The sequence below is a fragment of the Shinella sp. JR1-6 genome, assembly GCF_004284735.1.
Taxonomy (GTDB): domain Bacteria; phylum Pseudomonadota; class Alphaproteobacteria; order Rhizobiales; family Rhizobiaceae; genus Shinella.
Genome location: NZ_SHMI01000002.1, coordinates 56776 through 111678, shown reverse-complemented (window position 1 = coordinate 111678; position 54903 = coordinate 56776). Strand labels below are relative to the sequence as shown.

The following is a 54903-nucleotide window of genomic DNA, read 5'->3' as shown; positions in this document are numbered from 1 at the left end:
TTCGGCGCGATCGAACAGACCGTCGAGCGATACGAGAAAGGCTGAGCCAGTGCACGACGAGATCATCCTCTTCGATTACTGGCGCTCATCCGCCAGCTACCGTGTGCGTATCGCGCTCGAAAGCCTCAGCCTGTCCTACCGGCGCGAATCCGTTGATCTCCTGGCCGGTCAGCAGCGTTCCCCGGAACACCGCGCCCGCAACCCGCAGGGCCTCGTGCCGGCCTTGTCGATCGACGGGCACGTCCTGACGCAATCGCTTGCTATCATCGAGTATCTTGCCGAAACGTGCCCCGAGGCGCGTTTCCTGCCCGCCGATCCGCTGGGTCGGCAGCGGGTGCGCACGCTTTCCTATGCGATCGCCATGGAAATCCACGCCGTCTGCAACACCGGCGTCATCGGCCATGTCATGACGCTGACGGGGGGAGGGGAGGAGACGCGCGTCGCCTGGATGAAGAAGTACATCGGCGAAGGCCTTCTGGCCGTCGAAAAGCTCCTCGATGCCCCGGCGACCGGCACCTTCTGCCATGGCGACACGCCCACCATGGCGGATTTCTGCCTCGTGCCGCAGGTCTACAATGCCGAGCGCTGGGGCGTCGACCTGTCGGCCCTCGAACGGGTAAGACGCATTGCCGAAACCTGCCGCGCCCTTACTGCTTTCCAGGCTGCGCACCCTGACGCGGTCAAGCCGGCCTGATCTTTCAGGCAAGGTTCCGGTATGGTATATATACCCTCGACAGAGGAAGGATATACCATGCCGCTCTATGTGAAGGACCAGGAGGTCGATCGGCTTGCCGAACGACTGTCCGCGCTGCGCAAGGTCAGCAAGACCGAGGCGGTGCGACAGGCTCTCGTGCATGAACTGGAGCGCGTGGAGAGCGAACCGACATTGGTCGAGAAGGCCGTGGCCATGACAAGGGAACTCAACAGGAAGTACGCCCCCACTGGCCTCAAGGCCGACAAAGCCTTCATCGACAGTCTCTACGAGGATTGATGTTCCTCGACGCTTCAGCAATCGTCGCCATGATGACAAACGAAAGCGATGCCGCATCGCTGTCGGCGCGCTTGGCGGCCGCGCGTTCACCGACGACCTCGGCTATGGCGCTTTGGGAAGCGTCCGTTGCTTATAGCCGGATTTTCCGACTTGAACCGAACGCCGCCCTGCGCGAGGTCGAGGCCTATATCCGGCTGTTTGATGTCCAGATCATTGCCATCGAGCCGGCAATCGCGGCAGCGGCCGTCGATGCATACCACCGCTTCGGCAAGGGCCGCCATCCCGCAGGTCTCAACTTCGGAGACTGCTTCGCCTATGCCTGCGCAAGGCAGCTCGATATGCCACTGCTCCACAAAGGCGACGACTTTCCGCAGACGGATATCGAGACCGCCTGAGGATCGCCCTGCCGAAGCGGGGCGATCCCGGTATCATCAGGCGACGTCGCCCATGCAGACATATTTCAGTTCGAGATAGTCGTCGGCACCATGGGCGGAGCCTTCGCGGCCGAGACCGGACTGCTTGATGCCGCCGAAGGGCGCAGCCTCGGAGGAAATGAGGCCGGTATTGACGCCGACCATGCCGTATTCCAGCGCTTCGGCCACCTTCCAGACCTTCTTGAGATCGCCGGCGAAGAAGTAGGCGGCAAGGCCGAACTCGGTGTCGTTCGCCTGCGCGATCACGTCCTCGACGGTGTCGAAGCGGAAGAGCGGGGCGACGGGACCGAAAGTTTCTTCCCGTGCGACCGTCATGCCGCGTGCGACGTTCTTCAGAACGGTCGGCTGAAAGAAGGTGCCCTTGCCGTCGACGCGCTTGCCGCCGGCCACCACGGACGCTCCCTTGGAGACGGCATCGGCAATATGCGCCTCGACCTTGTCGATCGCCGCTTCCTCGATGAGCGGGCCGATCGTCGTGCCCTTGTCGAAGCCATCGCCGACCGAGAGCTCGGCAACCCTCTTCGCCAGCTTTTCGGCAAAGACGTCATAGACATTCGACTGCACATAGAGACGGTTGGCGCAGACGCAGGTCTGGCCGGCATTGCGATATTTCGACGCCATGGCGCCTTCCACGGCCGCATCGATATTCGCGTCGTCGAAGACGATGAAGGGCGCGTTGCCGCCGAGCTCCAGGCTCACCTTCTTGATCTGGTCGGAGCACTGGCGCATCAGGATGCGACCGACCTCCGTCGAACCCGTGAACGAGATCTTGCGGACTTTCGGGTTGAAGCAGAGCTCCTTGCCGATCGCCGGACCGTCCGTGCCGAGAATGACGTTGAAGGCACCCGCGGGAATGCCGGCCTTTTCGGCGAGCACCGCAAGGGCAATGGCCGATAGCGGCGTCTGCTCGGCCGGCTTGGAAACGACCGTGCAGCCGACAGCAAGTGCGGGCGCCACCTTGCGGGCGATCATCGCGGCAGGGAAATTCCACGGCGTGATCGTGCCGACGACGCCGACGGGCTGCTTGATGACCAGCATGCGCTTGTCGGCTGACGGGGCGGGGATCGTCTCGCCGTTGATGCGCTTGGCCTCTTCCGCATACCACTCGACATAGGAGGCGGCGTAGAGGATTTCGCCCTTGGCTTCCGCCAGCGGCTTGCCCATTTCGGCAGTCAGGATCGCGGCCAGTTCGTCGGCATTCGCGATGATGAGGTCGTTCCACTTGCGCAGGAGGATGCTGCGGTCCCTCGCCGGGCGGGCGGCCCAGACCTGCTGTGCCGCATAGGCCGCGTCGATCGCCGCAGCCGTTTCGCCGGCGCCCATTTCAGGCAGTGTAGCGAGCTTTTCGCTGGTGGCCGGGTTGAAGACGTCGAAGGTTGCCGCACCGTTGCCGCCGATCCAGTTGCCGTTGACATAACCCGCATCGCGCAGGAGATCGGTCGACGTCAGGTGCCGGGTGAGAGCATCGTAGAAAGCCATGGTGTCCTTCCTTTCGGACGTGGAAGGCCGTTCACCCGGAGCTAGAGCTCCGGGTGTCGCCTTGGGAGGATGTGTTTCAGTGTTGCGCGGCGCCGATCAGGCGGCGCGGGCTTCGATCATCGCGCTTTCGAGAATGTCGAGCGCCTCGGCGAACACCTCGTCCTGGATGGTGATCGGCGCCAGGAAGCGGATGACGTTGCCGTGCACGCCGCAGGTCAGCAGGATCAGGCCCTTGTCGAGAGCCTTCAGACGCACCTTGTTGGCGAAGTCGGCGCTCGGCAGCTTGGTCGAAACATCGTTGAACTCGACGGCGTTCATGAAGCCCGGACCGCGGATGTCGACAATCTCGGGAATCTTGTCCTGCAGCGAGGCAAGGCGCTGTTTCAGGCGCGCGCCGAGATTTTCGGCGCGGTTGCAGAGGTCCTCGTCCTTGATGACGTCAAGAACGGCATGGGCCGCCGCAACGCCGATCGGGCTGCCGGCATAGGTGCCGCCAAGACCGCCCGGGCCGGGCGCGTCCATGATTTCCGCACGGCCGGTGACGGCCGCGATCGGGAAACCACCACCAAGGCCCTTGGCCATGGTCATCAGGTCGGCCGCGATGCCGTAGTGCTCCATGGCGAACATCTTGCCGGTGCGGGCGAAACCGGTCTGGACCTCATCGGCGATAAGCAGGATGCCGTGCTGGTCGCAGATCTCGCGCAGCGCCTTCATGAAGTAAACCGGGACCGGATAGAAACCGCCTTCGCCCTGAACCGGCTCGACAATGATCGCCGCGACCCGGTTCGGATCGACATCGGCTGCAAACAGCTTCTTCAGGACGGAAAGCGACTGCTCGACGGTCGTGCCATGCATCTCGACCGGGAAGGGTGCATGGTAGACATCGGCCGGCATGGCGCCGAAGCCTACTTTGTAGGGAACCACCTTACCGGTCAGCGCCATGCCCATGAAGGTGCGGCCGTGGAAGCTCCCCGTGAAAGCGATGACGGCCTGGCGACCGGTGGCGGCGCGGGCGATCTTCACGGCGTTCTCGACGGCTTCGGCGCCGGTCGTCACGAAGATCGTCTTCTTGGCGAAATTGCCGGGGGTGATGGCGTTCAGACGCTCGGCGAGCTCGACATAGTTCTCATAGGGCACGACCTGGTGGCAGGTGTGGGTAAAGCGGTCGAGCTGGTTCTTGACGGCCTCGATGACGCGCGGATGGCGGTGGCCCGTGTTGACGACGGCGATACCCGCGGCGAAATCGATATAGCGGTTGCCTTCCTTGTCCCAGATCTCCGCATTCTCCGCACGGTCGGCGTAGATCTGCGTGGTCATGCCGACGCCGCGCGAGATGGCGGCGTTCTTGCGGTCTGTGAGGGGCGTTGCGGTCATGGCGCTATCCTGAATCTGGAGGCTTCTGATAATGGAACGTTCGCGCGGCTCCGAACGCAAAGCCGCTTCGCGCTTTTTGCCGGAACCGCATTAACTTGCATTTTTTCTGCAAGTCTCAAGTGGAATTCCTACATTTTTTCTGCAAGAATGCAACGGGCATTTTACGGCGGCAATGCGACGGTTTTTCGAACCGGTCCGCGCCGCCGGAGTGCTATAAAAGAACACTATACAGAATCAGGGATTGGCGCGATGGGTTCGCAAGAACCGGTGCACTACAAGGTGGCGGAGGCCGCGCGGCTCGCTGGCGTTTCAGCCTCCACGCTTAGGCTTTGGGAAACGCAGGGGCTGGTCGTGCCCGACCGCTCCGAAACGGGTCACCGCCAATACAGCGCTGAGGACGTCGCACGGCTGAAGCGCATCGCCTGGTACAGGACCGAGCGCGGCCTCAACCCGGCGGCCATCCGCGAGGCGCTCGAAGCGGAAGAGCCAGCCAATGACAGTCCCGCCTCCGACGGCGACGCTCACCAGGGCGTCGGGCGCAAGCTGCGGAGCCTGCGCCACGCCGCCGGCAAGACGCTCGACCAGGTCGCCGGCGACATCGGCGTCGCGACCTCCGTGCTCTCCACCTTCGAGCGCACCTCGCAGGGCGTGACGTTCCGCGTGCTGCACGACCTTGCCGACTACTATGGCACAACCGTCTCGAAACTCTCCGGCGAGGAGGAGCAGGAAAACCGCTCGGTCGTCCGGGCAGGGGAGTGGAAGTTCTGGCCCGAGACCTCCCCCGGCGTCACCATCCAGGTTCTGGCCGACGGGCGCAACATGATGGATTGCCACCGTTTCGTGCTCGCCCCCGGCGCTTCCTCGGACGGCGCCTACAAGCATGAGGGCGAGGAATTCGTGCATGTCCTCTCCGGCCGCATCGAAATGGTGCTCGACGGCCACGAATTCCACGACCTCGGCCCCGGCGACAGCCTCTATTTCGAAAGCTGCCGGCGCCATGCCTGGCGCAACCGTCACGACGGCGAGACCGTGCTGATCTGGATCAACACGCCGCCGACCTTCTGAGCCGGCGCCCGGACGGACGGTGCCCGCTGCGGCACCCGACATAGTTTACAATTTCAGTAGAAAATATTTTCCGCTGCACCGCGATATACGGGAGCGAAAATTTCCGTTTCCGCCTGCTCAATAAACCGCCATTCGTTGTCCATAAAAGCGGCATTTGCGATTTTGAGGGCAGAAACAACGATGTTTCGCAGTCGATCCTCCCAATCGCGAAAGCAGGCCAGCATGTCGAAAATCAACAAGAAACTCCGCGCAAGCACTCTCTTCACCCGCCGCGCCGCACTTGCGGCCCTCGCGGTGGCAGCCGCCGCCCTCTCCACCTTCTCGCTTCCCGCACCCGGCTTTGCCGAAGACAAGAAGGATCTCAAGGTCGGCATCATCTCGGGCGAGGACGAAGACGTCTGGCGCGTCGTCATCGCGGAAGCCGCCAAGAAGGGCCTCACCATCGAGGCGGTCGTCTTCAACGACTACACCCAGCCGAACGAAGCGCTTGCCCGCGGCGAAATCGACGCGAACGCCTTCCAGCATCTTCCCTATCTGGAAAACCAGGTCCAGCAGCACGGCTACAAAATCGTCCCGGTCGGCTACACGGCCGTTTGGCCGATCGGCCTCTACTCCAAGAAGCACGCCAAGGTGGCCGAACTTCCTGATGGCGCCGTCGTCGGCGTGCCGAACGACCCGTCCAACGAGGGCCGGGCGCTGCGCGTGCTCCAGAACGAAGGCCTGATCAAGCTGAAGGACGGCACCGGCATCCTCGCCACGATCGCCGACATCGCCGAGAACCCGAAGAACCTCGAGATCAAGGAACTCGATGCAGGTATCGTCGGCCGCTCGGTCGATGACCTCGATGCCGCGATCGTCAACACCGACTGGGCACTGAAGAGTGGGCTCACCCCGGAAAACCGCATCGCGCAGGAGCCCGTCGACGAAAACCCGTACCGCAACTTCATCGCCGTGCGCGCGGAATCGAAAGATGAGGCCTGGGTCAAGCCGCTGGTCGAAGCCTACCAGAACGATGCCGTGAAGGCTGAATTCGACCGCGTCTACAAGGGCACGGGCATCAGCGCCTACTAAGGCCGCCATCCAACCAGCAAGACAGCCCGCGATGCGCCTTCGGCCGCCGCGGGCTGTCTTGTCGTTTCCGGAAGGGAACCGAAATGAACACCCATGTGACAAGACAGGCGGCCGAAGCCGTCGCGCGGCAGGATGATGTCGTGCGTCTCGCCGACGTCCGGCGCCGCTTCGGCGCAACCGCCGCGCTCGACGGCGTTTCGCTTACGGTGCGCCGCGGCGAAATCCTCGGCATCATCGGCCGCAGCGGCGCCGGCAAGTCGACGCTCATCCGCTGCCTCAACGGCCTCGAACGGCCGGACAGCGGCAGCATTGCCATCGAAGGTCGCGAGATCACCGGCCTTGGCGAGGCGGATCTGCAACCGCTGCGCCGCCGCATCGGCATGATCTTCCAGCACTTCAACCTGCTCTCAGCCAAGACCGTCGAGGAAAACATCGCCCTGCCGTTGAAGATCGAGGGCTGGCCGAAGGCCAAACGTCTGGCACGCGCGGCCGAGCTTATCGAACTCGTCGGCCTCTCGGGCAAGGCGAAGGCCTATCCGTCAGAGCTTTCCGGCGGCCAGAAGCAGCGCGTCGGCATTGCAAGGGCACTCGCCGCAAGCCCGGCGCTGCTGCTTTCCGACGAGGCGACCTCCGCGCTCGATCCGGAAACGACCCGGGCGATCCTCACGCTGCTGAAGGATATCAACCGCAAGCTCGGCCTCACCATCCTGCTCATCACCCACGAAATGGAAGTGGTGCGCTCCATCGCGAACCGCGTAACGGTGCTCGACGCCGGCCGCATCGTGGAGGAAGGGCCAGTCTGGCAGGTCTTCGCGACGCCTCGGGCACAGACGACGAAGAGCCTTCTCAGCGGCATCCGCCCGCAGCTGCCGGCCCATATCGCCGAGACGCTGGTCGCGGATGTGGTTGGCGAGGCCATCCTCGGTGTCGATATCGCCGGCCCTGCGGCCACGGGCCCGTTCCTTCAGCAGCTTTCCGCCGCGTTTCCGGACGGCTACCGGCTGATCCACGGCGGCATCGACCATATCCAGGAACAGGCGGTCGGCCGCTTCTTCATCGCCGTGCCGGCCGAGGCCACTGCACGTTTCACAACTCTTGCAGAGCGCTCCGGCGCACAGGTGGAGGTCCTCGGCCATGTCGCCGGTCATGCTTGAACTGCTCGTCCGTTCGCTTTGGGAAACCGTCGTCATGACGGCGGCCTCCGGCGTCATCTCGCTCGTCTTCGGTCTGCCGCTCGGCCTTGCGCTGGTCGCAACCGCGCGCGGCGGCATTGCGGAAAACCTCTGGATCAACCGCGTGCTCGGCGCTGTCATCAACGGTTTCCGCTCCGTGCCCTTCATCATCCTGCTGGTCGCGCTCATTCCGGTCACGCGCCTCATCGTCGGCACGTCGATCGGCACCTGGGCGGCCATCGTGCCGCTCGCCATCGCCGCGACACCCTATTATGCGCGCATCGCCGAGGTGTCGCTGCGCGAAGTCGATCGCGGCCTGATCGAGGCGGTGCGGGCAATGGGCGGCAACCGCTGGACCATCGTGCGGGAAGTGCTGATCCCCGAGGCGTTGCCCGGCATCGTTGCCGGCTTCACCGTCACGCTCGTCACGCTGATCGGCGCCTCTGCCATGGCCGGCGCCATCGGCGCAGGCGGCCTCGGCGACCTCGCCATCCGCTACGGGTACCAGCGCTTCGAGACATCGGTGATGGTGGCGGTTGTCGCCGTGCTGATCGTGCTCGTCTGCGGCATCCAGTGGCTGGGCGATCGCCTGACCGCCCGCCTCGACCACCGCGGGTGAGATCCAGCACACCGAAAAACGGCCGCCTCTTCTGACCAAGAGGCGGCCGTTTCCTTTCAGGTTTGGCCCGAACCTCAGCGGTGTGCCGCCCAGGGCACCAGGCGCCGCTCGATCTGCCGGGCGATGTATTCCAGGAGGATGGCGATCAGCGCGATGACGATGATGCCGGCAATGACGATGTCGGTGACGAGGAACTGAGCCGCCGACTGGATCATGAAACCGATACCGCTCGTCGCAGCCACCAGCTCGGCCGCCACCAGCGTCGTCCAGCCGGCGCCGAGCGCGATACGCACGCCGGTGAGGATCGACGGCACGGCACTCGGCAGCACCACCTCGCGCAGCACCTGCGCCCGGCTCGCCCCGAGCGAGCGAGCCGCATTAACGTGATCCTTCGAAACCCCGCGCACGCCGGCGGAGGTCGACAGGATGATCGACGGCAGCATGGAAAGTGCGATGACCGTGATCTTCGAGGCCTCGCCGATGCCGACCCAGATGATGATCAGCGGCAGATAGGCAAGCGGCGGCAGCGGCCGCAGGAATTCGACGATAGGGTCGAGAACGCCGCGGCCAAGGCGGCTCGTGCCGATCGCGATGCCGGCAGGAATGCCGATGAGGATGGAGGCGATCAACGCGCCGAAGATGCGGGTGAGGCTGGCGCCGACATGTTCTGCCAGCGTCGAGTCGACGAACCCCGTGACGACGAGATTGTAGAGCGCGAGCACGACCTGCCGCGGGGAGGGCAGGAAGACCGGCGAGACGAGCGCGTAGACGGAGGCCAGCCCCCAGGCCGCGATGATCACGCCGATCGTGACGGCCGAGATGATGGCCACCGGTAGCGACCGCCCCCTCGGCAGGCGTTTCACCGGCTGCGTTTCCGTCACCTGCGGCAGGGCATCGATGTCAGTCGAAAGTGTCATGCGGCAATCTCCTCTTGCGCGGAGGCGTGAATGAGGCCGGTCAGGCCGGCATGCATGCGCTTAAAGATCGGCGAGGCCTTCACCGCAGCGACCGATGCACCGTTCAGCACCTCCGCATTGAAGCCCGCCTCGATCTCCGCCGTCAGGCGACCCGGATTGGGTGACAGGACGACGATGCGCGTGCCGAGCAGCAGCGCCTCCTCGATGCTGTGCGTGATGAGCAGGGCGCCCGCTCCGCTTTCCGCCTTGATGCGCAGCAGGAATTCCTGCATGCGCGTGCGTGTCAGGGCGTCGAGCGCGCCGAGCGGTTCGTCGAGCAGCAGGAACCGCGGCTCGGCGGCGAGTGCTCGGGCAATACCGACCCGTTGGCGCATGCCGCCGGAGAGCTCCCAGATCCGCCGGTTACCGGCATCGGCAAGGCCGACACGGGCGAGAAGCTGTTCCGCCCGCGCACGGCGCTCGGCAAGCGGCACGCCTTTCAGCTTGAAGGGAAGGGCGATGTTGTCTCGCGCGTCCAGCCAGGGATAGAGCGCATCGTCCTGGAAAACGACCGCCCGGTCGGCGCCCGGCCCGTCGATGGGTACGCCATCCACGGTGACGGTGCCGGCGGTGGGATCGAGGAAACCGGCGGCGAGATTGAGCAGGCTCGTCTTGCCGGAGCCTGATCGCCCGATGATGGCGACCAGTTCATCCGATGCGACCTGCAGATTAATGCCGTCGAGGACCAGTTTTTCCTCTGCGCCGGTGCGCCCCGCCCTCGGCGGATAGCGCAGCGAAACGTTGCGGAATGTCAGGGTACTCATGAAACCTCCGGAAGCGTGGGCGATCGATCGGAAGAAGGCCCGGCAGCGCGATAACGCTGCCAGGCCCTTCCGCCGCGGGATTGTCTCACCGGGTCAGTAGGCGAGCTTCGTCGCATCCGTCACCCAGCGGGTGGAGACATAAGGCGCGTAATCAGAGAGCGCCGCGGGGATCTTGCCCTGTTCCAGCAGGAAGGCCGACGTGTCGGCCACCGCCTTCACCGTGCCGCCGCCGAGCAACGCCTCGCCGGCCTGCTCTTCCAGCGTCGGGAAGATGTAGCCCTTCAGGAGTGCCGGCACTTCGTCCTGCTTGGCACCTGTCAGGCGTGCAATCTTCTCGGCTTCCGGCGAGGTGGCGTTCCAGGATTCTGGATTGGCGCGATAGGCCGCCGTCGCATCGCCCGTCACCTTCACGAAGGCCGTCACGACATCCGGATGCTCCTCGGCAAATTTCTTGCTGACGATCCAGGCATCGAAGGTCGGACCGCCCCACTCGGCGACATCCGCCGAGGTGGCGAGAACTTTGCCGCTCTTCTTCAGCTGGGCGAGCACTGGATCCCAGACATAGGCGCCGTCGATATCGCCGCGTTCCCAGGCGGCCGCAATTTCCGGCGGACGCAGATTGAGGATCTCCACCGACTTCGGATCGACCTTCCAGTGCTTCAGCGCCGTCAGCAGGCTGTAATGCGCGGTGGAGACGAAGGGCGTCGCGATCTTCTTGCCTGCAAGAGCCTCCGGTTTCTCTATGGACTTCACGGCAAGCGCCTCGGCCTCGCTGATGAGGCCGACGACGAAGATCGTCTCGATCGGCAATTCACGGCTGGACGCGGCGGCCAGTGGCGACGAGCCGACATAGCCGATATCCAGCGAACCCGAAGCGATGGCGGCGATCACGTCGGCACCGCCATCGAATTTCTGCCAGTTGATCTTGGCGCCGGTCACCTTCTCATAGGTACCGTCGGCCTGCGGCACGCGAGAAGGTTCTACGATCGGCTGGTAACCGATATTGAGTGTCACCTCTTCGGCAAAGGCAGTGCCGAACGAAGCGGTGAGGGCAAGGGCGGCCGTCGCGGCAAGCAGGGTCCTGCGGGTCGTGGTCATGGGTCTCTCCTCAAAAAGCCGTCGCCCGGGTTCAGTCGCGGGCCGGTCATTCAAGGCTATATATTCAATAAATTTAGTAGAGAAATATTTGCCTCAATTTAGCGGCATCCTCGCGATTGGTTTTGCGTTTTCCGACGGTGCTGTTGAAACGAGTCGCGTGCACCGGAAAACCGCCATGCAAGGCCTCGTGCAAGGAGGAGTTCGCGGAAAGGATCGGCGAGAGTGGAAAATGATGCCAAATGGGCACGCCAGGGCGGAAAATCCGCATAAGCACTTGGCAAAAATGCCAATTTCCTTGCAGGATCACTGAAAAATAAATTATATTGTTTTTATATGTTTTTCGCACTCCGGTGCCAAGAATGAGCCAGAATCACCCGTCATGGGTGAGCCGATCGATCTTCCCGAGGACGACGGACGGAAACCGAGCCGGACGCGATGCGCGTGTCCGCGCTGCCGGGCATATCCGGTGATGCACATATGCTGATGGAAAGCAGGCCGACATGCTGACGAAAAAGGGAAAATACGGACTGAAGGCCCTGGTGGATCTGGCGCGGCTGGCACCCGGCGAAACCGCTTTCGTCAGCGAGATCGCGCTCCGCAACAACATTCCGAAGAAATTCCTCGACACGATCCTGCTGGAACTGCGCAATGCCGGCATGCTGCGCTCCAAGAAGGGGCCGGGCGGCGGCTATTCGCTCTCCCACGCTGCATCGGAGATCCGCATCGGCCATGCCATCCGCGTGCTCGACGGCCCGCTGGCGCCGATCCGCTGCGCCAGCCGTACGGCCTATGAGGCCTGTGAGGATTGCGCCAACCCTGAAGCCTGTCAGGTCCGCCGCGCCATGACCGATGTGCGCGACGCCATTGCCTCCATCCTCGACACGATGACGCTCGAACAGTTCGTTGCCGTGCCCGGTGCCAGCGCAATGATCGACGAGGAAGCGCTGGAAAAGCGCGTCGGATAACCCGGAGCGCCGCACAGCGCTCCGCGTAGAACCCTAACCTTCCTGTTCCGGCGGATGTGGATGCCCCTGGCGCCGTAGCCGGCCGCTTTCCTGCAGGACAGTGGCAAGGAACGGGGAGACGGTCACTGGTGATGGGCTGCGGTCTATCGCCTTGCGCGCGTGGTTTGCGGCCTCATGCGCCACCGCAAGGGCAGCCGTGGAGGCGAGGAAGGCGTTCGTCCGGTGCTGGTCCGCAAGGCCGATCTGGGCCGCATCGATAGTGCGGCCGGCTTCCGCCATCATAGCCTGCGCGGCGGCGAGGCGGGCGGACAGCAGACCCGTCTCGAGAAGATCGCCGTGATCGGCGCGCAGTAGGCGCTCGAATGCGCGCTGGCCCGCACCCAGCTGCCGGGCGGCCTCCAGAAGCAGTTCCAGCGATTGGGGCACCGCCGTTTCGGCCGGCGGATGCAGCACCGCGTCGGCATCGACGGCGACATCCTTGAAGAGAACATGTTCCGCCGACGGCACGGACCTGCCCACCGGTTCGCAGCTGTTGGCGACATAGTGCAACCCCTCGATGCGGGTCGCCAGCAGGACGCCCATCGTCCGTCCGCTCTCGCTGCGCCCCGGCACGATCAGCCAGTCTGCATGGCGAGTACAGGGGGTACAGAGCGCTTCGCCGCTCAGGCGCCAGGCATGGCCGCTCGCGGCCAATGGCAGGGCGTCGGCATCCTGTCCGTTGCGCCTCGCTGCCGCCCGGCAGAGCCGGGCACCGGCGAGGGTGGCGGAAAACACCACGGAACGATGGCCGTCCGTACCATAGCTGCGCAGATGCTCCAGCGCCACGAAATGAGCGGCCAGGATATCGGCAAGTGTTGCCGACTGTGCGGCCGCCACGGCACAGACATCCGCCAACACGGTGTTGGAAACGTCGATCCCGCCGTGCTCGGTGGGCACCGAAATGCCGAACAGGCCGGAACGGGAGAGAAGATCGAGGCGGGCCTGGGCGGTCTGGGCCGCTTCCCCGTCGGCGAAGATGCCGGCAATCGTGCCAGCAACGGTCAACGCCTCGTCTTCGCTGCCGATGATGGCGGCGGTTCGCGACGGACGGTCGAACGCTGATGAGATCATACCCATGTCGTCTGCTCCTCGCGGATTGGCGTTTCAGGGCGCACAGGCTTAATTGGTCAAAAAGATCACATTCTATAGAGATTGTATAGATTGAATTTTACACGGCGACCCCGCCGACGGAGCGCACGGTATCACGCGGAACAGCAATCATCGCCAGAAAATTTCAGCCCCTGCCACGGCAACCGGTCAAGCGTTGACGGCGCCGGTATCATCGCGCTCAGCTATGAATGGCCGCCCCGAAAAGACCGAGGGCCGCTTCCTTGATCGCTTCGTTGTGCGTCGGGTGGGCATGGCAGGTATAGGCAATATCCTCCGCCGTCGCCCCGAACTCCATCGCTTGGGCGACCTCCGCGATCATCGTACCGGCGACAGTGCCGACCATATGCGCACCAAGCACGACACCGCTCGCCTCGTCCGCCAGAAGCTTGACGAAACCCTCCGTGCTGCCGTTCGCCTTTGCCCGGCTGTTGGCCAGCATCGGGAAGGTCGAGGCGCGGTAGGCGACCCCCTCCGCCCTCAGGCTCTCTTCGGTCCGGCCAACGGCGGCAACCTCCGGATCGGTGTAGACGACTGCCGGGACGATGGCGGAATTGCTCGTACCGGGCCGACCGGCAAGCCGCTCGGCCATGGCGATGCCCTCGTCTTCGGCGCGGTGCGCGAGCATCGGCCCGTGCGTCACGTCGCCGATCGCATGAATGCCGTCCACCACCGTCCGACCGCGCGCGTCGACCGGAATGAAACCGCCCATATCCGGGGTGATGCCGGCCGTTTCCAGCCCAAGATCGCCCGTATTCGGCCGCCGCCCTGTGGCGACCAGCACGACGTCGGCGGCGAGTTCCGAGACTTCGCCCTCCGCTCCCCTCAGTTTGAGGATGGCACCGTCCTTGCGGATTTCAGCACCGGAAACGCCGGTAGAAGCGAGGATCTCCATGCCCTGCCGCACCAGGAGTTTCGTCATCGTCCCGCGAATATCGGCGTCCATGCCAGGCAGGATGCTGTCCGCCAGCTCGACGACCGTTACGGCAGCACCAAGGCGCCGCCAGACCGAGCCCAGTTCAAGGCCGATCGCTCCGCCGCCGATGACGGCGAGCCGGCCGGGTATGCGGGGGAGGGACAGCGCACCAGTCGAATCGACCACAATCCCGGCGTCGTTGTCCACCTGCAGACCGTCCAGCCCCGTCGGCAGCGAGCCCGTAGCAATGACGATCGCCTTTGCGGTGACGCTCTTGCCGCCGATATCGACACGGCCTGATCCAGCGAGCCGCGCCCGCCCCGACAGGCGGTCAACGCCGCTCTTGCGGAACAGGAAATCGATGCCGCCCGCCAGCGAGGCCACGGTCGCCTCCTTGCGCGCCATCAACCGGGCGAGATCGACGGAGACCGGCCCCGTGTCGATGCCGAAACCGGCCATGTGGCCGTCACGGGCGAGCTCCAGCAGATGCGTCGCATGCAGCAATGTCTTGGAGGGAATGCAGCCGACATTGAGACAGGTACCGCCGAGCGTCGGCCGCGCCTCGACACAGGCTGTCTTCAGCCCGAGCTGCGCAGCGCGGATCGCACAGGCATAGCCCCCGGGACCGCCGCCGATCACCAGCACGTCATAGTCGCCGGAAGCGCTCATTGCGACCAGCCTTCCAGCGTCTCGACGAAGCGGGCGAGCCATGTGTTGGTCTGGTGACCGTCGAGCGCGCGATGGTCGATGGTCAGCGAGACATAGGCCATAGGCCGGATCTGGATCGTATCGACACCCTCGACCTCCCGCACCACCACGCGCTTTTCCAGCTTGCCGACGCCGAGGATCGCCGATTGCGGCTGATTGATGATGATGGGCGTGGCAAGAAGCGAACCGGAGACGCCGTGGTTCGAGATGGTGAAGGTGCCACCGCGCATGTCGGCGGGCGCCAGCGTCTTCGTCCGGGCACGGGTCGTAAGATCCTGCAGGCGCGCGGCGATACCGGAGAGCGAGAGGTCCTGCGCTGCACGGATGACGGGCACTACCAGTCCTTCATTGCCGAGCGCCGTGCCGATGCCGACATTGACGTCGTCGAACACCTCCAGCCGGTCGTCGAACCAGCGGCTGTTGACCTCGGGCACCGCCTTCATCGCCGCCACGCAGGCCGAAACGATGTAGGCCGTGTAGGAGAGCGACACACCCGACGCGGCAAAGGCCTGCCTGCTCTTCTCGCGGTGCCGCATGACGGCGCTGAAATCCGCCTCGAACACCGCCGTGACATGCGGCGCCGTGGAGACGGACGTCTGCATGTGTTCCGCGATCGCAAGCCGCATTAGCGAGTGCCGGATCGCCCGCGAGCGCCCTCCGAGAGGCGGCATCTCCGGTACGGTCTCCTGGACAGGCGCCGGTGATGGCTGTACAGCGCGCGCCGCCTCGTGCGCGGCATCCATATCGGCCCGCGTCACCCGTCCGCCCTTGCCGGAGCCGTCTACCGTCGCGGGGTCGATGTCGTATTCCTCCGCTGCACGCCGTACGGCCGGAGAATAGTGTTCCGCAGCTGCCGGCACCCGCCTGAGCTCCTGCTTGGTGGCCATGGCAACGGGCTCGGCGGTAGCAGCCTCTTCCTGCCGGATGCGGCCAAGCACGGCGCCGGGCTCGGCTTTTTCGCCGCCCTGCATCAGGATCTCACTCAGTATGCCGGCGACGGGGGCGGGAATTTCCTGTGCCACCTTGTCGGTTTCAAGTTCCACGAGGGGATCGTCGGGCGCTACTCTATCTCCCACCGCCTTCAGCCAGTTGCGCACGACCGCCTTGGTGCCTTCCTGCTCCACGGGCGCGAGAACGTCGATCATCAGCTCCGCCATCCGTCAGAACTCCATCAATGCATCGATCTTGGCGCGGATCCGCCCCGCCGAAGGCACCGCCCAGTCGAGCAAGACCGGATTGTGCGGGCTCGGTATGTCCGGCATCGTCAGGCGCGAGACGGGGGCATCGAGATCCATGAAGGCCTCGTCGGCGACGACGGCGGCGATCTCCGCGCCGAAGCCGGCGGTGCCGAGATCCTCGTGCACGATGAGGCAGCGGCGCGTGCGCCGGACCGAAGACAGCACCGCCTCCCTGTCCCAGGGCATCAGCGTGCGCAGGTCGATGACATCGGCTGAAACGCCCTCCACCGCTTCCTCGCAGCGATGCACCATGGCGCCCCAGGTGACGAGCGTGATCGCCTCTCCGCGACGCGTGAAACTCGCCTTGCCGAAGGGCAGGGCGAAATCGTCACCGGGATAGGGGCGCCGCGCCCAGGCATGGTCGAGCATGGCGCGGTGCTCGAAGAAGATGACCGGATCGTTGCCGCGAAGGCCGGTGCGCAGCAGCCCGACCGCGTCGGCGGCATTGGAGGGGACCGCCACCTTCCAGCCGGGCTGGTGCACGAAGGCCACCTCGTTGGTCTGGCTGTGCCAGGGGTCGCCGCATTTGAAGTAGCCGCCCGGCATGCGCAGCACCATGGGCGCGGCAAAACGGTTGTTGGTGCGCCAGCGGATCGTGCCGCAATCGTTGATCTGTTCGGTGGCAGGTTCGGCATACTTGCGGAACTGGATTTCCGGCACCGGCATCAGCCCCGCCAGCGCCATGCCGACCGCCCGGCCGACAATGCCTTCCTCCGAAAGCGACGTGTCGAACACCCGTTCGCGGCCGAATTTTTCCTGGAGACCGAGCGTGACGGCATGCACGCCGCCCTTCGGGCCGATGTCCTCGCCAAACAGCACCACACGTTCGTTGTTCGAAAGCTCGTGCTCGAGCGTGCGGCGGATGGCTGTGACCATGTTGATGCGCTGGCCTTCCGACACGGCGACCGCGGCGGTTTGCGGCGGCACATGGCCGTGGCGGATCTGCCCGCCCATCACCTGCACCTCGCCCTCGAAGAAAACATGGCGCGTCACCGTCTCCGGAACGGCGACCGGACGCGCTTCTGCGGCGATGCGCGCGGTTTCCGCCGCCGCCCTTGCGCCCGTATCCGCCGCCTCCCACTCCGCCGCGCTGAGCACGGCCGGCACGATGTAGTCCTTCAGGCGCGGTAGCGGATCCTGCGCCCATTCGCTGCGAACCACCGCTTCGCTCTTGTAGGCCTGCGTGTCCTGAAAACTGTGGCCCTGCAGGCGCGGCACCGTGAGGCGCAGCAGCGCGGGGCCGCGCGCCTCACGCACATGTTCCACCGCCGCGCAGGTCAGCCGGGCGACGGCGGCCGGATCGGTGCCGTCGCCCTCGAAGATCGTCAGGTTCTGCCAACCGGAAAGGTTCGCCGCAATGTTGCCGCCGGGCGTCTGGATCGTCGACGGAACGGAAATGCCGTAGCCGTTGTCCTCGATGTAAAACAGCATCGGCAGGGTTTGCGTGGTGGCGATGGTCAGCGCCGACCAGAAGCCGTTCGAGGCGACCGAACCGTCACCGCCGAGCACGACGGCGATGCTCCGTGCGTAATCTGCCTTGCCGAGCGTTTCGGCGTAGTATTTCACCGCCTGCGCCCAGCCGGCCGTCGGCGTGTATTGCGCCCCGACACCGCCGCACATCGGCAGGGCGGAGGCACCATCAAGGTTGGGATAATTGAAGACGACACCGATATCGCGCCCATCCGAGTAACCACCGGCCCGGCCCATGGCGGAACCGAGCGCATCCGCGGGGTCGATGCCCAGCGAAAGCAGCAGCGGGCGGGACCGGTAGTAACCGCAGGTCGCGTCATGTCGGTCGGTGAGGAGACAGCCGAGCATGATCTGCGCCATATCGTGGCCACGGGCGGAAAACTGGTAGAGCACCTTCTTTTCCGGAACGAGGCGGGTTTCCTCCATGTCGTCGAGCGCCCGCGACAGATGCACCAGATAGGCGATGCGCTTCCAATCGACGGTATCGTCGGGCGCGTTGCGAACAGTGGACCCGACGACGGATTTGAGTGCGACCTGCGCCATAGTTTCCTCCCGCAGATATCAAGTCCTGGAGAGTGTAGGCCCCGCCCGGCGAAAAAGCGTTTCAAACAGGCTGGGTTTTGCGGTAGGAATGAAACAGAACCATCACATTCTTGGGATTTTCGATGAATTCCATTCAACTTGATGCCGTCGACAAGAAAATCCTCAAGGTCCTGCAGCGGCGGGGGGATATCAGCCATGCGGCGCTTGCCGAAGAGGTCGGCGCTTCCAGCGCCTCCTGCTGGCGGCGCATCAAGGCGCTGGAGGAGGCCGGCGTGCTCGGCCCGACCGTGCGGCTGCTCGATCCCGACAGCATCGGCCGCGGTCTCAACGTCTTCTGCCAGGTGCGCATGAAGTCGCACGATCCGGGCGCCCGGCGCGATTTCGAGCGCTTCGTGCAGACCCACGAGGAGGTGCTGGAATGTTACTCCATGTCCGGCGAGTGGGACTACCTGATCCGCGTCGTGGTAAAGGACGTCCGGGACTACGAACAACTGCTGATGCAGGCGATCCTGACCCATGAAGCCGTCGCCAACTCTTCCTCACATTTCGCGCTGAAGAGCGTGAAATACACCACGGAACTGCCCCTGTGATCCGCCGCGCGCCGCTTCTCCTGATCGCCACCCTTTTCGCACGCAGCGCCTTCGCCTCGCCGCTTGATCTTCTCGTGCCGGACATATTGAAGGCGGACCAGGCGCCGCCCGAGCTTTCCGTCACCATCATCGGATACCAATATGGCTGGCGCTATGCCTATCCGAACACGGAAACGGACGGGGCCGGCGAATGCCGCGTCGAAGGCGCGCTCGTGCTGCCGCTCGGCAAACGCGTGCATCTCTCCATCACCGCCGACGATATCATCCATGAATGGCGCGTGCCGGCGCTCGATCTCAAGGCGGATGCCATTCCCGGACTGCTCAATCTCGTGGCCTTCAGTCCCGCGGCGACGGGCACCTTCAAGGGCGGCGCCACCAGCCTCTCCGGCGACGGCTACGGGAAGATGGCTTTCGATCTCACGGTCATCGAACCGGACGCTTACGCCGCCTGGGCGAAAGGCATCTCGCAATCCTGCACGGCGCCCTGAAGCGCGCGTCAGGTACGGCGCTTGAGCTGCTGCTCGCGGAAGAAGATGAAGAGGCCGGAGGCGACGATGAAGCCGGCACCGATCAGCATGGCTGAGCGCGGCGCATCGCCGAAGAACATCCAGCCGAAAACCACGGCCCAGAGCAGCAGCGAATATTGCAGCGGCACGACGGTCGCCGCATCCGCCAGCTTCAGCGAGCGATTGACCAGCATATGCGCGCCCATCGCCACAACGCCGAGCAGGCTCAGAAGGCCGAAGTCGATGCTGCTGACCGGTGCCCAGCCGGCCGGATCGGCAATGCACCAGACACCGGCGAAGATGGCCGCACCTGCCACCTGCCAGAACACCAGCGTCGTATCGGGTGTCGTGCGCAGCGTTCGGCTGAGCACCATGGCGAAGCTGAAGGCGAGGCTGCCGGCAAGCGCGATCAGCGCCGGCAGGGTGAACGTTTCCCTCGACGGTTCCAGCGCGATCACCACGCCGATGAAGCCAACGATGATCGCTGTCCAGCGCCGCCAGCCGACCTTCTCGCCGAGCAGCAGCGGCGACATGGCGGCAACGTAGATCGGCGCGGCCAGCCAATAGGTCATGGCATCGGCAAGCGGCATGTAGGCGACGGCGAAGTAGAAAGCAGAGGCCTCGAAGGCAAACAGCGCTGCGCGCACGAGATGCAGCTTCGGCCGCCCGACATCCACGAGCCTGCGCCAGCCGACCTTCCAGAAGAACGGTGCGAGAACCACCATCGCGGCGATACTGCGGATCAGCATGAGCTGACCGACGGAATAGGTCGCGACGAGCCATTTGCCGAGCACGTCGTTCAGCGAGAACATCACCATGCCGAGCAGCATCAGGAGCACGCCGAGGCGAGCGGTGCCCGTGGCGGGGGAGGAGGCGGTGATGTCTGTCATGGCGGAAACTCGGAAGCTTGGATGAAAGGGCTGTGACACATTCCGCCCGGCCGATCCAGTCAGCAATTTTGATAGCTGCATAAAGCGGCGCACCGGGCCCCGCCCGGTTGATTGCGCACGGCGGCAATGGAAGAGTGCAATCCGGGATTTTTGACGAGGTTCATTTCATGACGGACGAAAAGACGGGCAAGCGGCGGCTGCGCTCCGAGGACTGGTTCGACAACCGCGAGCACGTCGACATGGCGGCGCTTTATCTCGAGCGCTTCATGAACTACGGCATCACCCCGGAAGAACTGCGCTCAGGCAAGCCGGTCATCGGCATCGCCCAGAGCGGCAGCGATCTGACCCCCTGCAACCGCCACCATGTCGATCTCGCCAAGCGCGTTCGCGACGGTATCCGCGATGCCGGGGGCATTCCGATCGAGTTCCCGACCCATCCGATCTTCGAGAACTGTAAGCGGCCGACGGCCGCGCTCGACCGCAACCTTGCCTATCTCGGCCTTGTCGAGATCCTCTACGGCTACCCGCTCGACGGCGTCGTCCTGACGACAGGCTGCGACAAGACCACACCGTCGGCGCTGATGGCTGCCTCGACGGTCGATATTCCCGCGATCGTGCTTTCCGGCGGGCCGATGCTCGACGGCTGGCACGAAGGTGGCCTCGCAGGTTCCGGCACGGTGATCTGGCGCTCGCGCCGCAAGCTCGCCGCCGGAGAAATCGATGAAGAAGAATTTCTCCAGGCCGCGATGGGCTCGGCGCCCTCCATCGGCCATTGCAACACGATGGGTACCGCCTCGACGATGAACGCACTCGCCGAGGCGCTTGGCATGTCGCTGACCGGCTGCGCGGCCATCCCGGCGGCCTATCGCGAACGCGGGCAGATGGCCTATCGCACCGGCCGGCGTGCGGTGGAACTGGTGCTGGAAGACATCCGTCCCTCATCGATCCTGACGCAAAAGGCCTTCCTCAACGCGATCCGCGTCAACTCGGCCATCGGCGGCTCGACCAATGCCCAGCCGCATCTGATGGCCATGGCGAAACATGCCGGCGTGGAGATGACGCCCGAGGACTGGCAGGAGCACGGCTACGACATCCCGCTGCTCGCCGACGTGCAGCCCGCCGGCCGCTTCCTCGGCGAGCGCTTCCATCGGGCCGGCGGCGTGCCGGCGATCATGCACGAGCTGCTTGCCGCCGGAAAGCTCGCCGGCGACTGTCCGACCGTGACGGGGCGCAGCATGGCGGAAAACCTGGAAGGGCGCGCCGCCAGTGACCGCGAGGTCATCCGCCCCTATGACGAGCCGCTGAAGGAACGCGCCGGGTTCCTCGTCCTGAAGGGCAACCTTTTCGATTTCGCCATCATGAAGACCTCGGTCATCTCGCAGGAGTTTCGCGCGCGCTACCTCAGCGAGCCGGGTCGCGAGGGCGTCTTCGAGGGAAGGGCGGTCGTCTTCGACGGCTCGGAAGACTATCACAGGCGCATCAACGACCCGGCGCTCGGCATCGACGAGCGCACCATCCTCGTCATCCGCGGCGCGGGGCCGCTCGGCTGGCCGGGTTCGGCCGAGGTCGTCAACATGCAGCCGCCGGACCATCTGCTCAAGCGCGGCATCACCAGCCTGCCGACGATCGGCGATGGGCGCCAGTCCGGCACGGCCGACAGCCCGTCGATCCTCAACGCCTCGCCGGAAAGCGCCGCCGGCGGCGGTCTCGCCTTCCTGCGCACCGGCGATGTCATCCGCATCGACCTGACCGAGGGGCGGTGCGACATGCTGGTAGAGGCGATGGAAATCGAGCGCCGCAAGGTGGACGGCATTCCGCCGGTGCGGCCGATGCGACGCCCTGGCAGCGGATCTACCGCAAGACCGTTACCCAGCTTTCGGACGGCGCGGTGATCGACGGGGCGGCCGATTTCCGCGCGATCGCGGAAACACCGCCGCGGCACAATCACTAGCCTGCCGGAATATTCGGTGCAGCTTGGCCGTTTCTCCGGAGGCAGCCTTGCCGGGCTTTCGCCTAGCAACGTGCATGCCGCTGGAGAGGTCGCATGAAGAACGGCAAGATAATGGGCTGGATCATGATCGTCGCCGGTGCCTGGTGGCTCATCTCCGGCATCGCGATGAACGACATGGGCGGCATTGCAGGCCTCGGCTACAATCCGGATGCGCCGATGAGCTTCGCGCTCGCCCCGGGCCGCTTCCTGCTCGGCATCGTCATCAACGGCCTGATCGTCTACGCGGGCATCAGAACCGTCCTGCAGGCCAAACAGACCGACGGCTGAACTTTATCCGCGACGGGCGACGAGAATGCCGATCAACACGATCGCCCCGCCGACTGCCTGCATCGCACCGACTGGTTCGGCCAGAATGGCCCAGGCGAGGATGGCAGCGACGACCGGTTGCAGAAGCAGCGTCAGCGAGGAGAAAGCCGTCGGCAGATAGGCGAGCGCATAGGTGACGAGGCCCTGCCCGGCGACATGGCTGATCAAGGCAAGGCCGATGAGCATCGTCCAGCCGAACAACGTCGCGGGCACCATGCCCCCCTCGAAGAAGAGGGCCACCGGCAAGATACAGACCGCCGCCGAGAAGGTCGTCCAGACCATGATGCGCAGTGTCGAAAACCGCGAACGGATGTGGCCGAGCGACAGCATGTAACCGGCGTAGAAGAACGCGGCAACGACGGCCGTCGCGTCGCCGGCAAGCTGCCCGCCGCCAAGCGCCGACGGTCCGCCCTTCAGCACGAGCACGCCGATGAGCGTCAGCCCGAGGCCCGCCAGGAAGACCGGCGTGACCCGCGTGCGGAAGAGTAGCCAGGAGCCGAGCGTCACGAAGACCGGCGCAAGATTGCCGAGCAGCGTTGCATTGGCGACGGAGGTCATGTGCAGCGACAAGTGCCAGGCGGCAAGATCGGCGGCAAGGAATGCACCCGGCAGCAGCAGGAAGAGATAGTCTCTGAGCCCTGTCGGCCGCTCGTCACCCTGCTTTGCCACCTGCGAGATGAGCACGAACGGCAGAAAGGCCAGCGCGACACGCCAGAAGGCCGTGACCATCGGCCCGACCTCGGAAAGGCGCACGAAGATCGGCGACCCGCCTATCGCCACGCCGCCGACGAGCAGGGCGATCAAAGCAAGGCGGCTATGCTTGGAGGAGGCAATCGGAGACAAGGCGGCAGTCCGGATATCGTGAATGCCGCGAGCTATCAGACCGCAACCGATTGGGCCAGACGGGACAGGCGAAATTGGAGGAAAACTTTGCGTCGACCCCGGCCGCATGTGAAGGGCGCCCTTGCACGCGCCGCTTTCCCGACTGCCGACGAACGTCCGCACGATTTTTCCGCCATGATCGGGGCGGACCCGGCCACCGGGCTTGGAGCCGCCGATGGAACCTCGGGTCAAGCACGAGGACGGCAACAGCGCCAGTCAAGGCCGTCTATAAAGGAAAGCGGCGCCCCACAGGGGCGCCGCCGCTGTCTCAGGCCGCGTCCGGCCGGTGCACGGTCTTCACCTCGAGGAAATCCTCCAGGCCGAAAAGGCCGCCCTCGCGGCCGTTGCCCGACTGCTTGTAGCCGCCGAATGGGCTGCCGTAGCGGTGCGGGCCGCCATTGATGTGCACCATGCCGGCGCGAAGGCGGGCGGCGACGCGCTCGGCCCGATCGGGATTGCCGGTCTGAAGATAGGCGGCAAGGCCATAGGCGGTGTCGTTGGCAATCGCGATCGCTTCCTCCTCCGTGTCGAAGGGTATGATCGAGAGAACGGGGCCGAAGACCTCTTCACGGGCGATGCGCATCTCGTTGTTGACGTCGGCGAAGATCGTCGGCTTGACGAAATAGCCGGTCTCGAAACCCTCGGGCTTACCCGGGCCACCGACCAGCACGCGCGCGCCCTCGGCAACACCCGCCTCGATCAGCGCCTGCACGCGACCGAACTGGACGTGCGAGACAAGCGGACCGATATGTTCACCTTCCTGTTCCGGATTGCCGACGGTCGCCTGCTTGCCGGTGCGTTCGGCTATCTCGACCACCTTGTCATAGACCGAACGCTCGACCAGCATGCGGGTCGGGGCATCGCAGGACTGGCCGGAATTGTTGAAGCACTCGCGCACGCTGCCGGCAACGCGATCTTCAAGGTCCGCATCGGCAAAGACGAGGTTCGGCGACTTGCCGCCGAGTTCCAGCGTCACGCGCTTGACGGTCTCGGCCGCATCCTTGCTGACCGCAATGCCAGCGCGGGTGGAGCCGGTGAAGGACATCATGTCGACGTCCTTGTGCTTGGAGAGCGCCGCGCCGCATTCGAGGCCATCACCGTTGACGAGGTTGAACGTGCCGGCCGGGAAGCCCGCCTCATGCACCATCTCCGCATAGAGCAGCGCGTTGAGCGGCGTGAATTCGGATGGCTTCAGCACGCAGGTCGAGCCCGTCGCCAGCGCCGGAACCACTTTCAGCGCAATCTGGTTGATCGGCCAGTTCCAGGGCGTGATGAGGCCGCAGACGCCGATCGGCTCGCGGCGCACCACATCGCCGTTCGCCAGCACCTCGCGGCTCTTCAGCCGCTTCAGCCCGTCGATGAAACCCTGCAGGTGGCCGACGCCGACATCCGCCTGCTGCTCGGTGCTCATGGTGATCGGCGCGCCGAGTTCGAGCGTGATGGTGCGGGCCATCTCCTCATAGCGGCGCTTGTAGATCGAGAGCAGCTTTTCGAGCAGCGCGAGGCGTTCCTCCACACTGGTCTGGCTGTAGGTCGCAAAAGCCTTCTTGGCCGCGGCGACGGCGCGGTCGATATCAGCGGCGGTGCCCATGGAGATGACCGCGATCGGCTGTTCCGTCGCCGGGTTGATGACCTCGAGGTCGTTGGGCTTCAGCGGGTCCACCCACTGGCCGTCGATGTAGAATTTGCGCTTGTCGAGCATGCTTTTCTCCCGTCACTTCTGTTTTTCATCGAGCCAGCCCTTGATGAGCTGGCGGTAGCGGTCGCCACCGAAACTTGGAAAATGGCCACCATGCACCAGCCGCACCGGCAGGGTCAGGAGGCGCTCCATCGAGGCGAGGTAGTCCGCCGCGTCGGAATGGTAGGTATCCTCGATCAGCGGACCATCGTAGACGATGTCGCCCGAGAAGAGAATTTCGGTCGCCTTTTCATAGAGCGCAATACCCCCCGGGGAATGGCCCGGCGTGTGGACGACCTCGAACTGGCGGTCGCCGAGATCAACGACATCGCCATCCTCGAGCAGGCGCGTCGCCGGCGCTTTCTTCACCGCATAACACGTCGAGCAATAGGGTTCAGGCGGCAGCGCGTCGAAGATCTCGTCGGTCACATAGGGGTCGGCGAGCGTGTTCTGCCGCGTCGGGTTGGCGAGCAGGTCCGCCTCGGCGGCGTGCACGGCCCTGCACTCGAACTCGTGGTGGCAGCCGATATGGTCGAAATGCGTATGGCTCGCCACGGCGATGAGATCGCGTTCGGTGACGAGCGGCACCCATTCGCGCAAGGAGACGACACCCATGCCGCTGTCGACGAGCATGTCCCGGTCACGGCCGCGCACATGCCAGACGTTGCAGCGGTAGAATTCCTGGATATAGGGTTCGCTGATCGCGGTCACGCCGTCATCGAGGCGGCGAACGCTGTACCAATCCTCCGGGCGGATGCGCTGCATGTGACCCTAAACTCCCGCTCCGTCCTGAAGCACGACGATGCTATCCGCCTTCAGCCGAAGGTCAAGCTCGCCACCGATGTCAGGCGTCTCGCTCTGCGGCAGATGCGCGGTGAGGCTCGCCCCGCCCGCGGCAACGTGGCAACGGTGATGCGTGCCGAAGAAGGCGCTGGAGGTGATCCGGCCGCGCCCCAGCGAGACGGTCGGCACCGCCGCACCGGCACTGCGAAAATGCTCCGGCCGGATGCAGAGCGTCACATCCCGCCCAGCCGCCGGCAGCCCCGAGACGAAGGCGGAGGCGGGCAGGGCAACGCGGCCGAGCGCGGTTTCCACTTCGGCCTCGTTTGCCGCCGTGCCGCGCACCGTGGCCGGCAGAAAATTCGCCTCGCCCATGAAGCCGGCGGAAAACAGCGAGCGCGGTCGCATGTAGATCGAGGCGGGCGTGCCGACATCCTCGATGCGCCCCTTGTTCATGACGACGATGCGATCGGCGATCGCCATCGCCTCTTCCTGATCGTGCGTGACATGCACGAAGGTCGTGCCGACCCGCTTCTGGATCGCCTTCAGTTCGTCCTGCATCTGCCGGCGCAGCTTCAGGTCCAGCGCGCCGAGCGGCTCGTCGAGCAGCAGCACGCCGGGATCGACCGCCAGCGCCCGGGCGAGCGCCACGCGCTGCCGCTGGCCGCCCGAAAGTTCGTGCGGCTTCTTGGCGGAGGACGCCCTGAGCCCGACGAGATCGAGATAGGAAAATGCCTTCTCGTAACGCTCCGCCTTGCCCATGCCGCGCATCCTGAGGCCGAAGCCGACATTGTCGCGCAGGCACATATGTGGAAAGAGCGCGTAGTCCTGGAACATGGTGGTCGTCGGGCGTTTGGCCGGCGGCACGAAGGTCATGTCCCGCCCACCGATCGCGATCGTGCCCGAGGTCGGCTCGATGAAGCCGCCGAGGATGGAGAGCAGCGTGGTCTTGCCGCAGCCGGAGGGGCCGAGCAGCACGATGAACTCGCCGGCGGCAATATCGAGCGAGACGTCGTCCAGCGCCCGGAAAGCGCCGAAAACCTTGGTGGCGTTCTTGATGGAAACGTCGGCGGTCATGAGGATTTCCCGGTTTTGCGGAAGACGGTCAGTTCCACCACGACGAGGAACACGACCGAGACGAGGAAGACCACGCTGCCGATGGCGTTGGTCCGCGGATCGAGGCCGGAGCGCAGCATGCTCCAGATCTCGACCGGCAGCGTCACATCGAAGCGCGACAGCAGGAAGGCGACGATGAACTCGTCCCAGCTAAAGGTGACGGAGAGGAAGAAGGCGGCAAGGATCGACGGCAGCAGCATGGGCGCGGTGACGAGCAGCATGACCTGCCAGTCCTTCGCGCCGAGATCGCGCGCCGCCCGCTCGATGTTCACCTGATGGCCGCCCATCGAGGCATAGATGATGGCAAAGCACAGCGGCAGGTTGATCACCACATGGCCGATGCCGACCGTCAGAAGCGAAAGGCGGAGGCCCGTGACGTTCAGCATCGACAGCAGGCCGAGCCCAATGATCAGCGTGCTCACCGTCATCGGCGCGACGATGAGGCCGCGCAGCAGGCCCGAGGCCGGCAGCGTGTAGCGCGCGAAGGCATAGGCCGCGAGGAAGCCGAGCAGGCAAGCGACGGCCGAGGAGAGCATGGCGACGAGAAGCGAATTGCCGAGCGCCGCCATCAGCTTGCCGTCGGCAAAGATCGCCTCGTACCAGCGCAGCGTCAGCCCGTTCAGCGGCGGCACCGGCAGGGTGCCGTCCTGGAAGGAGAACAGCACCAGCACGACGACCGGCAGGAAGATGAAGAGATAGATGAGGCCCGCATAGAGCGCGGCGAGCGCGGTGGAAAGGTGGCGCATCGTCAGGTCCTTTCCATCTTCAGCCAGCGCGCGCAGGCGATATAGGCAAGCGTCACGACGACCATCAGCACCAGCGAGAGCGCGGCCGCCATCGGGAAATCCGCCCGCCTTCCCAGTTGCAGCATGATGACCTGCGGCAGCACCAGCTCGTTGTTGCCGCCGAGGATCTGCGGCGTGATGTAATCGCCGATGCACAGCACGAAAGTCAGAAAGGCGCCGACCATGATGCCGGGCAGCGTCAGCGGCAGCACGACGAACCAGAAGGTCTGGAAAGCGTTCGCCCCGAGATCTGCCGCCGCGCGGCGATAGTTCGGCGAAAGCTGGATGAGGTTGGCGTAGATCGTCAGCGTCAGCAGCATGACGAAGAAGTGCACGAAGCCGATGACCGTGCCGGTGCGGTTGGCCGAAAGCTCCAGCGGTTCCGCGATGACGCCGAGGGCGAGCAGCGCCTGATTGACGACGCCGCCCTTCGAGAGCACCAGCAGCCAGGAATAGGAGCGCACGACATAAGAGGTCCAGAACGGCAGGATGGCCATGACGAGGGCGAAGCGCTGCCACTTCTTCGGCACGCGCTCCGCGATGATCCAGGCGAGCGGATAGGCGAGCAGCACCGAGATGACGGTGACGATGGCGGTGATCTCCAGCGAGACGGTGAGCCCCTTGAAGAAATGCGCCTTGCCGAAGAAGGCGACGTAGTTGTCGAGCGTCCAGGTCGCGACGATCTCGCGCCCCTGCCGCGTCCAGAAACTGATCGCCGCCATATAGGCGAAGGGCACGAGGAAGAAGAAGCCCGTCCAGGCGAGCGCCGGCAGGGCAAAGGCCCAGGCCTTACGGCGCTCGGCGCGTTCGAGGGCAGTGGTGGTCATGCGGTCGGGTCTCCGTTCGCGCTCTATGCTGGTGCCGCCCCTCATCCGCCTGCCGGCACCTTCTCCCCGCAGGCGGGGAGAAGGGGTATGCCGCATCGGCTTCCTCGACCAATGACCGGTTCGTGGGGCAAGTCCCCTCTCCCCGCTTGCGGGGAGAGGGTTAGGGTGAGGGGCGAACCTGATGCAATTGCCCAACGACGCGGGCGACTGCGCTCCATTAAACCCTTACTGCTGCAACATCTCCGTCCAGACATCCTGCATCGCCGCGTCCATGTCGGCATCCGCCACCGGATAGAGCTGCGAGTTCTTCAGGTAGTCCGGCTGCCTGTCCCAGCGCAGCGCCGTCTTCTGCTGGTCGGTCAGGTGCTCGCCCGCCTTGGCGTTCGCCGGCATCGCCCAGTAGCAGGAGGAGGTCGCAAGCCGCGCCTGCCCCTCGGGACTGACGATGTACTGCACGAATTTCAGCGCCAGATCCTGCTTTTCGGAATCCTTGAAGACGCCGATCGACTGCGCCCAGCGCAGCGCGCCCTGTTTCGGGATGGTCCAGTCGAGGTTCGGCTTTTCCGCCGAAAGCCCGGCCGTCAGCCATTCGCCGCCCCCGACGACAATGTCCACCTCGCCGGTCGCCAGCGCCGTCTGCGAGGCGACGACGTCGCTCACCTGGCGGGCGACCTTCTTCATCTCGAACAGCTTTTCCTTGATCGCCGGCAGGTCGTCCTGCTTCAGTTCGGCGGTCTTCTTGCCGATGCCGACGCCTGTCAGGCCGACCATCGGCAGGTAATAGTCATAGAGCGCGATGCGGCCCTTGTATTTCTCCGACCAGATGACGGAGAGGTCGTCCATGTCAGCGGGATCGACCTTCGTCTTGTCGTAGGAGATCGTGTTGTAGCCGAACTTTTCCGTGACGGCATAGACCTTGCCGTCCTTCGTGGTCGTCTGCTCCATGCGCACTTCAGGAAAAAGGTCGCCGAGCGGCAATTTATCGGCCGGCATCTCGCCGAGGATTTCCATGTCGATGGCGCGCGGCACGTCGACGGCGTCGATGACCAGCACGTCCCAGTCACCGGGGCGGGACTGCTCGATGATCGAGATCGCCGCGCCCGTGCCCTCGTATTCCTTGAGGTTCACCTTGACATTGTTGGCCTTTTCGAACGGCTCGACCAGCGCGGGATCCGTGTGATCGCACCAGACGAGCGCGTTCAACTCGTCCTGCGCCATGGCACCCGCCGGAGCGAGGACAAGAGCGGTGGCGGTGGCAAGAAGCGTGCGGCGGCCGAGCCCGCCCGAAACGGTTGTCTTCATCGTCTTTCCCTCTGGCTGCAGGCTGTCGGCCTGGCGGATGGCACTCATTGCGGTGCCTTGAGAAAAAGATTGAACGAGTTCATTTTTTAAGTCAATCTCATTTTTGAGGAGATTCCAATGGAGGTTCCATGGCCGGATTGCGCGCAAAACAGAAGGCGGACAGGACACGTCGCATCCTCGAGGCCGCGACCACGCTGTTTCGCCGCGAGGGCTATGACAGCGCGCGTATCGAGGACATCGCCGAGATGGCGGAGGTCTCCGTCGGCACACTCTACAACTACTACCAGAACAAGGGCGACATCCTCGTCGCGACCGTGGCGATGGAGGTGACGGAGGTGCTGGAAGCCGGCACGCGCATCGTCGCCAACCCACCGCTGAACGTCGCCGAAGCGCTGCGTGCGCTGATCGAGCAGTATTACGACCATTCGCTCTACTACCTCTCCAAGGAGATGTGGCGTACGGCCATGGCGATCTCCATCCAGCAGCCGGACATGCCGCTCTCCCGGCGCTACAGCGAACTCGACGGCCAGCTCTGCGCGCAAGTCATTCGCCTCGTCGAGACCCTGCAGGCCCGCGGCATCGTACAGGCCAGCGTCGACACCAAGGCGATGGGTGAGCTTTTCTTCAACAATCTCAACATGATGTTCATCGAGTTCTGCAAGGTCGACGCCATGCCGCTCGAAGAACTGAAGGCGCGCGTCAACACCCAGCACGAGCCCATCGCCGCGCTCATCAGCACCGTCAAGATCGTCTGAGCGACAGGAAGCCTCCCCGCATGACCGAACCGGAAACCACCGTCCTTGCCACCGCCGATGCGCTGGTCGACGCCTTTGCACGGCACGACCGCGAGGCCTATTTCGCCGCCTTCGCTGAAGAGGCGAGCTTCCTCTTCTACAATCTCGACCGCCGCCTCGACAGCCGCGCCGCCTACGAGGCCGAGTGGGCCCTCTGGGAGAAGCGCGACGGTTTCCGCGTGCTCGCCTGCCGTTCGACGGACCGACAGGTGCAGTTTTCCGGCAACGTCGCGATCTTCACCCACGCCGTCGAGACCGATCTTTCCATCGGTGGCGAGACCGTAAGGAACAACGAGCGCGAGACCATCGTCTTCTCCCGCGACCCGTCCGGCCGCTGGCTCGCAGTCCACGAGCACCTGTCGCCCGCGGTCTAAGTCAGCAACATTTTTCCTCGGCCTTGCCGGTCGCGAGCTGTTCGAGGATCGGGCAATCCGGCCGGTCGTCGCCGTGGCAATGCGCGGAAAGGTGCTCCAGCGTCTGCACCATCTCCTGCAGCAGGCGCATCTTTTCCTTCATCTCGGCGACATGCGCGCTGGCGATGCGCTTGACGTCACCGGAAGCGCGTTCGCGGTCCTGCCAGAGCGCGAGCAGGTCGCGGATCTGGGCGATGGAAAAGCCGAGATCACGCGCACGCCGAATGAAGGAGAGCGTCGAGAGGTCCTTTGCGCCGTAGACGCGGTAGCCCGCGCCCGTGCGGCCGGCCGCCCGGATGAGGCCGATCTCTTCGTAATGCCGGATCATCTTGGCGGTGACGCCCGTCGCCTCTGCCGCTTCGCCGATGTTCATGCATAGTCTCCCTTGCAGAAAGCCGCGGGAAAACATTCCGGCCGCAGCAGGATCGAGACGGTGGGCATTGCGCAAAGCGCAGTGCCTGCCGACCCATCCGGCGCGCCAGGAAAAGCCAGGCGAGCCGTCAGCATACGAGCAAAGTGGGCCGTCATCCCGTTCTGGAAATGGTCGCGCAGTGCCCCGTCTGTCAAGATTGAGCGGCCTTTTGACGCTCAGGCGGCGTCGACCGGCGAATAGCCCTCCGCTTCGATGACAGAGGCGACGGCAGAGCGGTCGCCGGCATTCTCAACCGAAACGCGCTTCGTGCCGAGATCGATCTCGATCTTGGCGGCCGGAAAGACAGAAAGGACCGCGCCCGTGATCGTCTTGGCACAATGACCGCAGGTCATATCCGCAACAGTGAAGGCGAGGCGGGCATTGTCACTCATGAAGGGTCTCCTGATTGGTCTCCCATGCTGAAACCTTCCCGCATGGCAAGGTCAAGCCCGGATCCACCGGAAAGACTCAACCGAAGAGAAGCGTGAGGAGGACCAGGAACTGGTCGCGCGCCCGCGCACCGCCAAGTCGCTCCAGGCAATCCGCCTCAAAATCCGCCTCCGCCTTGCGGGCATCTGCAAATAGGCTCGCCCCGGCTGGAGTTACATAAAGGGCGTGAGAGCGCCGGTCGTTCGGCGCTGCACGCCGCTCGATCAGACATCGCCCTTCGAGCTCGTTCATCAGCGATACGAAATTCGCCCGTTGGACACCCATCGCTCCGGCAATCTCCGATTGCTTGCGCCCGGGATTTTCCGCGATCAGGGCGAGGGCGCTGAACTCTGCCGGACGCAGGTTCATAGCCGAAAAATAGAGGAGGAAACGGTGAAGGAACTGGCCGTGGGCCCGACGGAGTTGATGCACCAAGCCTTGCGCCACCAAGGAGGCGCCAAGAGCGCCTTCGGTAGTTGGCCCGTCAATTTCGCCCGCTGTTCCCATGACTTGAGCCTCTTCCCCGCGACCGGACGTCCTCCGGTGCGCGGCATGTCAAGACCATAAGGACAACCGAAGCAAGCACAAGACACGGTCTGCGCGATTGCATCTATTTTCTACACGCAACCATTGGGAGCGAAATGATTTTGCCGCCCCCAGACATTCGGTGATGCCTGGGGTCTACATGAACATCGTCTCGCTCAGCTAAAAGTAGCAACAGCTGATAAGTCCAAGGCGAATCGGTTGAGCCGTTCCTGCAGCCGCCCGATCGTCGTCACATCGGCATTGGCGAAGGCGAAGCGGAGGTAACCTTCCTGCCGCGCACCGAAATAGCTGCCGGGCAGGCAGAGAATGCCGGCCTCCTTGGCCAGCTTCTCCGCGACCCGCGCGGAAGGCGCTTCGCCGAACGGATGGCCAATGAAGGCGAAGTAGGCGCCGACCGCGCCAACGCGCCAGGCCGGAGCGCCGGCCATGGTCGAAAGCAGCGCCTCGACCCGCCGGGCGATTTCCCGACGGTTCTCCTCGCGCCAGTCGGCCAGGAGTGGCAGGGCTGTGGCGACAGCGGCCTGGGCGGAGCGCGGCGGGCAGATCTGCAGGTTGTCCATGATCTTGGCGACCTGCTCGACCACGCCGGCACCCGCCGTGATGGCGCCGAGGCGATGGCCGGGAATGCAGAAGGATTTCGAGAAGCTGTAGAGGCTGATCAGCGTGCTCTCCCAGCCCGGCCGGCCGAACAGGTCATGCGGCCGGCCGGCACCGGCCGGCAGGAAGTCGCGATAGGTCTCGTCGAGAATGAGCCAGACACCGCGTGCGGCGCAAAGATCGTAGATCTGCGCCAGCAGGGCGGGCGGATAGACGGCGCCGGTGGGGTTGTTCGGGGAGACGAGCGCGACGGCGCGCACGTCGGGTGTAATCGCCGATGCCAGCGTCTCGATGTCAGGCAGGAACCCGTTGGCGGGGTCGCAGGCCGCAAACCGGGTCTTGATACCCAGCATGGCGAGCGTCGTTTCCTGGTTGAAATAGTAGGGATCGGTCATCAGCACCGCATCACCGGCTCCGGCGACCGCCATGGCGGCACAGATAAAGGCCTGGTTGCAGCCGGCCGTGATATGGACATTGCCGGCGACAATCGCCGCGCCGTAGGCCTCCGCCACATGCAGCGCATAGGCCTTGCGCAGGCTGTCCTCGCCTTCGATCGGCCCATAGCCCGTATAGGCGCGCGAAGCGGCATATTCGCCGAGCAGGCGCAGCATGTCGGGATGCGGCGGATAACCGGGCACAGCCTGCGACAGGTCGATCATCGGGCCGCTACGGCCATCATAGGCATCGCCCCAGGCGAAGACGGACGGGATCGGCGGGGCGGCAAGGGTTTCGACGAGCGGGTTGAAACGGGGCATTGTCATTTCCGTAGCGGTCAGGCGCGGGTCTTGCGCTGGGGGGTGGAGGGAACACGGCGCTTGGCCGGGATTGCGGTCGCGTGATGGTTTTCACCGGTCCGGCCGCTGCGGCCACGCAATATCATGCGGGCGGAGGTCTGCGGCTCGGGCAGGCTCTCTTCGAGCGAGGCAAAGAGCCAGTCGATGAACACCTTGACGATCGGCGCCTGGCGCACCGCCTGCCGGCAGGCGACATAGAACGCGTCATTGGCCGGCACCGTCAGGTCGAAGGGCACGACGAGTTCGCCGCGGGCGATGAGGTTGCTGGCGGTGATCGTGTCGCCGAGGGCGATACCCTGGCCATGCAGCGCCGCCTCGGTGGAAAGGCGCGCGTCGCTCATGAAATGCTGGCGCCCGCGCACCACGTCGATCGCATCCGCCGCCGCCAGCCAGGTATTCCATTCGCGCCCGTCGTCGCCGTGGAACAGCGTGTGGTCGGAAAGATCGCGCACCGAGCGCAGCGGCCGGCTGTTGAGCAACGTCGGGCTCGCCACCGGAAAGAGCTGGAGATGCGACCAGAGCCGCGTCCAGCAATCCGGCCAGTTGCCATCGCCGTAGAGCACGCTGACATCCGTGTCGAGCGAGCGCAGATTGTCGGGATCGTTGGAGGCGATCAGCGTCACACGCACGCCGGGGAACTGGTCGGTGAAGGTGTTGAGGCGCGGGATGAGCCAGAGCGACAGGAGCGCGGGCACGCAGGTGACGGTGAGATCGCCGCGGGTCTCCGGCTGCTTCATCAGCGCCGTTGCTGCCGCGATCTCGCCGAAGGCATTGGTAACGGCGGGCAGCAGAAGCGCGCCCTGCGGCGTCAGCTTGAGCCGCTTGCCGCCGCGCTCGAAAAGAACGGTGCCAAGCGATTCCTCCAGTGCCCGTATCTGGTGGCTGACCGCGCCGTGCGTCACGTTCAGCTCGCGCGCGGCAGCCGAAACCGCGCCCCGGCGGGCGGTCGCCTCGAAGGCGCGAAGCGGGTTGAGCGGCGGCAGGCGCGAGGCCATGGAGGCGGTTCCGGTATGTGAGTTTTTCTCACACAAACCGCTACAACAATGTCAATTGATTTTCCAGCCGTTTTATTACGATACTATGAAGAACGAGGGCAAAGCCCCGGGGGAACATCATTTGGCTCGCTTCTGCTCCGGCCCCCGGTCTGCCCGCATTTCTGACAGGTGAGGTAAGGACAATGGGCGGCAGCAAGCTCGACGAACTCAAGGCAAAATACGGCGCAAGCCACGGTGGCGAACTGTTCGACCCGGCCTTCCGCAAGGTCGCCGACAAGATCTTCACCAAGAGCGGCTCGCGCCTTGCGCCCTATGCCGGCGTGCCGACCTTCCTCTCCGCGCCTTACATGCCCCTTGATGCGGAAAATCCCGATTTCGGCAATCTCCAGGTCGCCATAACGGGCGTGCCGATGGATCTCGGCGTCACCAACCGCCCCGGCTCGCGCTTCGGGCCGCGCGCCATGCGCTCCATCGAGCGCATCGGCCCCTACAACCACGTGCTCGATTGCGCCCCGGTGCAGGAACTGCGCGTGGCCGATATCGGCGACGTGCCCTTCCAGAGCCGCTATCGCCTCGAGCTCAGCCATGACGACATCGAGAAGCGCTTCAACCAGATCGTCGATGCCGGCGTGATCCCGCTCGCCGTCGGCGGCGACCACTCGATCACCCATCCGATCATGAAAGCGGTCGGGAAGAAACAGCCGGTCGGCATGATCCATATCGATGCCCATTGCGACACCGGCGGCTCCTTCGACCAGACGAAGTTCCACCATGGCGGCCCGTTCCGCAACGCCGTGCTCGACGGCGTGCTCGACCCGACCCGCACGATCCAGATCGGTATCCGCGGCTCGTCGGAATATCTCTGGGAATTCTCCTATGAGTCCGGCATGACCGTCATCCACGCCGAAGAGGTGAGCGGCCTCGGCATTCCTGCCATCATCGAGAAGGCGAAGGCGATCGTTGGCGACGGGCCGACCTATCTCTCCTTCGACATCGACAGCCTCGACCCGAGCTTCGCCCCTGGCACCGGTACGCCGGAAATCGGCGGCCTGACGAGCCGCGAGGTTCTGGAGCTGATCCGCGGCCTCAAGGGCATCAATCTCGTCGGCGGCGACGTCGTCGAAGTCGCCCCGCAATATGACGCCACGACCAACACCGCCCATGCCGGCGCCCAGGTGCTGTTCGAAATTCTGAGCCTTATGGTTTTCAGCCCTTCCGTGGCCCGGACCGCCTGACATACAATAGCAACAACGGGAACGCACCGGCCGGATCGATCGGCCGGCCTAACAGGAGAAAAATGACGATGCGTGACATCCTCAAGACCAATGTCAGCCGCCGCGCGGTGCTGGGTGCCGGCGTTGCCGGTGCCTCGCTGCTGGCCATGCCGGCCGTGCTGCGCGCCCAGGACAAGTCGCTGAAGGTCGGCGTGTATGGCGGCTACTTCAAGGATTCGTTCGACAAGAACATTTTTGCCGATTTCACCAAGGAAACCGGCATCGCCGTGGAATCGGTCGCCGAGCCGACCGGCGAAGCCTGGCTCGTCCAGCTCGAACAGGCCGCCAAGGCCGGCCAGGCCCCGGCCGACGTCTCGATGATGTCGCAGGTCGCCATGCTGAAGGGCCAGTCTACCGAACTCTGGGCTGCTCTCGATACGGCCAAGATCCCGAATTCGTCGAACCTCATCGACCATTTCGTCAACAAGTATCCCGACGGCCGCGTCGCCGGCATCGGTGCCGTCGCCTGGTACATCACGCTTGTCACCAACACGGATGTCTACAAGGAAGCGCCGACTTCCTGGAATGCGCTGTGGGATCCGGCCAACGCCGACAAGCTCGGCCTGCTGGCGCTCGTCTCGAACTCGTTCCTCCTGGAAGTGACCGCGAAGACCCATTTCGGTGGCACCAACGCGCTCGACACCGAGGAAGGCCTCGTCAAGGCCTTCGAGAAGCTCGCCGAAGTCAAGCCGAACGTCCGCCTGTGGTATCGCGACGAGGCGCAGTTCGAACAGTCGCTGAAGTCGGGCGAAATCCCGATGGGCCAGTACTACCATGACGTGACGGGCCTTGCCGCAAAGGATGGCCAGCCGGTCCGCTCCACCTTCCCGAAGGAAGGCGGCATCATGGATTCCGGTTGCTGGGCCCTGTCGCGTGCTTCCGAAAAGGCCGAAGAAGCCCACACCTTCATCAACTACATGTGCCAGCCGAAGATCCAGGCGCTCCTGTCGCGCAAGGTCGGCACCGCCCCGACACTGAAGCGCGATCTGCTCGACCTCACGGCCGAAGAGTTCGCCGCGGTGTCCTCGGACATCGAGCCGATCATCCCGCGTTATGACCTCTACACGTCCAAGGCCGACTGGCTGAACCAGAAGTGGACGGAAATGATCGCGGGCTGAGCCGCGCCTTCCAGAACTCGACCGGCCGGCTGAACAATCAGCCGGCCGGCCCCAAAACCGTCAGCGCCGAGCGGAGCTCCAATGTCCGGATTGACCCTCCAGAATATCGTCAAGCAGTTTGGTACCTTCACGGCCGTCAAGAATGTCGAGCTGACGGTTCCGCACGGCACCTTCGTCTGCCTTCTCGGCCCGTCCGGTTGCGGCAAGACGACCCTGATGCGCATGGTCGCCGGCCTCGATCTTCCGACGAGCGGCGCCATCAAGCTCGACGGCAAGGACATTACCAACGTGCCGACCCACAAGCGGGAGCTCGGCATGGTCTTCCAGTCGCTGGCGCTTTTCCCGCACCTGACGGTCGGCGAGAACATCGCCTATTCGCTACGCATCCGCGGCGTCGGCAAGGAAGAGCAGAAGAAACGCGTCGACGAGCTGCTCGCGATGATCCACCTTACAGGCTACGCGGACCGCCCGGTCGCAAAGCTCTCCGGCGGCCAGCGCCAGCGCGTCGCGATCGCCCGCGCGCTCGCCATCTCACCGAAACTCTTCCTGCTCGACGAACCGCTCTCCGCCCTCGACGCGAAGCTGCGCGAGGCCATGCAGGTGGAACTGCGCCAGCTGCAGCAACGCCTCGGCATCACCACCATCGTCGTCACCCACGACCAGCGCGAGGCCATGACCATGGCCGACACGGTCGTCGTGATGAGCGGCGGTGAAATCCGCCAGGCCGCCGCGCCCGTCGAAATCTACCGCCGCCCGGCCGACACCTTCGTCGCCGACTTCATCGGCATGACCAACCTCATCGACTTCTCCGCCGACGGCGCCGGCGCGAGCGTGCTCGGCGCGCAGGTGCCCGGCCTTTCCATCCCGGCGGGCCTCAAGTCCGGCATCATCTCGGTGCGCCCGGAAGACGTGCACCTCACCGCCGCCGGCAATGCCCCGATCACGGGGACTGTAACCTTCGTGCGCGATCTCGGCGGCACGATCGAGACCTTCGTCGAGGCGGCAGGCAAGCAGGTCGTCGCCGTCTCCATGCCGAATGCCCGGCCAGATGTTGCCGTCGGCCAGACCGTCGGCATCCAGCTCAACCCCGGCGATTGCGTGGTGCTGAAGTCATGAGACGCGAGGCCCCGCAGAAGTTTTCCGACTACGGCCCGCTGTTCTTTCCCGCGGGCATGCTGATCGTCTTCTTCGTCGTGCCCTTCGCGACGATGATCGCCGTCTCCTTCTTCCGCCGCGACCCGGCGGGGTTCTACTCGCCCGATTTCGTCTTCGACAACTATGCCCGCTTCCTGAGCCTGTTCTTCGGCAAGGTGCTCGGCTTCTCGCTGTTCCTGGCGATTACGGTCGCAATCTGCTGTGTGGTGCTCGCCGTCCCCTTCACATATCTGCTCTCGCGCGCCCGGCGAAAGACGCAGGTGCTCTGGCTGGTGGCGCTGCTCTCCATCCTGTCGCTGTCGGAAGTCATCATCGGCTTTGCCTGGTCGACCCTCTTCTCGCGCACTGCCGGTATTACCAATCTGCTCGTGATGCTCGGCATCATGAACGAGGCGGTGGCCCTCAACCCGAGCTTCGGCGCGGTGTTGACCGCCATGACCTACCAGGCGCTGCCCTATACCGTGCTCGTGCTCTATCCCGCGCTGGTGCGGCTCGACCCCACCCTGACGGAGGCCGCGCGCACGCTTGGCGCCTCGCCGGTAAAATCCTTCTTCACCGTGGTCGTGCCGGCGCTCAGGAACACCATCGTCGCGACGCTGATCATGGTGTTCATCTTCGCGCTCGGCTCCTACCTCCTGCCGCAGATCCTCGGCCGGCCGCAGCACTGGACGCTCTCGGTGCTCATCACCGACCAGGCGATCTACCAGTCCAACATGCCGTTCGCCGCCGCCATGGCCGTGTTCCTCGTGCTCGTCACGCTCGGCCTCGTCGCACTCACGGTCTATGCCGGTCGCAAGGGAGAAGCCGCATGAACGCGCTTCTGCAGAAGGTCTATTTCGGCCTTATCGGCCTCTTTCTCTCGCTGCCGATCATCGTGGTGGCCGGTGTCTCGGTCAACGAGAAGCAGACGCTCGCCTTCCCGCCGCAGGGCTTTTCGCTCGGCTGGTACGGCGAAATCTTCACCAATGTCGAGTGGCGCAACGCACTCTTCGCCTCGATCACGCTCGCGGCTCTTTCAGCGGCCGTCGCGCTCGCCATCGCCCTGCCGCTCGTCTGGTTCCTCTGGCGCCGCCACGCGCCCTGGGCAAACATCTTCCAGCTGCTCGGCGTCGCGCCCTTCACGCTGCCGCCGGTCATCACCGCGCTCGGCCTTCTCACCTTCTGGGCGACGACCGGCTTCTATGGCCAGCCCGCGACGGCCGTCATCAGCCATGCGATCTTCTTCGTGACGCTGCCGCTGGTCACGCTCTCGCTCGGCTTCTCTTCCATCGACCGTTCGCTGGTGGAAGCAGCCGCCACGATGGGCGCCGACGACCGCACGATCTTCCGCACGGTGGTCCTGCCGCTCATCCTGCCCTATCTGATCTCCGGCTATGCCTTCGCCTTCGTCCTGTCGCTCAACGAATATATCGTTGCCTACATGACGATCGGTTTCACGATGGAGACACTGCCGATCAAGATCTTCAACGCCCTGCGCTACGGCTATACGCCGACGATGGCCTCGGTCACGATCCTCTTCGTCGCCATCGCCGCCACCATCTTCGGTCTCGTCGCCCGCTTCGGCGACCTGCCGAAGCTGCTCGGCGCCATGTCGTCGCGGGACTAGAGCATTTCCAGCCGAAGGGAAATCGCTTCGGCATCGGATAATGCGGTAAAAACAAGGATCGAGAGTACGCCCGGAAGGCGGGAACCGATCCTCCGTCCGGGAATACGAAAGACAACAGGTTAGGGCGTTTTCGCGGTTCGAAGACAAGCGACAACGCTCTGCCGGCCCGTCAGGAGCGGGACGCTTGCTGCCGGAAGGCCACAACGAACAGGAGCCCGCATGCGGATCGCCGCCCTCCAGATGCACGCCATTGCCGGCGACGCCGAGGCCAATATCGAGCGCATCGCGGCAGCTGCCGCCGATGCGGCAGCCGGCGGTGCCAGGCTGCTCGTCGTGCCGGAACTTGCCGTTCCCGGCTATGGGGCAGGGGAGGTGGCCTTCGGCCGTCTCGCATCCCCCGCAACGGGTGACGTTGCCAAGCGCCTCGGCGCGATCGCCCGCGACAACGCCCTTGCCATCGTCGCGGGCTTTGCCGAACAGGACGGCACGCATGTCTACAACAGCGCGCTCTTTACCGATGGCATCGGTACCAACGCCGTCTACCGCAAGTCCCATCTCTATGGCGACTACGAACGCGCCGCCTTCCGCACCGCCGCACCTGCCTCCGTCATGGTGGAGCTCGGCGGCATCCGGCTCGGTATGCTGATCTGCTACGACGTGGAGTTTCCGGAAAACGTCCGGCGTCTCGCGCTCGCCGGCGCCGATCTCGTCCTCGTGCCCACGGCGTTGCCGAAGGGCTCGTCCGGCACCTTCATCGCCAATCACATGATCCAGGTGCGCGCCTTCGAGAACCAAGTCTTCGTCGCCTATATCAACCATTGCGGCGCCGACGACCATTTCACCTATGCCGGCCTGTCACGCATCGCAGCGCCCGACGGCAAGCTGCTCGCCGAAGCGCCGGCAGAGGGCGAAACCCTGCTCTTCGCGGAAATCCGCCCCGAGGATTACGCGAAGTCGCGCGCGGAAAACACCTACCTCATCGATCTTGGGCGTCAGGGCTGAACCGCCTAAAGGCTGATCAGAGCCGTTCCGGCGACCGCCAGCGCCGCGCCCAGCCATGCCAGCGGCGGCGGCACGGCGCCGGTGCGGGCCCAGATCATGGGCAGGATCACGACCGGCGTCATCGATGACAGCGTCGAGACGATGCCGACGCTGCCATGTGCCAAGGCGGCCATCAGCAGCGACATGCCCAGGCCCACACCGAAAAAGGCAGAGCCGACCGCAAGGCTCAGCGACCTTTTTCCGATCTGCGCCGCCGGCTTTACCGCCGGATGCGGAACCGCCATGAGAAGCAGGAAGAACAGGGCCGCAATCCCGGAGCGCACGGCCATTGCCGTGAAAGGTTCGGCCCCGGCCGCCATTGCGGGACGAGCAGCAAGGCTTCCGAGCGCCTGGCCAAGCGCCGTGACGACGCCCAGTACGATACCGAGCCACGAGATCCGCTCGGTTCCTTTGGACTTCGCCGTACCCCGAGCACCGATCGCGAGCAAAATCCCCAAGAGAACGCAAGCGATACCGGCTCCTTGCTGGCCGTCTATCGTTTCCCCGAGGAAAAGGTAACCGAACAGGACGGCAAAGGGTGCGGTGAGCGAGAAGAGCAGGGCCGTGGTGCGAGGGCCGGCGGTATAGATCGCCGCAAAATAGGTCGTACTCGCGATAATGATGCCGAAAAGGCTGGAAACGGCAAGAAAACCGAGCTGCCAGAGCCCTATCGTGCGCCAACCACCGACGGCGAGGGATACGGCGGCCGTCATGAAAAAGGCGGTGCCCATCTGCAGGCGCGCGAGATCGAGAAGCGGTAGGCGGCCGCGCAATTCGCTGACGAGCATGCTGCTCATCGCAATGCAGATGGCGGCGCAAAGGGCAAGGATTTCGGCGAGATACATGGAAAGACCGGACGAATGATCGCCCGGCCTATCGCACAGATTTCCCCTAGCGGATAGAGCCTTTCACGGCTGCCCTCCGCTCAGGCCTGAAAGGTGATGCGACCGTCGCAAATCGTCGTGACAGGGCGGATCGCGGCGAGCTTCCCGTGCTCCGCCGCCTCGACATTGTCCGAGAGCACGACGACATCCGCGAGATAGCCCGCCTTCAGCATGCCCTTGCGGTCTTCCATGAACTCGACCCAGGCGCCATTCTTCGTATAGGCGGCCAGCGTCTCGGCCAGCGAGAGCCGTTCGTCCTTCAGGCCCTCCTTCCAGAGACCACGCGTCATGGCGCATTCGATGCAGTTCATCGGGTCAAGCGGGGAAACCGGCCAATCCGTAGCGAAGACGATCTCCGCCCCGGCATCGACCAGCGTGCGCCAGGCGAAAGCATAGGGCCAGCGGTCTTCGCCGATGTAGGAGAGGTAGGGCTCGACCGGCAGGCCGGCGCTGCCCGGCGGATGGGTCGGCTGCATCGAGGCGACGGTGCCGAGTTCCTTGAAACGCCCGATATCTTCGGGATGCACGACCTCGATATGCTCAATGCGGTTGCGGCTGTCGCGCTTGCCGTTCGCCTTGATGGCGGCCTCGTAGCCATCAAGCACCATGCGCACGGCGCCGTCGCCGATGGCGTGAACCGCCACCGGCAGGCCCAGCTTGTCGGCGGCAATCGCGATGCTGTCGAAGTGTTCCTGCGAGAACAGCGGGTCGCCCTTCCAGCCAGGCTGGTGTGCATAGTCGTCGATGAAGACGGCGGTGCCCGATTCCGTCACGCCGTCCATGAAGAGCTTGACGAAATCGCAGCGAAGGCGATCGGTGTTGAAGCGGTCACGCCACGCGGCCGCCTTCGTCTCGAGATCCGAGAGCGGCATGAAATTCTTCATGTGGAAGGGCATGCGCACGCGCACCGGCAGACCCACCGTACGCTCGATCTCATCGAGCATTTCAAGCTGGTAGAGGCTGCCGTCCATGTTCTGCAGCGAGGTAATGCCGAGCGAAGCCACATAGGCAAGGCCCCGCTTGATGACCTCGATATCACCGGCGCGCTCTTCTGCCGTCACATGCTCCGGGTCGCCGCCGGTGCCCACACCGAGCATTTCGCGCCCGCCGGTCTCGCCGAAGGCGGAAACGGGGCGGATGGCGTTGCTCTCGCGCAGTTCACCGATCGCGAGGCCATCGTCGGCCATGACGATCTCGTTGCCGACGCCGACATCCCGCCCTTCCAGGATGCCGCCCATCCTGAGCGCCGTCGTATTGGCCCAGGCGGTGTGGTGGTCGGGCGCGACGATCAGCAGCGCGCGGTCCGGCAGGATCCGGTCGAGATGATGCCGCGTCATGCGCTCGTCGTCAGAGAGGATCGTGTAGTCCGCCTGCTGCGCGATGAGGAGCTGGCGCTCCGGATAGTCGGCGGCATAGCCTTTCACGGCCTTTTCGAGGGCGTCAAATCCCTTGACGCCGGCCAGCGACAATTCGGTGAGTTCGGCCGAACCGCCGAAAATGTGCATGTGCGCTTCGTTGAAGCCGGGCAGGACAGTCCCGCCCTTGGCGTCGATTACATGGGTGTCGGGCCCCGAAAAGGCATCGATCTCCGCTTCGGAGCCGACGGCCAGGATGCGGTTTCCGGCAATGGCGACCGCATTCGCCCGCGGGTTCGCCGCGTCCATGGTCAGCACCCGCGCATTGCGGATGATAAAGCTCGCTTCCGTCTGCATGGCGTATCCTTGAAATGCGTTCAGATTGCCCGGCGGCAAAGCGCCCGGAAGAACGTGAAATTGTCCTGGTTCTCCTCGTCGCCCAGCGGCTCCGGCTGGGAGGAGAGCTTGACGATGACGGTCTCGGTGCTCGGATCGACATAGAGCCACTGGCCGTGGATACCGATCGCGCAGAAGGCACCATCGGCTTCACCCGACTGGTACCACTGGCTGCGGTAGCGCCCGTTCGGCAGGTCGACATTGCGGCCCTGCTGCCAGGCCTCCCGGTCGCCGTTCTCCTGCATGTCGCGGATCCAGCCTTCCGGCACGATCTGCCGGCCGTTGCGCACGCCGTGGTTCCGCAGCAGTTCACCAAGACGGGCAAGGTCGCGCGCCGTCATGGAAACGCCACCCGCGGTGCGCGGCGTGCCGATCGCGTCCACCGTGATGTTGGCATTGCCCTTGGCACCCATCGGCTTCCAGAGAAGATCGGAGGTGAGGTCGGCAAAACGAGCGCCGGTGACGCGCTCGATGACGACGCCGAGCAGATCGGCATTCGGCGAGGCATAATAGAACGGCCCGCCATGCGGCCGCTCGGCCTTCTCGAGGGTTACGAGGAAGGAGGCGAGCGTTTCCGGCGCAATGTTCGGCTCCGGCGGGTTCCAGAGCATGGCGCGGCGATAGCGCGCGAAGGCGCCGTGCGGATCGAGATAGGCTTCCTCGAAATCCAGGCTGACGCGCATGTCGAGCACGTCGCGATAGGTGCAGTCGCCATAGACGCTGCCCTTGGCTTCCGGCAGGTAATCCGCCACCGGCCGGTCGGGATCGATCAGCCCGTCCGCCTCCAGGATGCCGGAGACGACGGCCGTCAGCGACTTCGAGATGGAGAAGACAAGGTGCGGCGCATCCGGATCGGCATGCGGTGCGTAATATTCAGCAACGATCTCGCCCCGGCGCATCATTACGAAGGCGTCTGTATGGGCGAAGTCGAGGAAGGCGCGGGCGCTCGCGGCACCGGCGAGGCCTGTCTCCATCGCCGCATCGAGAAAGGCGTCGCTGGGAAGCGGCGCTTCGGCGGCCGGCACCTCTGCCGCAATCACCGCCGTCGGCACGAGATCGCGGACATTCTGAAAGGTCCAGCGGCTATAGGGGGCAGTGCGCCAGTTGGCGAGCGTAACATCCGCACGGGCAAAGCCGTGCTCGTCCTTGAACGTCTTGATCATGACATATCCAACCGAAGCGCGGGAAGGCGCAAAGCCTTCCCGCGTCCAGCTGTCCTCGGTTTTCGCGGCCTTGCCGCTTACTTCTGCAGTTCGGTCCAGATCTTCGTGTAGAGCTGCTGCACATCCGGTTCACAGCTTGCAAGGAATTGGCCTGCAGGCTCGAATTCAGCCGGCACGACCAGTTCCGGCGCATTCTGCATTTCCGCCGGCAGGAACTTTTCGGAACCCTTGATGCCGTTGGAATACTTGGCGAAGGCGGAGATCAGGGCCGCGTTTTCCGGATCCATGATGAAGTTCATGAACAGCTTGGCATTCTCGGTGTTCTTCGCATCCTTCAGCAGCGCGACGCTGTCCATGAAGTAGGGGAAACCTTCCTTCGGGTAACCGAACTTGATGTCGGCGTTCTTCAGGCGCGAGCGCATGATGGCGCCGTTCCAGTAGTAGACGGCGGCATAGTCGCCGGCCGGCAGCTTCTCGGTCACGCTGTAGTCCATGGCGAGCCATTTCGTCTTCGCCTCGACGAGCTTGTCGCGGACCTTGCGCAGCACGTCCTTGTCCATCGTGCACCATTCGCCGCCGAAGTACTTGATGGTGGCGAAGAGCACGTCGTTCATTTCCGGCGCGACGTTGATCTTGCCGGCAAGTTCCGCCGGCGGATCCAGGAAGATCGCCGAGGTGTTGATGTCGCCCTTGTAGACGGAAGCGTTGACGCCAATGCCGGTCAGGCCCCACTGCCACGGAACGGTGTAGTGACGGCCCGGATCCCACGGCACGTCGACCCAGCGCGTATCGACATTCTTGAAGTTCTCCATCTGGTCCGGCCGGGCTTCCTGCAGCAGCCCTTCCTTGACCCAGATCTGCACGTAGTTCGCCGATGGTACGACGATGTCGAAGCCGTGGCCGCCGGCGCGGACCTTGGCAAGAGCTGTGTCGTTCGAATCGTAGTCCGTGACCGTCACTTTGACGTCGAACTTCGCCTCGAACTTCTTGATCAGCTCCGGGTTGGTGTAGTCACCCCAGTTGTAGATGTTGAGCTCGCCCGCTGCCGAGGCGGCACCCGCCGTCGCCAGCATGGCAATGGCCGCCGTCGCGGTCGTCGTCATCCATTTCATTTTCATTCTCTGTTCCTCTCTGTCGTTTGTTCGTCGAGATGATTACTGTTTTTTTCGGTTGATGAAGAAGAAGATCACGACGAGTGCCGTCGAAAGCGCCAGGAAGACCGTGGCGATGGCATTGATCTCGGGTGTCGTCTCGCGCCGGAGCTGTCCCAGCATGTAGGTCGGCAGGGTATCCTGACCACCGGATTTCACGAATTCCGTGATGACGACGTCATCCAGGGAGATGACGAAGGACAACATGAAGCCAGCGATGACCGCCGGGCGCAGCAGCGGCAGGGTCACATGCCGGAAGGTCTGCCAGCGCGAGGCATAAAGGTCGGCCGCCGCCCGCTCCAGCGTCAGGTCCATGCTCTCCAGCCGGGCACGGATGGGCAGGTAGGCGAAGGGAATGCAGAAGGCGGTATGTGCGACGATCAGGTAGCCGAGCCCCGAATAGCCGGTCCAGACCTTGATGCGCGAGAAGACGATGAGCAGCGCCACGGCTGTCACGATCTCCGGTACCATCAGCGGCTGGTTGATGAGCGCATACTTGAAGGTGAGGCCGCGATAGGGCGTCGTGCGCGTCGTCGCGAGAGCCGCCATGGTGGCGGCGATCGTGGCAAGGAGAGCGGCCCAGACCGCGATGATCAGCGAGCGGATGGCCGCGTCCTGAACGGCCGCGTTCTGCCAGGCGGCGACGAACCAGCGTGCAGAGAAACCATCCCAGCGCGACAGGGATTCCGCCCCGTTGAAGGAGTAGATGACCAGCGCCGCGATCGGCAGGTAAAGCGCGAAGAAGGTGAAGAGGGTGATGAGCCCGAAACCAGGCTGCGAGCGGATGTCGAAATGCGATTTAAACATGGCTCGAACCTCCCCGCGAGGCATTGCGCACGTAGAAGATCAGCGCAACCATCACCAGCGCCATCAGGGTGATCGACATGGCGGCGCCGAGCGGCCAGTTGCGGCCCGATCCGAACTGCATCTCGATGAGGTTGCCAAGCATCATGTTCTTGCCGCCGCCGAGCACGCGCGGAATGACATAAGCGCCGAGCGAGGGAATGAAGACGAGGATGGAGCCGGCGATGATGCCGGGCTTCACCAGCGGGATCACAATGCCGCGCAGGACCTGCAGGCGGCTCGCATAGAGATCGTAGCCCGCCTCCACCAGCCGGAAATCGAGCTTCTCGATCGAGGCATAAAGCGGCAGCACCATGAGCGGCAGATAGACATAGGTCATGCCGAGCAGGTTGGCAGTGTCCGTGTACATGATCTGCAGGGGGGAATCGATCACGCCGAGCCAGATCAGGGCGTTGTTGAGCAGACCTTCGTTGCGGATGACCTGCTGCATGGCGAAAGTGCGGATCAGAAGGTTGGTCCAGAACGGGATCGTCACCAGGAAGACCCAGATCTCACGGGTATGCGCCGGGCGCGTCGCGATGAAGTAAGCGGTCGGAAAGCCGAGGATCAGGGTGAGGAGCGTCGTGAAGAACGATAGCTGGAGCGAGCGCCAGATGATCGACAGATGCGCATCCGCAAGCCCGAGCGTATCGTCGAATATGTCGCGCTGGAAGAAGACCGAGACCCAGCCGTCGAGCGAGAACTCCCCGAACTTGACATCACCGTAGTCGCCCTTCGCCATGAAGGAGTAGAGCAGCATCACGAGCAGCGGGCCGACGGCTGCAAAGAAGATGATGAGCAGGGCCGGCGTGCTGAGCAGCCAGCGGGAGCGGATGTCCTTTTTCTGCGCCGCGAGAGCGGCCTTCTGTGCGCCGCTCATCGTCAATCCCTCAAGATCTGGGCGACGTCGTCGCTGAGGCTGATGCCGACCACCTCGTCCTTCGAAAAGCCGCAGGACCCGCTGCGGGCATTCTGCTGGCGCACGGTGAAGGTCGTGCCGTCCTCGAGGCGAATGTGGAAATGCGTGTCCGTGCCCAGATAGACGATTTCGTGGATGGTGCCGCGCAACACCGAAGACGGCGAGGGGGCTGCGACCTGGGCATGTTCGGGACGGACGACAACCGTCACCTTGCCGCCGGGCGTCAGGTCGGCCGGGAAGGTCGCCGGGATCTCCGCGCCGGAGGAGAGCCGCACGCGGGCCCGGTCGCCGGAAACCGCAACGACCTCGGCCGAAAGGAAATTCGTCTCGCCGATGAAGTCGGCCACGAAACGTTCGGCCGGACGGTCGTAGATATCCCAGGGCGAGCCCACCTGGCGCACCGTGCCCGTCGACATGACGGCGATGCGATCGGACATGGTGAGCGCTTCCTCCTGGTCATGCGTGACGAAGACGAAGGTAATGCCGGTTTCGGTCTGGAGGCGCTTCAGCTCCATCTGCATGGACTTGCGCAGTTTCAGGTCGAGCGCGGAAAGCGGCTCGTCGAGCAGCAGCACCTTCGGTTGCGGCGCGAGCGCCCGGGCGAGCGCCACGCGCTGCTGCTGGCCGCCGGAAAGCTGGGTGACCGGATTGTCGCCTCGCCCATCCAGATGGACAAGCTTCAGCATGTCCTTGACGACGCTGTCGATTTCCGAGCGAGGCTTGCCCAGCATCTTGAGGCCGAAACCGATGTTCTCGGCCACCGTCAGGTGCGGGAAGAGGGCATAGTTCTGGAAGACCGTGTTGACGGGCCGCTGGTTCGGCAGAAGGCTGGAAATATCCACGCCATCGAGCAGGACCTGTCCTTCGGTCGGCAGCTCGAAGCCGGCGATCATACGCAGGAGCGTGGTCTTGCCGCAGCCGGAAGGGCCGAGAAGGGTGAAGAATTCATTCGACCGGATATCCAGCGTCACATTGTCGACGGCCTGGAAATTGCCGAACCATTTCTTGATGCCATGCATGCCGATGGCACCGCCATGGGCCGCGGTCGTTCGGGTCTCAGTCATCGGTTCCCCGTTTATCGTCCGGCCGCCCGAGCGTGCTCCGCCCAAAGCGCCGGCTGTCCTCTGTCCGACCGCTGATCGCGGTTCTTATGTGATAGGCTTATCTTGCTTATGATCACAACAAATCATAATTTGATCAAATCTGTAAAGGGTGATTTTGAGCTTTGCGATTTTATCCGCCTTGCGTGCAAGGGTCGCAGAATTCAGCCCAGAGACGATAAGCCGGCAGAGGCCGGGTCGACAGAGGGGAGGGTTTCCGCATGCTGGTTGCTGCCGGTCGCGAAGCGTCCGAATCCGCCAAGCAATGGGTCTACCGCGTGCTGCGGCGGGCCGTCATGACGGGCCAGTTCGAGCCGGGCGATCCGGTGACGATCAACGGCCTGGCCGAATCCCTCGGCGTCAGCGCCATGCCGGTGCGCGAGGCGCTGCACAGGCTGGTTGCCGACGGCGCGCTGGAACTGCTCGATAATCGCCGCGTCCGCGTGCCGGACATCGATCCGCAGCGCTTCGAAGAGGTGCTGGAGGCCCGCATCGCGCTCGAAACCCGCGCTGCCGAACGCGCCATGCCCTTCATCGACGAGGCCCGACTCGCGCGCCTGCGCGCCTTCGACCAGCAGGCCGACGAGGCACTGGCACGGCGCGATTTCGGCCGCCTCGTGGAGGCGAATTTCGATTTCCACCGCTGCCTCTACGAGGCCCGGCCGGGCACGGTGATGCTGCCGCTGATCGAATCCCTCTGGCTGCGCCTTGCGCCCTTCATGCGCCGGGCGGGCGAAACCCTTTCCGCCACCTACCAGATCGACCGCCACGCCGAAGCGCTCGCCGCCATCGTCGCGCGCAATCCCGACGCGCTCAAGGCGGCCATCGCCGCCGACATCCGCGACGGCACGGGCCATCTCGGGCAGATGCATTTCGAACAGATGGGCGCCGCGCGGAGGGCGAGTTGACGGCACCGGGTTTCCCTCGACAACCCGACCGGTATTCTTCTTTGGTGAGCGCTTGCAGAAAGGGGCAGATCGCCGGTAAAGCTCTCGGCGACTGCCAAGCCCGCGCACCGGAGGATGCCATGAACGACAACAATGTTCTGAAATTCGAACGCCGGAAGCCGCAGCAGGAAAACAAGAACACACCGAAGGCGCCGCAACCGAAAAAGGGCCTCATCTGGATAGCCGTTCTCGCGGTGATCGTCCTTGTCTGGGCCTATTACCAATTCATCGCGCCACAGACGCTGTAAGCGGGCGGGACCGATCGTCGAAGGAGGACCCAATGGCGCAAGGAGAAAATCCCCTCGACAAGGATATCGAGACCATCGGCGGCGCCTGCCACTGCGGCTCCGTCCGCTTCCGGGTTCGCCTTGCAAATGGGCTGCACAGCGCGCGCCGTTGCTCCTGTTCCTATTGCCGCATGCGCGGCGCCATCGCGGTTTCCGCCAATCTCTCCGACATCGCCATCGAGGAGGGCGAGGAGCTGCTTACCCTCTACCAGTTCAACACGAAGACAGCAAAACACTATTTCTGCGCACGCTGCGGCATCTATACCCACCACCAGCGCCGCTCCAACCCTGAGCAATACGGCGTCAACGTCGCCTGCCTCGAGGGCATCAGCCCCTTCGATTTTTCTGAAATTCCAGTCAACGACGGCGTCTCGCATCCATCCGACAGGCCAGCCGGAACCGGCCCAAGCCTTGCGGGCGTGTTGCGGTTCATTCCGGCTGATGAGTCCGCCCTAAGAGACCGGCAAAAGATCACATAAGCTTAATTATGGAACGCAAATACCGGGCAGCGCCCCGGCGCATCCGGGGCGCTGTAACCGTCAAGCGGCCTTGCGCTTGCGGAACGGCCCGTGGGGGATTTCCGGCGGGGCGAAGCTTTCGGCGCTGGCACGGTCCCAGCGGTCGTGCCAGTCGGCCAGTTCCGGAATTTCCGAGCCGGAGACGAGAAAGCCCTCGGGCAGATAGGGATAGGCCTCGTTGCCGTCGAGGAACTCGTTGTCCTTCTGCCGGAACATGAAGTGGTAAGGCATGAAATCGCTCGGATCGCCAAGGCCGGCGGCACCGGCGATCTCGCCCAGCGCATGCATGGTATTGCGATGGAACCGCGCGACGCGGTCGCTCTTGTCGCCAAGATCGATCGCGTGCTGACGCACGGGGTCCTGGGTGGCGATGCCGACCGGACAGCGATTGGTGTGACAGGACTGCGCCTGGATGCAGCCGATGGCAAACATGAAGCCGCGCGCGGCGTTGCACCAGTCCGCGCCAAGGGCCAGCGTGCGGGCAATGTCGAAGGCGGAGACGATCTTGCCCGCCGCGCCGATGCGGACCTGGTTGCGGATGCCTGCGCCGCGCAGCGTGTTGTGCACGAAGGTCAACCCCTCGAGCATCGGCATCCCGACGCGGTTTGCGAACTCCACTGGGGCGGCGCCCGTTCCGCCCTCCGCACCGTCGACCACGATGAAATCGGGAACGATGCCCGTTTGAAGCATGGCCTTGACCATGCTCATGAACTCACGGCGATGACCGATGCACAGCTTGAAGCCGACCGGCTTTCCGCCGGAGAGCTCACGCAGCTGCCCGACGAACCGCATCAGGCCGATCGGGGTCGAGAATGTGCTGTGCGCAGCCGGTGAAATGCAGTCGATACCCATCGGAATACCACGGGCCTCCGCGATTTCCGGCGAGATCTTCGAGGCCGGCAGCATGCCGCCATGGCCGGGCTTTGCCCCCTGGCTCAGCTTGATCTCGATCATCTTGATCTGGGGATCGGCAGAAAGCTGGGCGAATTTTTCAGGCGAAAAGCGGCCATTCTCGCCGCGGCAGCCGAAATAGCCGGATGCGACCTGATAGATCAGATCGCCCCCGCCCTGCCGGTGGTAGCGGCTGATGCTGCCCTCCCCCGTATCATGCGCGAAGCCGCCCTTGCGCGCGCCGGTGTTGAGGGCGAGGATGGCATTGCCCGAGAGCGAACCGAAGCTCATGGCCGAGATGTTGTAGAGGCTGGCTTCATAGGGCTGCCGGCAGGCCGGCCCACCGACGCGCACGCGGAAATCCGTATCCGCAATGGCGACCGGCGTCGCGGAATGGGTGAGCCAAGCATAGCCGGAACCGTAGACATTCTCGATCGTGCCGAACGGCCGCTTGTCCTCCACCCCCTTGGCGCGCTGATAGACGAGACCGCGGTCCTGCCGGTTGAACGGGACTGCGTCATTGTCGCTTTCGATGATGTACTGGCGGATTTCCGGCCGGATGCTCTCCAGCAGGAAGCGCAGATGCCCGACCACCGGATAGTTGCGCAGGATCGCGTGCCTGTGCTGGCGCAGATCGTGAATGCCGAGCAGGAACAACGCACCGCAGGCCGCGGCGACGAGGAACAGCCAGCCGCTATAGAGCAGCGCGCCGCCGAGGGAGGCGAATGCAGCCACCCCGACAAGGAAGAACACTGCATAACGCTGGTTGGAAACGAGGGCCTTTACCATATGTCTGGTCCGAAAATCGCTGGTATCGTGGGGAGATCGATGTGATCGGGGCGTTCGAGGAAGAGATGCGGCGAACGACGCCACCATGCCGGTACCACATCTTTGTGTCAGCAGATGTTTACCGGACGGTAAAGGCAATCGTTCGCCGCGCCTCACGTCACTTGAAGCCTGCGCCCGCCAGCTTCTCTGTCAGTACGGCGCGATCCTCGATGGATTGCAGGCGCACCGTCAGGGCCGTGCTCTTCACCGGAACCTGCGGCGGCAGGGAGAAAGCGATGCCCGGCAGGTTTTCCGCCGCCCACTGCCTGAAACGGGGCAGCTTGTTCGGACCGCTGATGGGGAAGGTGTGACTATATCGAAAGCTCATATCTGGCTCTTTCTGAACAGGGGCAAGGCGGCGGCACGACGACGCGTCCGGCCTTGCTCCGCAGGTTTTCTTCTTGGGTCGGAAAGCGAAATCCTGGCGCCGCGCTTACGTTTGCAGTTTGCAGCGCCAGGCTCTCAGCAGTCGGCGCCGATCCTGCGGATAGGGCGTGAGGAACCACGGCGGCGGGCGAGACGGAGCGAAACCATCGGCTCCCTCACCGTTCGCCGGTCTGCGGCTCACCGGGCGGGTACGTCCACCCGGCAAGTGGACCGAGCGACCGCAGCGCTTCCGAGGAGGCGTCGAGCGACCGCACGAAGGCGGCAAGCTCCGTGTCGTCGAGACGTTCGGCCGCCGCGGTGAGGGAAAACCAGCGCCGCTGCCTTTGCCCCTTCTCGCGCCAATGGCTCAGCGTGCCGCGCACCTTCATGCCGAACACCGTGACGCGGCAGGAAACCTCCGAGCCGTCATCCAGTGCCTTCCAGTAGCGATAGGAGGTCACAGGCGAAGGAGAGATATCGCCGATGATGCCAGCCTCCTCAAAGGCCTCACGGGAGGCCGCGGCCGCCGCCGATCGCCCTTTCATCGGCCATCCCTTGGGCACGATCCACCGCCCACGCCGGCGCGAAGTGATGAGCAACATCTTCGGCTCGCCATCGCGCCGCAGGCGCCAGGGGAGCACCCCGACCTGCTGCAGTTCATCGCAGTGACCGGCCTCGGGGGCGGGAACGCTGGTGCGTGTCTTGCCTCTCATCATGCCCTCCCCTCGCCGCGCAGGAAGAAGACCGTCGCGCCGGGCCCGTGGCGGGCGCCGCAGGCAGAGCGGACGAGAATGGGCGCCTTGCACCAGGGGCAACGGCTGGCTGCGCGCGGCAGGCGCCGGTCGCAGGTGAGGCAGGTTTTCAGGGAATGAGACGTGGACATGGAAACGCTCCATCGGAACGCCACAAGGGCGAGACGACATGAACCGCACTGTTGGATTGTGGGGTTCCCGGAGCGGCGGGATTTGCGGCGGCGTTACAGGATCAAGACAGCCGGCTCCGGGTCAGGGAGCGCGCTTGATCGCGAAACCTCGAAATTCTGGCGGGCGTTTCCATAGTCATAGCCTGCACTTGGCCGTTCAATGCGGCAAATTCAAGAGGGTGCGTCCTTCTGCAGCATGCCACGGCGCACGACAGCAACGCCGACAACGAAGCATCACGATGCTGGACAAAACAGAAAAAACCCGTCCTGCCCAAGCCTCACAGCGTCGGAAAATGGCAGGCCACCTTACGGCCATTGCCATGCGCCTGCGTCTCGGGCCGCTCCGTCCGGCAGCGGTCCTTCGCGATCGGACAGCGTGGATGGAAGCGGCAGCCGGAGGGTGGGTTGAGCGGACTTGGCACGTCGCCGGTAATGAGGATGCGCCTGCGCGCGCCGCTCGGCGTCGTCTCGACGATCGGAACCGCCGAGATCAGCGCCTGGCTGTAGGGGTGGGCCGGCGCAGAGAAGACCTCCTCGGCAGGTCCCTCCTCGACGACGGACCCCAGATACATGACCGCGATGCGGGTCGAGACCTGGCGCACCACCGAGAGGTCATGGGCAATGAAGATATAGGTGAGGCCAAGCTTTTCCTGGAGATCGGCAAGCAGGTTGACGATCTGCGCCTGTACCGAGACGTCGAGTGCGGAAACAGGTTCATCCAGCACGACGAGATCGGGATTGAGGGCGATGGCGCGTGCGATACCGACACGCTGGCGCTGGCCGCCGGAGAATTCATGCGGATAGCGCCCGACATGGTCCGGCAGGAGGCCGACGATGTCGAAAAGTTCGGCAACCCGCTTGTCGATCTCGCTAGAGGAGAGTTTCGTGTGGATACGCAGCGGCTCGGCGACGAGATCGCCGACGCGCCGGCGCGGGTTCAGCGAGGCGGACGGATCCTGGAAAACCATCTGCACGCGGCGGCGCAGCGGGCGCAGCTCCCGCAGTGACCGGGCGGTGATGTCCTCGCCCTCGAACAGGAGCTTGCCGTCGGAGACCTCGTAAAGCCGCACCAGACAGCGCGCCAATGTGGACTTGCCGCATCCCGACTCCCCGACAAGGCCGAGCGTCTCCCCGCGCCGGACCGTCAGCGAGACGTTGTCGACCGCGTGTACCGTCCGTCGTCCCTCCGCGGAAAACCGCGTGCCGATCGAAAAGCGCTTTCCGAGCGCGCGGGTTTCGAGGATCGGCTGTTCGGTGTCTGTCATTGCAGTGCTCATGCTTGCACCTCCCGGAGGCACGCCGCCGCGTGCAGGCCGGCTGGAAGGGCAGGTTTTTCGGTGAGGCAGGGATCGTAGCGCAGCGGACAGCGCGGGCCGAAGGCGCAGCCCTGCGGTAGGCGCAGCAGCGAGGGCGGTGAGCCGGGAATGGCCGGCAGGCGGTGGGGCTTCTCGCCGGTCAGCGGCGGGATCGAGCCGAG

Annotated in this window: 59 protein-coding genes and 1 pseudogene (2 of these 60 cut by a window edge); 24 read left to right on the top strand and 36 right to left on the bottom strand. The window is 64.4% G+C overall.

Annotated features, from left to right (window positions below; translation table 11 throughout):
• The 4 genes in view from EXZ48_RS03250 to EXZ48_RS03235 are tightly spaced (at most 57 nt apart) and all read left to right on the top strand, a layout consistent with a single transcriptional unit that may run on beyond the window.
• On the top strand, positions 1-45 hold the final stretch of the coding sequence (locus EXZ48_RS03250) for a fumarylacetoacetate hydrolase family protein (protein WP_023514380.1). Its footprint begins 972 nt before the window's first position; only the last 45 of its 1017 coding nucleotides appear in the window; the start codon falls outside the window, past its left edge; its stop codon occupies positions 43-45.
• 4 nt (positions 46-49) lie between these two features.
• Positions 50-694 (top strand): maleylacetoacetate isomerase, encoded by a 645-nt coding sequence (maiA, locus tag EXZ48_RS03245; protein WP_130514302.1) that lies wholly within the window; start codon positions 50-52, stop codon positions 692-694.
• A 57-nt stretch (positions 695-751) separates the two neighbouring features.
• Positions 752-991 carry a type II toxin-antitoxin system VapB family antitoxin gene (locus EXZ48_RS03240; RefSeq protein WP_050744683.1) on the top strand — a complete coding sequence of 80 codons (240 nt, stop codon included), beginning with the start codon at positions 752-754 and terminating at the stop codon, positions 989-991.
• Positions 991-1386 (top strand): type II toxin-antitoxin system VapC family toxin, encoded by a 396-nt coding sequence (locus EXZ48_RS03235; RefSeq protein WP_130514301.1) that lies wholly within the window; start codon positions 991-993, stop codon positions 1384-1386. The genes EXZ48_RS03240 and EXZ48_RS03235 overlap by 1 nt, the downstream gene beginning before the upstream one ends.
• Before the next feature lie 36 nt (positions 1387-1422).
• Here the strand turns inward: EXZ48_RS03235 and EXZ48_RS03230 are convergent, their stop codons facing one another.
• Positions 1423-2904: an NAD-dependent succinate-semialdehyde dehydrogenase gene (locus EXZ48_RS03230; RefSeq protein WP_130514300.1), complete on the bottom strand. Its 1482-nt coding sequence runs from the start codon at positions 2902-2904 to the stop codon at positions 1423-1425.
• Positions 2905-3000: 96 nt separating this feature from the next.
• Positions 3001-4278 (bottom strand): 4-aminobutyrate--2-oxoglutarate transaminase, encoded by a 1278-nt coding sequence (locus tag EXZ48_RS03225; RefSeq protein WP_130514299.1) that lies wholly within the window; start codon positions 4276-4278, stop codon positions 3001-3003.
• Between the two features lie 249 nt (positions 4279-4527).
• On the opposite strand from EXZ48_RS03225, the gene EXZ48_RS03220 reads away from it, so the two are divergent.
• On the top strand, positions 4528-5343 hold the full coding sequence (locus EXZ48_RS03220; protein ID WP_130514298.1) for a MerR family transcriptional regulator: 816 nt from the start codon (positions 4528-4530) through the stop codon (positions 5341-5343).
• Between the two features lie 53 nt (positions 5344-5396).
• On the opposite strand, the gene EXZ48_RS03215 is transcribed toward EXZ48_RS03220, so the two are convergent.
• Positions 5397-5579 carry a hypothetical protein gene (locus EXZ48_RS03215; RefSeq protein ID WP_130514297.1) on the bottom strand — a complete coding sequence of 61 codons (183 nt, stop codon included), beginning with the start codon at positions 5577-5579 and terminating at the stop codon, positions 5397-5399.
• On the opposite strand from EXZ48_RS03215, the gene EXZ48_RS03210 reads away from it, so the two are divergent.
• From EXZ48_RS03210 to EXZ48_RS03200, 3 genes are all read left to right on the top strand, one after another.
• Positions 5566-6414: a MetQ/NlpA family ABC transporter substrate-binding protein gene (locus EXZ48_RS03210; RefSeq protein WP_130514296.1), complete on the top strand. Its 849-nt coding sequence runs from the start codon at positions 5566-5568 to the stop codon at positions 6412-6414. The two genes, EXZ48_RS03215 and EXZ48_RS03210, sit on opposite strands and share 14 nt — an antisense overlap.
• Before the next feature lie 83 nt (positions 6415-6497).
• Positions 6498-7568: a methionine ABC transporter ATP-binding protein gene (locus tag EXZ48_RS03205; protein WP_130514295.1), complete on the top strand. Its 1071-nt coding sequence runs from the start codon at positions 6498-6500 to the stop codon at positions 7566-7568.
• Positions 7549-8205: a methionine ABC transporter permease gene (locus EXZ48_RS03200; protein ID WP_130514294.1), complete on the top strand. Its 657-nt coding sequence runs from the start codon at positions 7549-7551 to the stop codon at positions 8203-8205. The genes EXZ48_RS03205 and EXZ48_RS03200 overlap by 20 nt, the downstream gene beginning before the upstream one ends.
• A 74-nt stretch (positions 8206-8279) precedes the next feature.
• On the opposite strand, the gene EXZ48_RS03195 is transcribed toward EXZ48_RS03200, so the two are convergent.
• The 3 genes from EXZ48_RS03195 to tauA form a co-directional block, all read right to left on the bottom strand.
• A complete protein-coding gene (locus EXZ48_RS03195) occupies positions 8280-9122 on the bottom strand; it encodes an ABC transporter permease subunit (protein ID WP_130514293.1) in 843 nt (280 codons plus the stop codon).
• Positions 9119-9925, bottom strand: coding sequence for a taurine ABC transporter ATP-binding protein (locus EXZ48_RS03190; protein ID WP_130514292.1), 807 nt, complete (start codon positions 9923-9925; stop codon positions 9119-9121). The genes EXZ48_RS03195 and EXZ48_RS03190 overlap by 4 nt, the downstream gene beginning before the upstream one ends.
• 93 nt (positions 9926-10018) lie before the next feature.
• Positions 10019-11023 (bottom strand): taurine ABC transporter substrate-binding protein, encoded by a 1005-nt coding sequence (tauA, locus tag EXZ48_RS03185; RefSeq protein ID WP_130514291.1) that lies wholly within the window; start codon positions 11021-11023, stop codon positions 10019-10021.
• 500 nt (positions 11024-11523) lie between these two features.
• On the opposite strand from tauA, the gene EXZ48_RS03180 reads away from it, so the two are divergent.
• A complete protein-coding gene (locus EXZ48_RS03180; protein WP_023516837.1) occupies positions 11524-11988 on the top strand; it encodes an Rrf2 family transcriptional regulator in 465 nt (154 codons plus the stop codon).
• Positions 11989-12021: 33 nt separating this feature from the next.
• On the opposite strand, the gene EXZ48_RS03175 is transcribed toward EXZ48_RS03180, so the two are convergent.
• The 4 genes from EXZ48_RS03175 to EXZ48_RS03160 all read right to left on the bottom strand — a co-directional run bounded on the left by EXZ48_RS03175 (position 12022) and on the right by EXZ48_RS03160 (position 18009).
• Positions 12022-13104 carry an acyl-CoA dehydrogenase family protein gene (locus EXZ48_RS03175; protein ID WP_130514290.1) on the bottom strand — a complete coding sequence of 361 codons (1083 nt, stop codon included), beginning with the start codon at positions 13102-13104 and terminating at the stop codon, positions 12022-12024.
• A gap of 211 nt (positions 13105-13315) precedes the next feature.
• Positions 13316-14719 carry a dihydrolipoyl dehydrogenase gene (lpdA, locus tag EXZ48_RS03170; RefSeq protein ID WP_130514289.1) on the bottom strand — a complete coding sequence of 468 codons (1404 nt, stop codon included), beginning with the start codon at positions 14717-14719 and terminating at the stop codon, positions 13316-13318.
• The gene (locus tag EXZ48_RS03165) at positions 14716-15915 is read right to left on the bottom strand and encodes a dihydrolipoamide acetyltransferase family protein (RefSeq protein WP_130514288.1); all 1200 of its coding nucleotides are present in this window, start codon (positions 15913-15915) and stop codon (positions 14716-14718) included. Before EXZ48_RS03165 ends, lpdA begins: the two co-directional genes overlap by 4 nt.
• 3 nt (positions 15916-15918) lie before the next feature.
• On the bottom strand, positions 15919-18009 hold the full coding sequence (locus EXZ48_RS03160) for a transketolase C-terminal domain-containing protein (protein ID WP_130514287.1): 2091 nt from the start codon (positions 18007-18009) through the stop codon (positions 15919-15921).
• A gap of 122 nt (positions 18010-18131) precedes the next feature.
• Here EXZ48_RS03160 and EXZ48_RS03155 point away from each other — a divergent pair, with 122 nt between their 5' ends.
• The gene (locus EXZ48_RS03155) at positions 18132-18599 is read left to right on the top strand and encodes an Lrp/AsnC family transcriptional regulator (protein WP_023516832.1); all 468 of its coding nucleotides are present in this window, start codon (positions 18132-18134) and stop codon (positions 18597-18599) included.
• Positions 18596-19087 carry a cytochrome C oxidase subunit II gene (locus EXZ48_RS03150; RefSeq protein ID WP_165909269.1) on the top strand — a complete coding sequence of 164 codons (492 nt, stop codon included), beginning with the start codon at positions 18596-18598 and terminating at the stop codon, positions 19085-19087. Before EXZ48_RS03155 ends, EXZ48_RS03150 begins: the two co-directional genes overlap by 4 nt.
• 8 nt (positions 19088-19095) lie before the next feature.
• Here the strand turns inward: EXZ48_RS03150 and EXZ48_RS03145 are convergent, their stop codons facing one another.
• Complete coding sequence (locus EXZ48_RS03145) at positions 19096-19995, bottom strand: DMT family transporter (protein ID WP_130514285.1); 900 nt, start codon at positions 19993-19995, stop codon at positions 19096-19098.
• Between the two features lie 167 nt (positions 19996-20162).
• Here EXZ48_RS03145 and EXZ48_RS03140 point away from each other — a divergent pair.
• Positions 20163-21946, top strand: a pseudogene (locus tag EXZ48_RS03140) (IlvD/Edd family dehydratase).
• Positions 21947-22039: 93 nt separating this feature from the next.
• Complete coding sequence (locus tag EXZ48_RS03135; protein WP_130514284.1) at positions 22040-22273, top strand: hypothetical protein; 234 nt, start codon at positions 22040-22042, stop codon at positions 22271-22273.
• A 3-nt stretch (positions 22274-22276) separates the two neighbouring features.
• Here EXZ48_RS03135 and EXZ48_RS03130 read toward each other — a convergent pair whose 3' ends face one another.
• The 7 genes from EXZ48_RS03130 to EXZ48_RS03095 all read right to left on the bottom strand — a co-directional run bounded on the left by EXZ48_RS03130 (position 22277) and on the right by EXZ48_RS03095 (position 29682).
• The gene (locus EXZ48_RS03130) at positions 22277-23170 is read right to left on the bottom strand and encodes a DMT family transporter (RefSeq protein ID WP_371687640.1); all 894 of its coding nucleotides are present in this window, start codon (positions 23168-23170) and stop codon (positions 22277-22279) included.
• 292 nt (positions 23171-23462) lie between these two features.
• Positions 23463-24896, bottom strand: coding sequence for an aldehyde dehydrogenase family protein (locus EXZ48_RS03125; RefSeq protein WP_130514283.1), 1434 nt, complete (start codon positions 24894-24896; stop codon positions 23463-23465).
• Between the two features lie 12 nt (positions 24897-24908).
• Positions 24909-25637, bottom strand: a complete 729-nt coding sequence (locus tag EXZ48_RS03120; RefSeq protein ID WP_130514282.1) for an MBL fold metallo-hydrolase — start codon at positions 25635-25637, stop codon at positions 24909-24911.
• 6 nt (positions 25638-25643) lie between these two features.
• Positions 25644-26729: an ABC transporter ATP-binding protein gene (locus EXZ48_RS35905; RefSeq protein ID WP_130514281.1), complete on the bottom strand. Its 1086-nt coding sequence runs from the start codon at positions 26727-26729 to the stop codon at positions 25644-25646.
• The gene (locus tag EXZ48_RS03110) at positions 26726-27514 is read right to left on the bottom strand and encodes an ABC transporter permease (protein ID WP_207900353.1); all 789 of its coding nucleotides are present in this window, start codon (positions 27512-27514) and stop codon (positions 26726-26728) included. The genes EXZ48_RS35905 and EXZ48_RS03110 overlap by 4 nt, the downstream gene beginning before the upstream one ends.
• 2 nt (positions 27515-27516) lie before the next feature.
• Entirely contained in the window at positions 27517-28380 is an 864-nt protein-coding gene (locus EXZ48_RS03105) for an ABC transporter permease (protein ID WP_130514280.1), read from the bottom strand.
• 225 nt (positions 28381-28605) lie between these two features.
• Positions 28606-29682, bottom strand: coding sequence for a PotD/PotF family extracellular solute-binding protein (locus EXZ48_RS03095; protein ID WP_130514279.1), 1077 nt, complete (start codon positions 29680-29682; stop codon positions 28606-28608).
• A 128-nt stretch (positions 29683-29810) separates the two neighbouring features.
• Between EXZ48_RS03095 and EXZ48_RS03090 the strand changes: the two genes are divergently transcribed.
• A complete protein-coding gene (locus EXZ48_RS03090; protein ID WP_023515678.1) occupies positions 29811-30437 on the top strand; it encodes a TetR/AcrR family transcriptional regulator in 627 nt (208 codons plus the stop codon).
• A gap of 20 nt (positions 30438-30457) precedes the next feature.
• Entirely contained in the window at positions 30458-30850 is a 393-nt protein-coding gene (locus EXZ48_RS03085) for a nuclear transport factor 2 family protein (RefSeq protein WP_130514278.1), read from the top strand.
• A gap of 1 nt (position 30851) precedes the next feature.
• Here the strand turns inward: EXZ48_RS03085 and cueR are convergent, their stop codons facing one another.
• The 5 genes from cueR to EXZ48_RS03060 all read right to left on the bottom strand — a co-directional run bounded on the left by cueR (position 30852) and on the right by EXZ48_RS03060 (position 34662).
• Positions 30852-31262: a Cu(I)-responsive transcriptional regulator gene (gene cueR / locus EXZ48_RS03080; RefSeq protein WP_130514277.1), complete on the bottom strand. Its 411-nt coding sequence runs from the start codon at positions 31260-31262 to the stop codon at positions 30852-30854.
• Positions 31263-31477: 215 nt separating this feature from the next.
• Positions 31478-31693, bottom strand: coding sequence for a heavy-metal-associated domain-containing protein (locus EXZ48_RS03075; RefSeq protein ID WP_130514276.1), 216 nt, complete (start codon positions 31691-31693; stop codon positions 31478-31480).
• Between the two features lie 76 nt (positions 31694-31769).
• Entirely contained in the window at positions 31770-32237 is a 468-nt protein-coding gene (locus EXZ48_RS03070) for a MarR family winged helix-turn-helix transcriptional regulator (RefSeq protein WP_130514275.1), read from the bottom strand.
• A gap of 194 nt (positions 32238-32431) precedes the next feature.
• Positions 32432-33628 carry an aminotransferase gene (locus EXZ48_RS03065; protein WP_130514274.1) on the bottom strand — a complete coding sequence of 399 codons (1197 nt, stop codon included), beginning with the start codon at positions 33626-33628 and terminating at the stop codon, positions 32432-32434.
• A gap of 17 nt (positions 33629-33645) precedes the next feature.
• Positions 33646-34662 carry a LysR substrate-binding domain-containing protein gene (locus tag EXZ48_RS03060; RefSeq protein WP_050744659.1) on the bottom strand — a complete coding sequence of 339 codons (1017 nt, stop codon included), beginning with the start codon at positions 34660-34662 and terminating at the stop codon, positions 33646-33648.
• Between the two features lie 182 nt (positions 34663-34844).
• On the opposite strand from EXZ48_RS03060, the gene speB reads away from it, so the two are divergent.
• From speB to EXZ48_RS03030, 6 genes are all read left to right on the top strand, one after another.
• Positions 34845-35897 carry an agmatinase gene (gene speB / locus EXZ48_RS03055; RefSeq protein ID WP_023516961.1) on the top strand — a complete coding sequence of 351 codons (1053 nt, stop codon included), beginning with the start codon at positions 34845-34847 and terminating at the stop codon, positions 35895-35897.
• Between the two features lie 68 nt (positions 35898-35965).
• Entirely contained in the window at positions 35966-37054 is a 1089-nt protein-coding gene (locus EXZ48_RS03050) for a PotD/PotF family extracellular solute-binding protein (protein ID WP_023516960.1), read from the top strand.
• Between the two features lie 81 nt (positions 37055-37135).
• Complete coding sequence (locus EXZ48_RS03045) at positions 37136-38170, top strand: ABC transporter ATP-binding protein (protein WP_024271646.1); 1035 nt, start codon at positions 37136-37138, stop codon at positions 38168-38170.
• Complete coding sequence (locus EXZ48_RS03040) at positions 38167-39021, top strand: ABC transporter permease (RefSeq protein WP_023515374.1); 855 nt, start codon at positions 38167-38169, stop codon at positions 39019-39021. Before EXZ48_RS03045 ends, EXZ48_RS03040 begins: the two co-directional genes overlap by 4 nt.
• Complete coding sequence (locus EXZ48_RS03035; RefSeq protein WP_130514273.1) at positions 39018-39815, top strand: ABC transporter permease; 798 nt, start codon at positions 39018-39020, stop codon at positions 39813-39815. The genes EXZ48_RS03040 and EXZ48_RS03035 overlap by 4 nt, the downstream gene beginning before the upstream one ends.
• 219 nt (positions 39816-40034) lie before the next feature.
• Entirely contained in the window at positions 40035-40817 is a 783-nt protein-coding gene (locus tag EXZ48_RS03030) for a carbon-nitrogen hydrolase family protein (protein WP_130514272.1), read from the top strand.
• 5 nt (positions 40818-40822) lie between these two features.
• Here the strand turns inward: EXZ48_RS03030 and EXZ48_RS03025 are convergent, their stop codons facing one another.
• The 7 genes from EXZ48_RS03025 to EXZ48_RS02995 all read right to left on the bottom strand — a co-directional run bounded on the left by EXZ48_RS03025 (position 40823) and on the right by EXZ48_RS02995 (position 48631).
• Positions 40823-41701: a DMT family transporter gene (locus EXZ48_RS03025; RefSeq protein ID WP_130514271.1), complete on the bottom strand. Its 879-nt coding sequence runs from the start codon at positions 41699-41701 to the stop codon at positions 40823-40825.
• 80 nt (positions 41702-41781) lie between these two features.
• Entirely contained in the window at positions 41782-43452 is a 1671-nt protein-coding gene (locus tag EXZ48_RS03020) for an amidohydrolase (RefSeq protein ID WP_130514270.1), read from the bottom strand.
• A gap of 20 nt (positions 43453-43472) precedes the next feature.
• The gene (locus EXZ48_RS03015; RefSeq protein ID WP_130514269.1) at positions 43473-44654 is read right to left on the bottom strand and encodes a serine hydrolase; all 1182 of its coding nucleotides are present in this window, start codon (positions 44652-44654) and stop codon (positions 43473-43475) included.
• A gap of 77 nt (positions 44655-44731) precedes the next feature.
• Positions 44732-45766, bottom strand: a complete 1035-nt coding sequence (locus tag EXZ48_RS03010) for an extracellular solute-binding protein (protein WP_037409688.1) — start codon at positions 45764-45766, stop codon at positions 44732-44734.
• A 42-nt stretch (positions 45767-45808) separates the two neighbouring features.
• A complete protein-coding gene (locus EXZ48_RS03005; RefSeq protein ID WP_023514514.1) occupies positions 45809-46612 on the bottom strand; it encodes an ABC transporter permease in 804 nt (267 codons plus the stop codon).
• On the bottom strand, positions 46605-47528 hold the full coding sequence (locus tag EXZ48_RS03000) for an ABC transporter permease (protein WP_130514268.1): 924 nt from the start codon (positions 47526-47528) through the stop codon (positions 46605-46607). Before EXZ48_RS03000 ends, EXZ48_RS03005 begins: the two co-directional genes overlap by 8 nt.
• A 2-nt stretch (positions 47529-47530) precedes the next feature.
• On the bottom strand, positions 47531-48631 hold the full coding sequence (locus EXZ48_RS02995; RefSeq protein ID WP_050744652.1) for an ABC transporter ATP-binding protein: 1101 nt from the start codon (positions 48629-48631) through the stop codon (positions 47531-47533).
• Positions 48632-48888: 257 nt separating this feature from the next.
• Here EXZ48_RS02995 and EXZ48_RS02990 point away from each other — a divergent pair, with 257 nt between their 5' ends.
• The 3 genes from EXZ48_RS02990 to EXZ48_RS02980 are packed head-to-tail and all read left to right on the top strand — an operon-like array spanning position 48889 to position 50380.
• Complete coding sequence (locus EXZ48_RS02990; RefSeq protein WP_050744651.1) at positions 48889-49575, top strand: GntR family transcriptional regulator; 687 nt, start codon at positions 48889-48891, stop codon at positions 49573-49575.
• On the top strand, positions 49572-49862 hold the full coding sequence (locus EXZ48_RS02985; RefSeq protein ID WP_130514267.1) for a hypothetical protein: 291 nt from the start codon (positions 49572-49574) through the stop codon (positions 49860-49862). The genes EXZ48_RS02990 and EXZ48_RS02985 overlap by 4 nt, the downstream gene beginning before the upstream one ends.
• Positions 49863-49894: 32 nt before the next feature.
• Positions 49895-50380, top strand: coding sequence for a GFA family protein (locus tag EXZ48_RS02980; RefSeq protein ID WP_130514266.1), 486 nt, complete (start codon positions 49895-49897; stop codon positions 50378-50380).
• Between the two features lie 60 nt (positions 50381-50440).
• Here EXZ48_RS02980 and EXZ48_RS02975 read toward each other — a convergent pair whose 3' ends face one another.
• The 6 genes from EXZ48_RS02975 to EXZ48_RS02955 all read right to left on the bottom strand — a co-directional run.
• On the bottom strand, positions 50441-52099 hold the full coding sequence (locus tag EXZ48_RS02975) for an FMN-binding glutamate synthase family protein (RefSeq protein WP_130514265.1): 1659 nt from the start codon (positions 52097-52099) through the stop codon (positions 50441-50443).
• 157 nt (positions 52100-52256) lie between these two features.
• Positions 52257-52466 (bottom strand): hypothetical protein, encoded by a 210-nt coding sequence (locus tag EXZ48_RS02970; RefSeq protein ID WP_023514507.1) that lies wholly within the window; start codon positions 52464-52466, stop codon positions 52257-52259.
• Between the two features lie 214 nt (positions 52467-52680).
• Positions 52681-53217, bottom strand: coding sequence for an NUDIX hydrolase (locus tag EXZ48_RS02965; RefSeq protein WP_023514506.1), 537 nt, complete (start codon positions 53215-53217; stop codon positions 52681-52683).
• A complete protein-coding gene (locus EXZ48_RS34750) occupies positions 53217-53387 on the bottom strand; it encodes a hypothetical protein (protein ID WP_023514505.1) in 171 nt (56 codons plus the stop codon). The genes EXZ48_RS02965 and EXZ48_RS34750 overlap by 1 nt, the downstream gene beginning before the upstream one ends.
• Before the next feature lie 317 nt (positions 53388-53704).
• Positions 53705-54691 carry an ABC transporter ATP-binding protein gene (locus EXZ48_RS02960; protein ID WP_130514588.1) on the bottom strand — a complete coding sequence of 329 codons (987 nt, stop codon included), beginning with the start codon at positions 54689-54691 and terminating at the stop codon, positions 53705-53707.
• Positions 54692-54699: 8 nt separating this feature from the next.
• Positions 54700-54903 carry the 3' portion of an ABC transporter ATP-binding protein gene (locus EXZ48_RS02955; RefSeq protein WP_130514264.1) on the bottom strand. 756 nt of this gene lie beyond the right edge of the window, so only the last 204 of its 960 coding nucleotides appear in the window; its start codon lies beyond the right edge, outside the window; it ends in the stop codon at positions 54700-54702.

Bases quoted from the DNA above. Each gene is read 5' to 3' on its own strand.
- EXZ48_RS03240 (WP_050744683.1), top strand. From the start codon at position 752: ATGCCGCTCTATGTGAAGGACCAGGAGGTCGATCGGCTTGCCGAACGA.
- EXZ48_RS03235 (WP_130514301.1), top strand. From the start codon at position 991: ATGTTCCTCGACGCTTCAGCAATCGTCGCCATGATGACAAACGAAAGC.
- EXZ48_RS03230 (WP_130514300.1), bottom strand. From the start codon at position 2,904: ATGGCTTTCTACGATGCTCTCACCCGGCACCTGACGTCGACCGATCTC.
- EXZ48_RS03225 (WP_130514299.1), bottom strand. From the start codon at position 4,278: ATGACCGCAACGCCCCTCACAGACCGCAAGAACGCCGCCATCTCGCGC.
- EXZ48_RS03220 (WP_130514298.1), top strand. From the start codon at position 4,528: ATGGGTTCGCAAGAACCGGTGCACTACAAGGTGGCGGAGGCCGCGCGG.
- EXZ48_RS03210 (WP_130514296.1), top strand. From the start codon at position 5,566: ATGTCGAAAATCAACAAGAAACTCCGCGCAAGCACTCTCTTCACCCGC.
- EXZ48_RS03205 (WP_130514295.1), top strand. From the start codon at position 6,498: ATGAACACCCATGTGACAAGACAGGCGGCCGAAGCCGTCGCGCGGCAG.
- EXZ48_RS03200 (WP_130514294.1), top strand. From the start codon at position 7,549: ATGTCGCCGGTCATGCTTGAACTGCTCGTCCGTTCGCTTTGGGAAACC.
- EXZ48_RS03195 (WP_130514293.1), bottom strand. From the start codon at position 9,122: ATGACACTTTCGACTGACATCGATGCCCTGCCGCAGGTGACGGAAACG.
- EXZ48_RS03190 (WP_130514292.1), bottom strand. From the start codon at position 9,925: ATGAGTACCCTGACATTCCGCAACGTTTCGCTGCGCTATCCGCCGAGG.
- tauA (WP_130514291.1), bottom strand. From the start codon at position 11,023: ATGACCACGACCCGCAGGACCCTGCTTGCCGCGACGGCCGCCCTTGCC.
- EXZ48_RS03180 (WP_023516837.1), top strand. From the start codon at position 11,524: ATGCTGACGAAAAAGGGAAAATACGGACTGAAGGCCCTGGTGGATCTG.
- EXZ48_RS03175 (WP_130514290.1), bottom strand. From the start codon at position 13,104: ATGGGTATGATCTCATCAGCGTTCGACCGTCCGTCGCGAACCGCCGCC.
- lpdA (WP_130514289.1), bottom strand. From the start codon at position 14,719: ATGAGCGCTTCCGGCGACTATGACGTGCTGGTGATCGGCGGCGGTCCC.
- EXZ48_RS03165 (WP_130514288.1), bottom strand. From the start codon at position 15,915: ATGGCGGAGCTGATGATCGACGTTCTCGCGCCCGTGGAGCAGGAAGGC.
- EXZ48_RS03160 (WP_130514287.1), bottom strand. From the start codon at position 18,009: ATGGCGCAGGTCGCACTCAAATCCGTCGTCGGGTCCACTGTTCGCAAC.
- EXZ48_RS03155 (WP_023516832.1), top strand. From the start codon at position 18,132: ATGAATTCCATTCAACTTGATGCCGTCGACAAGAAAATCCTCAAGGTC.
- EXZ48_RS03145 (WP_130514285.1), bottom strand. From the start codon at position 19,995: ATGACAGACATCACCGCCTCCTCCCCCGCCACGGGCACCGCTCGCCTC.
- EXZ48_RS03135 (WP_130514284.1), top strand. From the start codon at position 22,040: ATGAAGAACGGCAAGATAATGGGCTGGATCATGATCGTCGCCGGTGCC.
- EXZ48_RS03125 (WP_130514283.1), bottom strand. From the start codon at position 24,896: ATGCTCGACAAGCGCAAATTCTACATCGACGGCCAGTGGGTGGACCCG.
- EXZ48_RS03120 (WP_130514282.1), bottom strand. From the start codon at position 25,637: ATGCAGCGCATCCGCCCGGAGGATTGGTACAGCGTTCGCCGCCTCGAT.
- EXZ48_RS35905 (WP_130514281.1), bottom strand. From the start codon at position 26,729: ATGACCGCCGACGTTTCCATCAAGAACGCCACCAAGGTTTTCGGCGCT.
- EXZ48_RS03110 (WP_207900353.1), bottom strand. From the start codon at position 27,514: ATGCGCCACCTTTCCACCGCGCTCGCCGCGCTCTATGCGGGCCTCATC.
- EXZ48_RS03105 (WP_130514280.1), bottom strand. From the start codon at position 28,380: ATGACCACCACTGCCCTCGAACGCGCCGAGCGCCGTAAGGCCTGGGCC.
- EXZ48_RS03095 (WP_130514279.1), bottom strand. From the start codon at position 29,682: ATGAAGACAACCGTTTCGGGCGGGCTCGGCCGCCGCACGCTTCTTGCC.
- EXZ48_RS03090 (WP_023515678.1), top strand. From the start codon at position 29,811: ATGGCCGGATTGCGCGCAAAACAGAAGGCGGACAGGACACGTCGCATC.
- EXZ48_RS03085 (WP_130514278.1), top strand. From the start codon at position 30,458: ATGACCGAACCGGAAACCACCGTCCTTGCCACCGCCGATGCGCTGGTC.
- cueR (WP_130514277.1), bottom strand. From the start codon at position 31,262: ATGAACATCGGCGAAGCGGCAGAGGCGACGGGCGTCACCGCCAAGATG.
- EXZ48_RS03075 (WP_130514276.1), bottom strand. From the start codon at position 31,693: ATGAGTGACAATGCCCGCCTCGCCTTCACTGTTGCGGATATGACCTGC.
- EXZ48_RS03070 (WP_130514275.1), bottom strand. From the start codon at position 32,237: ATGGGAACAGCGGGCGAAATTGACGGGCCAACTACCGAAGGCGCTCTT.
- EXZ48_RS03065 (WP_130514274.1), bottom strand. From the start codon at position 33,628: ATGCCCCGTTTCAACCCGCTCGTCGAAACCCTTGCCGCCCCGCCGATC.
- EXZ48_RS03060 (WP_050744659.1), bottom strand. From the start codon at position 34,662: ATGGCCTCGCGCCTGCCGCCGCTCAACCCGCTTCGCGCCTTCGAGGCG.
- speB (WP_023516961.1), top strand. From the start codon at position 34,845: ATGGGCGGCAGCAAGCTCGACGAACTCAAGGCAAAATACGGCGCAAGC.
- EXZ48_RS03050 (WP_023516960.1), top strand. From the start codon at position 35,966: ATGCGTGACATCCTCAAGACCAATGTCAGCCGCCGCGCGGTGCTGGGT.
- EXZ48_RS03045 (WP_024271646.1), top strand. From the start codon at position 37,136: ATGTCCGGATTGACCCTCCAGAATATCGTCAAGCAGTTTGGTACCTTC.
- EXZ48_RS03040 (WP_023515374.1), top strand. From the start codon at position 38,167: ATGAGACGCGAGGCCCCGCAGAAGTTTTCCGACTACGGCCCGCTGTTC.
- EXZ48_RS03035 (WP_130514273.1), top strand. From the start codon at position 39,018: ATGAACGCGCTTCTGCAGAAGGTCTATTTCGGCCTTATCGGCCTCTTT.
- EXZ48_RS03030 (WP_130514272.1), top strand. From the start codon at position 40,035: ATGCGGATCGCCGCCCTCCAGATGCACGCCATTGCCGGCGACGCCGAG.
- EXZ48_RS03025 (WP_130514271.1), bottom strand. From the start codon at position 41,701: ATGTATCTCGCCGAAATCCTTGCCCTTTGCGCCGCCATCTGCATTGCG.
- EXZ48_RS03020 (WP_130514270.1), bottom strand. From the start codon at position 43,452: ATGCAGACGGAAGCGAGCTTTATCATCCGCAATGCGCGGGTGCTGACC.
- EXZ48_RS03015 (WP_130514269.1), bottom strand. From the start codon at position 44,654: ATGATCAAGACGTTCAAGGACGAGCACGGCTTTGCCCGTGCGGATGTT.
- EXZ48_RS03010 (WP_037409688.1), bottom strand. From the start codon at position 45,766: ATGAAATGGATGACGACGACCGCGACGGCGGCCATTGCCATGCTGGCG.
- EXZ48_RS03005 (WP_023514514.1), bottom strand. From the start codon at position 46,612: ATGTTTAAATCGCATTTCGACATCCGCTCGCAGCCTGGTTTCGGGCTC.
- EXZ48_RS03000 (WP_130514268.1), bottom strand. From the start codon at position 47,528: ATGAGCGGCGCACAGAAGGCCGCTCTCGCGGCGCAGAAAAAGGACATC.
- EXZ48_RS02995 (WP_050744652.1), bottom strand. From the start codon at position 48,631: ATGACTGAGACCCGAACGACCGCGGCCCATGGCGGTGCCATCGGCATG.
- EXZ48_RS02990 (WP_050744651.1), top strand. From the start codon at position 48,889: ATGCTGGTTGCTGCCGGTCGCGAAGCGTCCGAATCCGCCAAGCAATGG.
- EXZ48_RS02980 (WP_130514266.1), top strand. From the start codon at position 49,895: ATGGCGCAAGGAGAAAATCCCCTCGACAAGGATATCGAGACCATCGGC.
- EXZ48_RS02975 (WP_130514265.1), bottom strand. From the start codon at position 52,099: ATGGTAAAGGCCCTCGTTTCCAACCAGCGTTATGCAGTGTTCTTCCTT.
- EXZ48_RS02970 (WP_023514507.1), bottom strand. From the start codon at position 52,466: ATGAGCTTTCGATATAGTCACACCTTCCCCATCAGCGGTCCGAACAAG.
- EXZ48_RS02965 (WP_023514506.1), bottom strand. From the start codon at position 53,217: ATGAGAGGCAAGACACGCACCAGCGTTCCCGCCCCCGAGGCCGGTCAC.
- EXZ48_RS34750 (WP_023514505.1), bottom strand. From the start codon at position 53,387: ATGTCCACGTCTCATTCCCTGAAAACCTGCCTCACCTGCGACCGGCGC.
- EXZ48_RS02960 (WP_130514588.1), bottom strand. From the start codon at position 54,691: ATGACAGACACCGAACAGCCGATCCTCGAAACCCGCGCGCTCGGAAAG.